The organism is Streptomyces sp. NPDC057694, from assembly GCF_042799415.1.
Lineage (GTDB): Bacteria > Actinomycetota > Actinomycetes > Streptomycetales > Streptomycetaceae > Streptomyces.
The window spans coordinates 46588-104258 of sequence record NZ_JBHVIX010000015.1 but is presented as its reverse complement, the minus strand read 5'-3'; the positions used below and the strand labels follow the sequence as shown (position 1 = coordinate 104258).

The window sequence follows — 57671 nt, the reverse complement described above, 5'->3', positions numbered from 1 at the left end:
ACACCGGCGCCGGGCAGCGCCGCCAACTCCCTCCATGCCAGACCCGGTTCACCGCCGAGTCGCACCTGCGCGGCGCCCCGTGCAAGTCCTCGCCCGACGGGCCCGCCCAACGACTCCCCGACCACCCGCGCGGCCTCCACCGGATCCGCTCCGGCCGCGATGCAGGCAGCCAGCAGATCGGCCGCCAGCGGCAGTTGGCGCATCGCCTCGGCCTTGCCATCCGCCCCGGACGACAGCGCCCGGCCCCGCCGCCATCGCCACACCGCACCGCCCACGACCGCCCCGACGAGCAGCCCTGCCACCCCGCCGACCACCACGTACCCGGCGCTCACCGCACCGGCCACCGGAGCCCACCGGCGCACCACGCCCGGCATCCGAAAGCCCCGCCGCGCCGCGTCCACGGCGACGACGTCCAGCACCAGCCGCACCCGGCGCCGAAGCTCCCGCTCTCGCCACCGCATCTCGACCGCCCGCCCCAGCCACACCACCGCCAGCAGTACGCACAGCACCGCCCCCAGCCTGTGGAAAACTTCCATGCCCCTCACCGCTCCCGTCCGTCGAAACAGTCCAGAACACCGACCCGTCCAGGCCGCCAGCCTCACCGAGCCCATCCGAACCGTCAGGCCCTCCTCTTCACGCCTCCGCCCTCCGCACGATCCGCAACGCCCACCACAGCCCCGCCGCCTCCAGCGCCCCGCCCACCACCAGGCACCCCACGCCGGCCCCGGTGTGCAGCAGCACCCGCAACGGCCGTGCGCCCAGCGCCGATCCGAGCAGCAGCCCGAGCGCCGGAAGCCCGGCGAGCATCACCGCCGTCGACCAGGGGCCCGCCAACTGGGCTCGCAGATCCGCCCGTTGATCCCGCTCCGCGCGCAGCGCGTCCGCCAGTCGCTCAAGTCCGGCCGCGAGCCCTGCACCCCGGTCCACCGCCACGTGCCAGCAGGCAGCGAGCCCTTGCAGTCCCTCGGCTCCCGGCTCCCCGGCCGCCGACCGCAGCGCCCCGGGGACGTCCCCGCCGAACCGGGCCGCCGCCATCACGGCCGCGCTCCCCGCGCCGGACAGGGCGCCCGACTCCCGTACGGCGACGGCCAGTCCGGCACCCGGCTGTCGCCCCGCGCTGACCTCTCCGGCGAGCACCTCGCACAGCCGGATCACCGCGTCCCCACGCCGCTCCCGCATCCGCAGCGCCGCTCTGCCACGGCGTGCCCGAGCCGCCGCGGGCACCGCGCAGACGCCCAGCACCAGCGGCAGCGGCGAGGCCCCGGCGAACCCGATCACCGCACCGGCGACCGCGCACCCCCACTCGGGCCGGCCGCGCACCCACCTCCACCACCGCTCGCCCGCACTCCGCCAGGCAGGCCCCGCCGCGACACCCGCCACCTCGCCGAACACCGCGCGGACCCGCCGCGCTTCGGCCTCCCGCACTCTCACGACCCACACCACGGCCGCCACCCCGATCAGCCCCACGGCCACGACACCGGACATCTCAACTCCTCCTCCCAGCCGTCACGTTCACTTCCGCCTCCGCAGTGCCGCGCGGTGCTCTCACTCCAGCCGCACCCCCAGCAGGCCGCCCAGCCGCTCCCACCCCTCCCCCGGCGCGAAGCCCCGCTCCTGCCACTCCAGCGCCGGCACGGCCCGCACCCACCCCTGCGCGTCCCGCTCCAGCACCCGCACCTGCGCCATCCGGCGCCGACCGCCCCGGTCCCGTACGAGATGCAGCACCACCGACACCGCGGCCGCCAGCTGGCTGTGCAGCGCCGCACGGTCGAGTCCGGCCGCCGTCCCCAGTGCCTCGAGACGCACCGGCACATCGCCCGCCGCGTTGGCGTGGACGGTGCCGCAGCCGCCCTCGTGCCCCGTGTTGAGCGCGGCCAGGAGCGAGACGACCTCGGCGCCGCGCACCTCGCCGACGACGAGCCGGTCCGGCCGCATCCGCAGCGCCTGGCGCACCAGGTCGTCGAGGCCGACGGCGCCGGCCCCCTCCTGATTGGCGGGCCGCGCCTCCAGGCGCACCACGTGTGGGTGGTCCGGCCGCAGCTCGGCGGAGTCCTCGGCGAGGACGATCCGCTCGTCGGGGCCGACCAGCCCGAGGAGCGCGCTGAGCAGCGTCGTCTTCCCGCTGCCCGTACCGCCGCTGATCAGGAACGACAGGCGCGCGTCGAGCAGCGCCCGCAGCACCCGGTCCCCGCCCGGTGGCACCGTCCCGGCCGTGACCAGCTCCTTCAGGGTGAACGCCCGGGGGCGTACGACCCGGAGCGACAGGCATGTGCAGCCCACCGCGACCGGCGGCAGGACGGCGTGCAGCCGGGTCCCGTCGGGCAGCCGCGCGTCCACCCAGGGGCGGGCGTCGTCGAGGCGGCGCCCCACCACGGCGGCGAGCCGCTGGGCCAGTCTGCGGACGGCCGCGGCGCTGTCGAAGGCCACGTCGGCCCGCTCCAGGCCGCCGCCCCGGTCGACCCACACCCGGTCCGGCGCCGAGACGAGGACGTCCGTCACCGAAGGGTCCGCGAGGAGCGGCTCCAGCGGTCCCGCGCCCACCAGCTCGGACCTGAGCCGGCCCGCGACGCCGAGCACTTCGGCATCGCCGAGGACCCTCCCCTGGGCCCTGAGCGCCTCGGCCACCCGCGCGGGGGTCGCCTCCGACCCGGTCTCGGCGAGCCACTGCCGGACCCCGTCGAGCATTCGCGCCCCGACCACCGCGCTCATGACGTCTCCGCCTGCTCCACGGCCACCGGCACCCGCTCCCAGAATCCCGTGCAGAACCGCCGCAGCGGGCCTCCGGACGCCGCCTGGGGTGTCCGGCCCGCCAGTACGCCCGTGTCCAGCGGAAGCTCTCCGGCCAGCGGCAGTCCGATCAGCCGGGCCACCTCGTCCGCGTCCAGCACCCCGGAGCGCCGTGCCCCGCGGGCGGGCGCCGCCACGACCCGCAGGTCCCGTACGAGCATTCCGACGGCGTCGGCCACCCGTCGGGCGGCCGCGACGGCCCGGAGCTCCGGCGGCACCACGAGCAGCCCGAGATCGAGCTGGGCCAGCGCCTCCACCGAGCCCGCGTCGACCCTGCGCGGCAGATCCACCACGACGGCCCCGCCTTGGCGCCGCCCCGCAGCGAGCACCACGCGCACCGCCTCGGGCGGTACCGCCGTCAGGTCGCCGCGGTCCCAGCTGAGCACCCGCATGCCGTGCACACAGGGCAGCGACTCCTCCAGCGCGGCAGAGCCGACCCGGCCGCGGGAGTGGGCGAACGCCGGCCAGCGCAGCCCGTCCGTCGCCTCGCCGCCGAGCAGCACGTCGAGGCCGCCGCCGAGCGGGTCCGCGTCGACCAGCAGGGTGCGCCGCCCGGCCGCCACGGACGCCGCCGCGAGCCCGCAGGCCAGCGTCGAGGCGCCGGCCCCGCCCCGGCCGCCGAGGACGCCGACGGTCAGCGCGGGCCTGCCCACGCCCTCCGCGACATCGGCGATCCGGTCCATCAGCCACTGCTCGGCGTCCGGCAGCATCAGCACCTGCTCGGCGCCGATCTCCACGGCCCGCCGCCACACCCCGGGGTCGTCCTGGTCCCGCCCGACGAGCATCACTCCGTCGCGCCGGGCCGCACCGCGCAACCGCCCCGCCGCGTCGCCCCCGACCAGCACCAGGGGCGCCGCCTCCCACCTCCCTCTGCCCTCCGGCGCCCCGTGCCCGACCTCGGGCCGCACCCCCGCCGCCGCGCACAGCCGCAGCAGGTCGTCGAGGAGCACCACGTCCTCCGTCACGATCAGCGGCACACGCCGCCCGCCCCGCGGGTCCCCCGCGCTGACCTTCACCACGATCCGATCCCCCTGTCTCCGCACGCTCGCCCGCCCCTCGGACGAGCCGGTCCGCCGCGAAGTCACCGGCGCCCGGGCGCCGAATACCGGGCGCCGGCGCGGCTCGTCATAACGAGTCGGCCATGAACTGCCGCCCGGACTTCGCCTGCGGAATCACCGTGCAGCGATCCCGGAAATCATGTGGATCTTGGTCAAAAACTGTGGACGCGAGAAGGGTTGTGAATATCCCAATCACCCATACCGGTGACATCTCGGCGACATCCCGGAGCCGCCCCGGGAACGGGTCCGGGAACCCCCTCGGGAACGCCCCGGGGAACCCCTTCAAGAACCGCCCGGGAAGCGTCCGGGGACCGCCTCCGGGGCCTCCGCAGCGCAGTCCGATCATCACGCTCAGTGACGGACACGCCACAGGTCGACGTCGGGCCGCAGGGCCCGGAATCACGGGAAACAGGCAAGAAAAAAGGACCCGAAAACGGGTCCGGACATGCGACGACCCCCGCCGGGGGGGAGAGCGGGGGTCGTCCCCACGGTCCGACTCGGGGGGGGAGGAGCCAGACCGGGTTAGCACGGTCGCGAACGATCCGTGACTTCCATGGTGTACCCGAGAGCCTTCTCAGGCAAACCCACGCGCCACAGCTTACGCCGAATGGTGGGCGCCTATGCTCGGGCTTGTGGAAAACCACTCCTTGCACCACTCCATGCCCCGCACAGCGGCGTTCTTCGACCTGGACAAGACCGTCATCGCCAAGTCGAGCACGCTCACGTTCAGCAAATCGTTCTACCAAGGCGGACTGATCAACCGCAGGGCCGTGCTGCGCACGGCCTACGCGCAGTTCGTCTTCCTGGCCGGGGGCGCCGATCACGACCAGATGGAGCGGATGCGCCAGTACCTGTCGGCGCTGTGCCGCGGCTGGAACGTGCGGCAGGTGCGGGAGATCGTCGCCGAGACGCTGCACGACCTGATCGACCCGATCATCTACGACGAGGCGGCGTCCCTCATCGAGGAGCACCACACCGCCGGCCGGGACGTGGTCATCGTCTCCACCTCGGGCGCCGAGGTGGTCGAGCCGATCGGTGAACTGCTCGGCGCGGACCGGGTGGTGGCCACGCGGATGGTCGTCGGGGACGACGGCTGCTTCACCGGCGAGGTGGAGTACTACGCGTACGGGCCGACCAAGGCGGAGGCCGTCAAGGAACTCGCCGCCTCGGAGGGCTACGACCTCGCGCGCTGCTACGCGTACAGCGACTCCGCGACCGATGTGCCGATGCTGAGCGCCGTCGGGCATCCGTACGCGGTCAATCCGGACCGGGCGCTGCGCCGCGAGGCGCTCACGCGCGAGTGGCCGATTCTCGACTTCCACAAGCCGGTACGGCTCAAGCAACGGCTGCCGCACCTCTCCGCCCCGTCCCGCCCGGCACTGGTCGCCGCTGCCGCGCTCGGTGCGGCGGCCGCCACGGCGGGGCTGGTCTGGTACGCGAGTCGGCGCCGGGCACTCCCGAGCGCGTAGAGAAACGAACACACAGCGAAGCGCCCGATTCGCCCCTGTTTGAACCTAAAAGTAAAGAAGTGCGGCCAGGGGTTTCGCTTCCTCCGGGCGAGGAGTACAAAGGAGTCAACGGCCCGCGAGACCAAGGACATCCGAGAGGATCACCTTCAACCGCAGAAAAGGCCCCACGGACCGAAGCATGAACACCGGGCACCCACGCGACGTCGACCCGTCGATTACGGGCCAGCCGCACCAGGCGACGGGCAAAGCACCCGACCTGATGGGCAACACTTCGAGGACGCTTGGTAACCCAGTGGCCATGCCGGCGGCGGTACGAGGACTCGTACCGCCGCAACCCTTTGTGGGGACCGTTTCCTTGTAGGGACCGTCTTGGGCGCGCTCAGGCCGCGCCGCGCTGCAGCGCCTCGCACACCGCGGTCGACTCGCGGACCCCCAGCTCGACGGCCTTGCCGCAGTGCCTGATCCAGGCGGCCATCCCGTCCGGCGTACCGGAGACATAGCCTTCGAGGGCCGCCGCGTACGCCGCGCGCCCCAGCTCCGCGTGGCCCACTTCGGCGGGGCAGATCGACTTCGGGTCGAGGCCGCTGCCCACGAGGACGATGCGCTCGGCCGCCCGCGCGACCAGGCCGTTGTGCGAGCCGAAGGGGCGCAGCGCGAGCAGCTCGCCGTGCACGACGGCGGCGCTCACCAGGGCGGGCGCCGCACTGCCCGTGATGATCAGCTGAGCGAGCCCTTCGAGGCGGCCCGCCACCTCCTCCGCGTCCGGCACCGGCAGCTCGACCAGGGGCTCGTCCACGGGCTCACCGGCCGTGCGCGGCCGGCCCACCGTGTCGCCCTGGTCCGCGGCCGCGACCAGATGCAGGCGCGCGAGCACCCGCAGCGGCGACTGCCGCCAGATGGACAGGAGTTGACCCGCCTCTGCGGTCAACCGAAGGGCCGCACCCACCACGGGCCCCTCCGGGTCGCCGTCGGCGCCGCTGAAGTCGGTACGCCGGCGGACCTCTTCGAGATTCCAGTCGGCGCCGGACAGCGCCGCGCTGCCGCGTGCGCCGCGCAGCGCGGCCTCGGAGGTGACCTCGGTGCCACGGCGCCGCATGACCCGGTGCCCGTAGACCCGGTCCACGGCCTTGCGCACGGAGTCCACGGCGTCGGCCACGCCCGGCAGGGTCGCGAGCGTGGCGAGGGGGTCGGCTGTCGTACTCATGAGTACGACCCTACGGTCCCGGGGCCCGCGCCCCACGAAGGAGTGGTCTTCTTCACGCGCGCGCACCACGAACAGTGACGGCGGGGCTACCCTTTGTGAACATGAAGATCGCTTTCGTCGGGAAGGGCGGCAGCGGCAAGACCACGCTGTCCTCGCTCTTCATCCGCCACCTCGCCACCACCGGCTCGCCGGTCATCGCCGTCGACGCCGACATCAACCAGCACCTGGGCCCGGCCCTCGGTCTCGACGACGACGCCGCCGCGGAACTGCCCGCACTCGGCGCCCGGCTGCCGTTCATCAAGGACTACCTGCGCGGTTCGAACCCGCGCATCGCGTCCGCCGACACCATGATCAAGACGACGCCGCCCGGTGAGGGCTCCCGGCTGCTGCGGGTGCGGGAGAACAATCCGGTGTACGACACCTGCGCCCGGGAGGTGGAACTCGACGGTGACGCCGTGCGTTTGATGGTCACCGGGCCGTTCACCGAAGCCGACCTCGGCGTCGCCTGCTACCACTCCAAGACCGGAGCGGTGGAGCTGTGTCTGAACCACTTGGTCGACGGCCGCGGCGAGTACGTGGTGGTCGACATGACCGCGGGCTCGGACTCCTTCGCCTCGGGCATGTTCACCCGCTTCGACATGACGTTCCTCGTCGCCGAGCCGACACGCAAGGGAGTCTCCGTCTATCGCCAGTACAAGGAGTACGCCCGGGACTTCGGCGTCGCGCTGAAGGTCGTGGGGAACAAGGTGCAGGGCCAGGACGACCTCGACTTCCTGCGCGCCGAGGTCGGGGACGACCTGCTCGTCACCGTCGGGCACTCGGACTGGGTGCGCGCCATGGAGAAGGGCCGCCCGCCGCGCTTCGACCTCCTGGAGGAGCCCAACAGGGCGTCCCTGCGGGCGCTCCAGGACGCTGCCGACGCGACGTACGAGGCGCGCGACTGGGAGCGCTACACGCGACAGATGGTCCACTTCCACGTGAAGAACGCCCAGAACTGGGGCAACGAGAAGACCGGGGCCGACCTGGCTTCGCAGGTCGACCCCGGTTTCACGCTTCAGGAGAGCGTCGCCGCAACTGCCTGACGCGGGCTACTGCTTGGCGGCCGGTGCGCCCGGTACCCCCTTCGGGGCCGGGGCCGGTCCGCCGCCGCCCAGGAAGGCCGGCCAGCCCTGCTCGGGCGCCTTGCCGACCGGCAGCGTGGTGAGTTTGCGCAGGGTCTTGGTGTCCTGGGCGTCGAGCCAGTCGGCGAGCTGGTGGAAGGACACACAGCGCACGTCCGGCTTGTTGCAGACCTTCTCGACGGTCTGCTCGACGGCACGCATGTAGGTGCCGCCGTTCCAGGACTCGAAGTGGTTGCCGATGATCAGCGGAGCGCGGTTGCCCTGGTAGGCGCGATCGAAGCCCGCCAGCAGGCTGTCACGCATCTGGTTGCCCCAGTAGGCGTGCTTGGCGGGGTCGCCGTGCATGGTGCCGGACTGGTTCACGGCGAAGTTGTAGTCCATGGTCAGCTGCTCGTAGGAATGGCCGAGGAACGGCACGAGCTGCATGGACAGGTCCCACAGGCCGTCCTTCTTCTGCGGCCAGACCTGGTTGTTGACGCCGCTGGTGTCATAGCGGAAGCCCAGGTCGTGGGCGGCGCGCATGAAGTTCTTCTGGCCCTCCAGGCAGGGCGTGCGGGCGCCGATGAGTTCCTTGTCGTAGTCGAAGGGCAGCGGCGCCGCCTTCTTCAGGCCCGTGTTGGTCTTCCACGACTTCACGAACGACTTGGCCTGGGCGATCTCGCTCTTCCACTCGGGCACGGACCACTGGCCGACGCCGCCGTCCTTGCCGCAGAAGTGGCCGTTGAAGTGGGTGCCGATCTCGTTGCCCTCGAGCCAGGCGCCGCGGACCTGCTCCGCGGTGTCCTTGATTCCCTTGAGGTCGTTGAAGCCGATGTCGGAGCGGCCCGGCGAGTGCTGCGGCGCGTGGTACTCGCTCGCCTTGTCCTCCGGGAGCATGTACACGCCGCTGAGGAAGTACGTCATGGTCGCGTTGTTCTTCTTGGCGACCTTGCGGAAGTGCGAGAAGAGCTGCTGGCTGTCCTCGCCCGCGCCGTCCCAGGAGAAGACGACGAACTGGGGCGGTTTCTGCCCCGCCTTGAGGCGGTCGGCTCTTGGCAGGTGCGGCTGACGACCGGTGTACGCGGTCGAGCCGTCGCCGATGAGGCGGAGCACGCTGCCCGGAGCGCCCTTGTGGGGTGCGGCGGCCTTCTTCGGGCCCGGGGCGCCCTGGTGCTGCGGGGCGTCCGTGCCGCAGCCGGCGAGGGCCGCGGCGCAGGCGGCCGCGGCGGTGATGCCCGCGGCGAGCCGCAGGGACGGGCGGGGAGCGATCCTTCGGGTGGCGGCCATCTTCCGCCCACCTTCTTCCTGGGGTCGGCTGACAGGAGGTGAATGCGAGAAATGCCCGCTTCCGGCGGGCGGCGCCGTCACCGTCACACACAGGCCGCACGCGTTTTGTACGACAAGCCGACCAGAGTTTTTGTTCACTACTCAGAGTGAAGCCTTGCCCCATTTGCCCTTTTAATCCGGCCCAGTTCTTTACTCTGCATTACTGTTCATTTACCGAGCGTTGATATCGAACGTTGATTTTCATCCCGCCGCTGCACGCCGTGAACCACGGCCGCGCCCCACATTCCGCGACCGCGCTGCACCCCGGAGGAGACGGGAACACATGTCAGCCTGCGTACCCACCCGCGCCAGTGACTCCGAACGACCGGGCGAGCCGACAGACGCCGCCCACCCGGCCCACAGTCCACCGCCGGCGCCCCGCCGCCGCTTCCGTATCGCGGGCGCCGACCTCTCGGCGTCCATCGCGGTCTTCCTGATCGCCCTCCCGCTGTCCCTCGGCATCGCCCTGGCCACCGGCGCGCCCCTGGAATCGGGGCTGGTCGCCGCCGCCGTCGGCGGCATCGTCGCCGGTGTCCTGGGCGGCGCCCCGCTCCAGGTCAGCGGCCCCGCCGCGGGCCTGACCGTGGTCACCGCCGAGCTGATCCAGCGCTATGGCTGGCGGACCACCTGCGCCATCACCGTGATGGCCGGAGTCGCCCAGCTCGGGCTCGGCTGCCTGCGCGTGGCGCGTACGGCACTCGCCGTCAGCCCCGCCGTGGTGCACGGCATGCTCGCCGGTATCGGCATCACCATCGCCGTCGCCCAGGTCCACATCGTCCTCGGCGGCACCCCCCAGAGCTCCGTGCTCGCCAATCTGGGCGCTCTACCGGCGCAGTTGGCGAACCTGCAGCCCGCCGCCCTCGGCATCAGCGTCCTCACCATCGCCCTGCTGCTCGCCTGGCCGAAGATCCCGGGGCGCGTCGGGCGCGTCACCCGCAAGATCCCGGGCGCGCTCGTCGCCGTGACCGCCGCGAGCGTCACCGCCGCGCTGCTCGGACTGAGCCTGCCCGAGGTCGACCTGCCCTCCTGGAGCAGCCACGCGCTGGCCGGGCTGCCCGAGGGGCCCGTGCTCGGCATCGCCGCCGCCGTGCTGACCACCACCCTGGTGTGCAGCGTGCAGTCGCTGCTCGGCGCCGTCGCCGTGGACAAGATGGCCGCCGGGCGGCCCGATCTGCCCCCCGCGATGCGCCGTTCGAACCTGGACCGGGAGCTGCTCTCCCAGGGCGCGTCGAACATCGTCTCCGGTTCGCTCGGCGGGCTGCCCGTCGCGGGCGTCGCGGTGCGCTCCACCGCGAACATCAACGCGGGCGCCGTGAGCGGGAACTCCGCGGTGCTGCACGGCGTTTGGGTAGTAGCGGCCACCCTCCTCCTGGTCCCCGTCCTGGAGCTGATCCCGCTCGCCTCGCTCGCCGCGCTGGTGATGATGGTCGGCATCCAGATGGTGTCCCTGCACCACATCCGCACGGTCACCCGCCACCGTGAAGTGCTCGTCTACGTCGTGACCACCCTCGGCGTCGTCGTCTTCGGCGTGCTCGAAGGCGTCGGTCTCGGTGTCGCGGTCGCCGTCGGCGTCGCGATGCAGCGCCTCGCGCGCACCCGGATCACACGCGAGGAGGACGCCCGCGGTGTCCACCATGTGCGCGTACGCGGCCAGTTGACGTTCCTCGCCGTGCCGCGGCTGAGCCGCACCCTTCATCAGGTGCCCCAAGGGGCCAACTGCGTAGTGGAGTTGGACGGATCTTTCATGGACCACGCCGCGTACGAAGCCCTTCAGGGCTGGCAGAAGGCCCACATCACGCAGGGCGGCCAGGTCGAGGTGGCCGGGCGGGGCGGCGCGCGGATCGCCGAGCCCGCGAGCGCCTCGCACGCCTGCTGCCGCCCCTGGACACCCTGGCGCAACCACCACTGCGACGACCGGCCGCACACCCACACCCCTGATGCCGCCGCGCGGACGGAGCCGCCGCGCGGCGGGCATCACCTGGCGAGCGGCATCAGCGCGTTCCAGCGGAACACGGCGCCGCTGGTCCGCGGTGAGCTGGCCCGGCTCGCGCGGGAGGGACAGAAGCCCACGCAGCTCTTTCTGACCTGCGCCGACTCCCGGGTCGTCACCTCGATGATCACGTCCAGCGGCCCCGGCGACCTCTTCGTCGTGCGGAACGTGGGCAATCTGGTGCCGCTGCCGGGTGCCGAGAGCGCGGACGACTCGGTCGCCGCCGCCATCGAGTACGCCGTCGACGTCCTGAAGGTGCAGTCGATCACCGTGTGCGGGCACTCCGGATGCGGGGCCATGCAGGCGCTGTTGAGCAGCCCGCCGTCGGCCGCCGGGGCGCTCACCCCCCTCAAGCGGTGGCTGCGGCACGGGATCCCGAGCCTGGAGCGGATGTCGGACAAGGGGCTGCCCTGGGCGCGGCTCGCGGGCCGGGCGCCGGCCGACACGGTCGAGCAGCTCTGCCTGACCAATGTCGTCCAGCAGTTGGAGCATCTGCGGGCGCACGAGTCGGTCGCGCGCGCCCTGGACGAGGGCGCGCTCGAACTGCACGGGATGTACTTCCACGTCGGTGAGGCCCAGGCCTACCTGCTGGAAGAGCGCGATCCCGTCTTCGGCCAGGTCGAGGCAGCCGCCTACGAGGACAGCGGAGCGGCCCGGGCCTGAACCGGACCTTTTCCCTGTCCGTGGGATAAGTGAGAGCGTGTGGCTCCCGGCACCGCCGGGAGCCACACGCGTGCATCCGTACGATGCGCGGCCTACAGGTCTAAACCAATTTTCGGACACCCCTTGTCACCAGGGGTCGACGTCTGATGAGCTGTGGCCTGGGACACAACGGACACCTTGGGAAAGGCAGAAGCCGTGAGCAACGAGAGCCTGGCCAATCTTCTGAAAGAAGAGCGACGCTTCGCGCCGCCCGCTGACCTGGCGGCGAGCGCCAACGTCACGGCCGAGGCGTATGAGCAGGCCAAGGCTGACCGGCTGGGCTTCTGGGCCGAGCAGGCCCGCCGCCTCACCTGGGCCACCGAACCGACCGAGACCCTGGACTGGTCGAACCCGCCGTTCGCCAAGTGGTTCAAGGACGGCAAGCTCAACGTCGCGTACAACTGCGTCGACCGCCACGTCGAGGCGGGCAACGGCGACCGGGTCGCCATCCACTTCGAGGGCGAGCCCGGCGACAGCCGCGCGATCACCTACGCCGAACTGAAGGACGAGGTCAGCCGCGCCGCGAACGCGCTGACCGAGCTGGGCGTGCAGCAGGGCGACCGGGTCGCCGTCTACCTGCCGATGATTCCGGAAGCGGTCATCTCGATGCTCGCCTGCGCGCGCATCGGCGCCGCGCACTCCGTGGTCTTCGGCGGCTTCTCGGCCGACGCCATCGCCAAGCGCATCGAGGACGCCGACGCCAAGGTCGTCATCACCTCCGACGGCGGCTACCGGCGGGGCAAGCCCTCCGCCCTCAAGCCGGCCGTCGACGAGGCCCTGACGCGCGTATCGGTCGACAAGGTCCTGGTCGTGCAGCGCACCAAGCAGGACGTGGCCTGGACCGAGGGCCGCGACGTGTGGTGGCACGACGTCGTCGGAAGGCAGTCCGCGGAGCACACCCCCGAGGCGTTCGACGCCGAGCAGCCGCTCTTCATCCTCTACACGTCGGGCACGACGGGTAAGCCGAAGGGCATCCTGCACACCTCGGGCGGCTACCTCACGCAGGCCAGCTACACCCACCACGCCGTCTTCGACCTCAAGCCGGAGACCGACGTCTACTGGTGCACGGCCGACATCGGCTGGGTCACCGGCCACTCGTACATCACGTACGGCCCGCTCTCGAACGGCGCGACGCAGGTCATCTACGAGGGCACCCCGGACACCCCGCACCAGGGCAGGTTCTGGGAGATCGTGCAGAAGTACGGCGTCACGATCCTGTACACGGCGCCGACCGCGATCCGTACGTTCATGAAGTGGGGCGACGACATCCCCGCGAAGTTCGATCTCAGCAGCCTCCGTGTGCTGGGTTCCGTGGGCGAGCCGATCAACCCCGAGGCCTGGGTCTGGTACCGGAAGAACATCGGCGCCGACAAGTGCCCCATCGTGGACACCTGGTGGCAGACCGAGACCGGCGCGATGATGATCTCGCCGCTGCCGGGCGTCACCGAGACCAAGCCGGGATCCGCCCAGCGCGCGCTGCCCGGCATCTCCGCGACCGTCGTCGACGACGAGGCGAACGAGGTGCCGAACGGCGGGGGCGGCTACCTCGTCCTCACCGAGCCGTGGCCGTCGATGCTGCGCACCATCTGGGGCGACGACCAGCGGTTCATCGACACGTACTGGTCGCGCTTCGAGGGCAAGTACTTCGCCGGTGACGGCGCCAAGAAGGACGAGGACGGCGACATCTGGCTGCTGGGCCGCGTCGACGACGTGATGCTCGTGTCCGGGCACAACATCTCGACCACCGAGGTCGAATCCGCCCTCGTCTCCCACCCGGCCGTCGCCGAGGCCGCCGTCGTCGGCGCCAACGACGAGACGACCGGACAGGCGATCGTCGCCTTCGTGATCCTGCGCGGCACCGCGAACGCGGAGGACGAGTCCCTCGTCGCCGACCTGCGCAACCACGTCGGCGCCGTCCTCGGCCCGATCGCCAAGCCCAAGCGGGTCCTGCCGGTCGCCGAGCTGCCCAAGACGCGCTCCGGCAAGATCATGCGCCGTCTGCTGCGCGACGTCGCGGAGAACCGCGCGGTGGGTGACGTCACCACGCTCGCCGACTCCTCCGTGATGGACCTGATCCAGAACAAGCTGCCGGCGGCGCCCAGCGAGGACTGATCACCCACGAGCACGGACGAACGGGCACTCGGCGAACGCGCCGGGTGCCCGTTTCGTGCGTATGGTGATGATCACCAGGTAGCTCTCGCCTGCACCCGGTAGGGTGAAGAACGCGTCAAGAACGCGCCATGAAAGTCACAGGGTGTGCCGGGAAGTCTGGTCGGCGATGTCATCAGCCGTGCCCGACCGGAGGTCCCCTCGTGGCAGCGCCCCAAGAGCAGCCCCAGAAGCAGAGCAACAAGCGGAGCAAGAGCGAGCGCACCGTACTCGGCCGGATCTCCCTGCCCGAGCGGAACTTCATCGCCGAGGCGCTGCGCACCGAGACCGTCGGCGGCATCCTGCTCCTCGCGGCCGCCGTCGCGGCCCTGATCTGGGCGAACGTACCGGCGCTCAGCCACAGCTACCAGACCGTCAGCGACTTCCACCTGGGCCCGTCCGCGCTCGGGCTGCACCTCTCCATCGAGCACTGGGCGGCCGACGGACTCCTCGCGGTCTTCTTCTTCGTCGCCGGAATCGAACTCAAGCGTGAGCTGGTCGCGGGCGATCTGCGCGACCCGAAGGCGGCCGCGCTGCCCGTCGTCGCCGCCCTCTGCGGCATGGCGATGCCCGCGATCGTGTACACCGTCGTCGCCTCGACCGGCGGCGGCTCCCTGTCCGGCTGGGCCGTGCCCACCGCCACCGACATCGCCTTCGCGCTCGCCGTGCTCGCCGTCATCGGCACGTCGCTGCCGAGTTCCCTGCGCGCCTTCCTGCTCACCCTCGCCGTCGTCGACGACCTCTTCGCGATCCTGATCATCGCGGTGTTCTTCACGAGCGACATCAACTTCGCCGCGCTCGCGGGCGCCTTCGTCGGCCTCGCGGTCTTCTGGCTGCTCCTGCGCAAGCGGGTGCGCGGCTGGTACGTCTACGTGCCGCTCGCGCTGGTCATCTGGGGCCTGATGTACAACAGCGGCATCCACGCCACCATCGCCGGTGTCGCCATGGGCCTGATGCTGCGCTGCCACCGCGAAGAGCGGGAGGACCACTCCCCCGGCGAGCGCATCGAACACCTGGTCCGCCCGCTCTCGGCAGGTCTGGCGGTGCCGCTGTTCGCGCTGTTCAGCGCCGGTGTCGCGGTGTCGGGCGGCGCACTGGGAGAGGTGTTCACCCGGCCGGAGACGCTCGGTGTGGTGCTCGGTCTCGTCGTCGGCAAGGCCGTCGGCATCTTCGGCGGTACGTGGCTGACGGCCCGGTTCACCAAGGCGTCCCTGCCCGACGAGCTGGCCTGGGCGGACGTGTTCGCGGTCGCCTCGCTCGCCGGGATCGGCTTCACCGTGTCGCTGCTCATCGGCGAACTCGCCTTCACCGGCGACCCGCTGCTGACCGACGAGGTGAAGGCCGCCGTCCTCATGGGCTCGCTGATCGCGGCCGTGCTCAGCAGCGTGCTGCTGAAGATACGGAACGCCAAGTACCGCGCCCTGTGGGAGACCGAGGAGCGCGACGAGGACCAGGACGGCATCCCCGACATCTACGAACTCGACAACCCGGAGTACCACCTCCGAATGGCCGAGATCCACGAGAAGAAGGCCGCCGAGCATCGCAGGCTTGCCGAAACGGCGGCCGGGGCAGGCGACGAGGACGAGCGTCCGGCATGATCTGACAACGAGTCCGCACATACGGAGCACCGACAGAACAACAGGGAGTACGCGATGAGCGCACCCGACGGCAGCCCGGTCGGCGCCGAACGCAGCATCGGCCAGCTGTTCGCCTCGGCGACGACCGAGATGTCCGCACTGGTGCACGACGAGATCGCCCTGGCGAAGGCCCAGCTCAAGCAGGACGTGAAGCGCGGGGCGACCAGCGGCGGCATGTTCACCGTGGCCGTGGCCGTGCTGGTCTTCTCACTGCCCATGCTGAGCTTCGCCCTGGCGTACGGCATCAATGCCTGGACGGGCGGCTTCAACGGCAATGGCGGCTGGAACCTCGCCTGGTGCTTCCTGCTGTCCTTCAGCGCCAGCGTGGTCCTCGCGGTCCTGCTCAGCCTGATCGGCGTCGTCTTCGCCAAGAAGGCCAAGAAGGGCAAGGGCCCGCAGAAGGTCGCCGCCTCGTTCAAGGAGACGGCGGGCGTCCTTCAGCACGCCAAGCCGCACCCGCGCGAGGTGACGGCCGGCGACCGTGTCCCCGAGGCCATCGAGGCTGTGGCACGCTCGTCTTCATGACGGACCCCGCCACTCCTTCGGCCGCACAGCCGCCCGCTTCAGTAGTACGCCTGGACGTCCCCGGCGGGAGAGAGGTGCTCCACCGGGACGTGGCCGCCAACGGCGCGCGGTTCCACATCGCCGAGATGGGCGACGGGCCGCTGGTCCTGCTGCTGCACGGCTTCCCGCAGTTCTGGTGGGCGTGGCGGCACCAGCTCGTCGCGCTGGCCGACGCGGGGTTCCGGGCCGTCGCCATGGACCTGCGCGGAGTGGGCGGCAGCGACCGGACGCCGCGCGGCTACGACCCGGCAAACCTGGCGCTCGACATCACCGGTGTGGTGCGGTCGCTGGGCGAGCCGGACGCGGCGCTGGTGGGGCACGACCTCGGCGGCTATCTGGCCTGGACGGCGGCCGTGATGCGGCCCAAGCTGGTGCGCCGGCTCGCCGTGTCCTCGATGCCGCACCCGCGCCGCTGGCGCTCGGCGATGCTCGCGGACTACCGGCAGTCGCGTTCGGGTTCGTACGTCTGGGGCTTCCAGCGGCCGTGGCTGCCCGAGCGTCAGCTCGTCGCCGACGACGCGGAGTTGGTCGGCAAGCTCGTACGGGACTGGTCGGGGCCGCAGCAGCCCGACGACGAGACCGTGGAGACCTACCGGCGGGCCATGCTGATCCCGTCGACGGCCCACTGCTCGATCGAGCCGTACCGGTGGATGGTGCGCTCGCTGGCCCGGCCCGACGGCATTCAGTTCAACCGGCGCATGAAGCGGCCGGTGCGGGTGCCCACGCTGCATCTGCACGGCTCGCTCGATCCGGTGATGCGCACCCGGAGCGCGGCCGGATCGGGCGAGTACGTCGAAGCGCCGTACCGCTGGCGCCTGTTCGACGGTCTCGGGCACTTCCCCCACGAGGAAGACCCCGAGGCGTTCTCCAAGGAACTCGTGAACTGGCTGAAGGACCCCGAACCCGACCGGTAGAACGGTGAACGGGAGAACGTTCCACGATCGCTCGGTGACCGGTCGTGAGCGCTCGGTGAGTGCCCGGTATGCGGGCGGGAACATCTGTACTACGAACAGCCAAATGCCTGCCGCATACGCCAATTTGGGGACCGTGGGGGAGGTTACCGACCATGGGGCACGGGCACACGTCGAGGTATGGGCTGGACGCACGATTACAGTGACGCAGCACGCAACCGCCGCCCAGCGATGACGCTGGGCTCACCCCAGAGGGGAGCGCCGCAGGACGATCCTGCGCACGATCTCCAACTGGGCATTCCGCGTATCCTGCGGCGTCGGGCCCGCTGGGTGTCGGCGCGACTGCGGCACACCAGCCGGAGCTGAACTCCCCTGTTTCCCAGGGGACTTCGGGCAGTCCGGGCCTCCGGAGTGGTCAGAGCGCGCAGGCGTCCGTGTCGACCTGCTGGGCCGCCGTGCGGCCCCGGGTGATGTCGGCGCCGATCTCGTCGGCGGTCAGCGCGTAGCCCGTGTCGTCGTTGTCGAGGGACTTCGCGAAGACCACGCCGTAGACCTTGCCGTCCGGGGTCAGCAGCGGGCCGCCCGAGTTGCCCTGACGCACCGTCGCGTACAGCGAGTACACGTCGCGCTCGACCGTGCCCCGGTGGTAGATGTCCGGTCCGCTGGCGTCGATCCGGCCGCGCACGCGCGCGGGACGCACGTCGTACGAGCCGTTCTCCGGGAAGCCCGCGACGATCGCGCCGCCGCCGCGCTGTGCGTCGGTCCGCGCGAACTGGAGCGCGGGCGCCCTCAGTGACGGCACGTCCAGGACCGCGATGTCGCGCTTCCAGTCGTAGAGGACGACCTTCGCGTCGTACTTGACGCCCTCACCGCCTATCTGGACGGTCGGTTCGTCGACGCCGCCCACCACGTGCGCGTTCGTCATCACGCGGCGGTCGCCGAAGACGAAGCCGGTGCCCTCCACGACCTTGCCGCAACTGGGCGCCTGGCCCACGACCTTGACGATGGACCGCTGGGCGCGCGCGGCGACCGGGCTGCTCGCAAGGGCCGGGTCGGGCGGGCGGACCTCGGTGATCGGCTCGCTCGCGAACGGGCTGAAGACCTGGGGGAAACCGTTCTGCGCGAGGGCGGAGGAGAAATTGGCGAACCAGGTGTCCGCCTGCGTCGGCAGCGCGCGCGAGACCCCGAGCAGCACCTTGGAGCCGCGGACCTCCTTGCCGAGCGTCGGCAGCGTCGTCCCGGCGAGCGCGGAACCTATCAGCCACGCCACCAGCAGCATCGCCGCCACATTGACCAGGACGCCGCCCGTCGCGTCCAGCGCCCGGGCAGGCGACCACGTGATGTATCTGCGCAGCTTGTTACCCAAGTGCGTGGTGAAGGCCTGGCCCACCGAGGCGCAGACGATGACGACGACCACGGCGACGACCGTGGCGGTGGTCGAGACCGTCGCGTCATCGGTGAGCGCGGCCCAGAGCATGGGCAGCGCGTAGACCGCGACGAGACCGCCGCCCAGGAAGCCGATCACCGACAGGATGCCGACGACGAAGCCCTGGCGGTAGCCGACGACCGCGAACCACACGGCCGCGGCGAGCAGCAGGATGTCCAGCACGTTCACCGTCTACAGCCCCGCCCTCGTCACGCCCCGCCTCGTCACGCCTCGCCTCACATCGCAGTCACCGGCATCGCACAGCACGGCGACCACCCTGTCATGAGCGCCAGTCGAGTGGCACCGTGTTCTCCCGGTCCCACGGACGCTCCCAGCCCGCGTAGTGCAGCAGTCTGTCGATCACGCCCGCCGTGAACCCCCACACCAGCGCCGACTCCACGAGGAAGGCCGGGCCGCGGTGGCCGCTCGGGTGGACCGTCGTCGCCCGGTTGGCCGGGTCCGTGAGATCGGCCACGGGGACCGTGAAGACCCGGGCCGTCTCCGCCGGATCGACCGCCGCGACGGGGGTGGGCGTCCGCCACCATCCCAGTACGGGCGTGACGACGAATCCGCTCACCGGAATGTAGAGCTTGGGCAGCACGCCGAAGAGCTGCACGCCGTGCGGATCGAGGCCGGTCTCCTCCCAGGCCTCGCGCAGGGCGGCGCGCAGCGGGCCCTCGGTGCGCGGGTCGCCGTCCTCCGGGTCGAGGGCGCCGCCGGGGAACGAGGGCTGACCCGCATGGGATCTGAGCGAGCCCGAGCGCTCCATGAGCAGCAGCTCGGGGCCGCGCTCGCCCTCGCCGAACAGGATCAGCACCGCGGACTGCCGGCCCGCGCCGTCCTTCGGCGGGAGGAAGCGGCTGAGCTGCTCACCGCGGAGCGTGGCGGCGGTGTGGGCGACGGGGTCGAGCCAGGCGGGCAGGCCGTCGGTGCGCACGGTGACGTCCGGGCCGCCGCCGTCGCCCCCGCTGCCGGTGCTGCCAGTGCTGCCCGTCATCTCGCTGATCCCGCTGATCTCGCTCACGTGCTTCATCGCCGCCCCCGTAACTGTCGTGATGGGCCCAACGCCCGGCCTCCCCCTCTTCGTTCCGCCTTCGGCGTCCGTCACCCGGACGTGGCACCACCCAGCGGCGGGGCCGCGATGCCGCCCGCGTCCAGGTACCCCTGCGGCGGCTTGAGGCGCTGGCCCGGGAATCCGCCCTTCTCGTACTTGAGCAGCTTCTCCGCCTTCTCCGGGTCCGTCTCGCCCTCGCCGTACGCCGGGCAGAGCGGGGCGATCGGGCAGGCGCCGCAGGCCGGCTTGCGGGCGTGGCAGATACGGCGGCCGTGGAAGATCACGTTGTGACTGAGCTGGGTCCACTCGCTCTTCGGGAACAGCTCGCCGACGGCCTTCTCGACCTTGTCCGGGTCGGTCTCCTCGGTCCACTTCCAGCGGCGCACCAGCCGGCCGAAGTGGGTGTCGACCGTGATGCCGGGGCGCCCGAAAGCGTTCCCGAGCACGACGAACGCGGTTTTGCGGCCCACTCCGGGCAGCTTCACCAGGTCTTCGAGTCGGCCCGGGACCTCGCCGCCGAAGTCCTCCGAGAGGGCCTTGGCGAGGCCCATGATCGAGCGCGTCTTCGCCCGGAAGAACCCGGTCGGGCGGATCAGCTCCTCGACCTCCTCCGGGACGGCCGCCGCGAGGTCCTCCGGCGTCGGGTACTTCGCGAACAGGCCCGGCGTCGTCTGATTGACCCTCAGGTCGGTCGTCTGGGCCGACATCACCGTGGCGACCAGCAACTGGAAGGGGCTCTCGAAGTCCAGCTCGGGGTGGGCGTAGGGGTAGGTCTCCGCCAGCTCGCGGTTGATCCTGCGGGCGCGGCGCACCAGGGCGGTACGGGACTCCGGCTTGGCGGTGGCCTTCTTGGCAGGGGCCTTCTTGGCGGTGGCCTTCTTGGCGGGCGCCTTCTTAGCCGGTGCCTTCTTGGCGACGGCGTCCTTGACAGAGTCGGCCGTCTTGGCAGGAGCGGCCTTCTTGGCAGGGGCGGCCGTCTTCGTCGCCGCGGTCTGCTTGGGGGCGGCCTTCCTCGGCGGGGCCTTCTCGGCCACCGCTTTCTTCTTCGCGGGCATCGACTGTGCGGCCTTCCCCTGTGCGGAACCGGGCGGTGCGGCAACCGGAACGGCGCAGGCCACGGCCGCCGTACGGGCATGTTCGCCCACAGCGGAATCAGGGGCGGCCGACATCGCCTCAGCCCCCTCTGCCTGCGCTCTCACCGGCTTTTTGGACACCCGGCCAGCCTAAAGCCCGGCACCGACATCCGCCCCGGAGCCACTGGATCGGTCCCCGATTGGCCCCCTCCCCCTCGGGTTGTGACGCAGGTGCGGCAGACTTGTAGCCGAGTGACTGATCACACTGTTTGGACCGTCCGGCAAAATGGGCAGTCGGGAAAGGCTTTCCCGAGCGATTCCCACACTGCAGGCGACATAGGAGAGAAACTCGTGGACGACGTTCTGCGGCGCGCCCCGCTCTTCGCGGCGCTCGATGACGAGCAGGCCGCGGAGCTCCGCGCCTCCATGAGTGAGGTGACCCTCGCACGCGGCGACGCCCTGTTCCACGAGGGCGACCCCGGCGACCGTCTGTACGTGGTCACCGAGGGCAAGGTGAAGCTCCACCGCACCTCCCCCGACGGCCGCGAGAACATGCTGGCCGTGCTCGGCCCGGGTGAGCTGATCGGCGAGCTGTCGCTCTTCGACCCCGGACCGCGCACCGCGACCGCCAGCGCGCTGACCGAGGTGAAGCTGCTCGGCCTCGGCCACGGCGACCTCCAGCCCTGGCTGAACGCACGGCCGGAGGTGGCCGCCGCCCTGCTGCGCGCCGTCGCCCGGCGCCTGCGCAAGACGAACGACCAGATGTCCGACCTGGTCTTCTCCGACGTGCCGGGCCGCGTGGCCCGCGCGCTCCTCGACCTGTCGCGCCGCTTCGGCGTGCAGTCCGAGGAAGGCATCCACGTGGTGCACGACCTCACGCAGGAGGAGCTGGCCCAGCTCGTCGGCGCCTCCCGCGAGACCGTGAACAAGGCGCTGGCGGACTTCGCGGGCCGCGGCTGGCTGCGCCTGGAGGCGCGCGCCGTGATCCTGCTGGACGTCGAGCGCCTCGCGAAGCGTTCGCGCTGACCCCGGGCCCCTGATTCCAGGGGGCTCCAGGTCCCGGATTTCGCACGAGACGGGTCCCGCCACACCGCGTGGCGGGACCCGTCCGCGTAGAACCGCGGAAATGCCGTGCTCCGCGCACCTCTTCCCTGCACAGTTGCCCCATGGCCGATCCGAACCGCGGGCTCGACGCCCAGGGATACATCGCGCGCGAAGGCTCCCTGGGCCGCGTCCAGGAGCCCTTCCGCCCCGTCGTGGCCGCCGCCCGTGACCGGCTGCTCGACGTCTTCGGCGCGCGTCTGACGAGCGCGTACCTGTACGGGTCCGTGCCCCGCGGCACCGCGCGGCCCGGCCGCTCCGACCTCGACCTCCTGCTCGTGCTGCGCGCCGGGCCCACCGAGGCCGACCGGGCCGACGCGCGGACCCTCGACGCGGCGCTGGACAAGGAGTTCCCGCAGGTCGACGGCGTGAGCACGCTCGTGTACGACCGGGCGCGGCTGCTGAGCGAGGCCGAGACGTACGACATGGGGTGGTTCGTCGCCTGTCTGTGCACGCCGCTGCTCGGCGAGGACCTGGCCGAGGACCTCCCGCGCTACCGGCCCACCTCCCGGCTCGCCCGCGAGACCAACGGGAACCTGGCCGCGCTCCTGCCCCGCTGGCGCGAGCGGATCGCCCGGGCCGGCACCGCGGACGAGCGGCGCGCGCTCGAACGGCACATCGCGCGCGGCCTCGTGCGCACCGCCTTCACGCTCGTCATGCCGCGCTGGAACGGCTGGACCGGTGAGCTGGGCCCGATGGCCGAGGTGTTCGCGGAGTACTACCCGGAGCGGGCGCCGCAGGTGCGGGCCGCCGCGGCGGCCGGGTACGACCCCACCGGGGATCCCGGCGCCCTGCGCACGTACACCGAAGAGCTCGGGCCCTGGCTCGCGGACGAATACGCGCGCGTACACGGCACAAAGCACGGCACCGCGCATTAAGTGCGCAGCTAGACCAGCAGCAGGACCACAGGGGAGGAACCGCACGATGACCACACAGGCCGAACTGGCCACGCGCTTCGAGGCGGAGCGCGGGCGGCTGCGTTCCGTGGCGTACCGGATGCTCGGGTCGCTGAGCGAGGCGGAGGACGCGGTCCAGGAGGGCTGGCTGCGGCTGCAACGGGCCGACGCGGGCGAGGTGCACAACCTGGGCGGCTGGCTGACGACCGTCGTCGGGCGGATCTGCCTCGACATGCTGCGGGCCAGGACCACGCGCCGCGAGGAGCCGCTGGAGGACGGGGGCGCCGGTGAGTTCCGCTTGCCGGATCCGGTGGTCAGGCCCGCCGATCCGGTCCACGAGGCCGAGCTGGCCGACACCGTGGGGCTCGCGCTGCTGGTCGTGCTCGACACGCTGGCGCCCGCCGAGCGGCTGGCGTTCGTGCTGCACGACATGTTCGCGGTGCCGTTCGAGGACCTCGCGCCGATCGTGGAGCGCACGCCCGCGGCGACCCGGCAGCTGGCCAGCCGGGCCCGGCGCCGCGTGCAGGGCGCCACCGCACCGGCCGACACCGATCTGGCCCGCCAGCGCGAGGTCGTCGGCGCCTGGCTGTCCGCGACCCGCGCCGGCGACTTCGAGGCGCTGCTCGAACTCCTCGACCCGGACGTGCTGCTGCGGGTCGACCAAGGCCCCGGCACGGCGGCGCTGCTTGTGCGCGGCGCCCTGGCGGTGGCCGGTCAGGCGGCGCTGTACGGGCGGATGGCCCCGGACACGTTCGCGGCGTTCGTCGGCGACGGCGTGGGCATGGTGACGGCGCCAGGCGGCAAGGTCGCCAGCATCGGCTGGTTCACGTTCCGCGCGGGCAGGGTCGTGGGCGTCGACATCATCGTCGACCCCGAGCGGATCGCGACGCTCGGCATCGACTGGCCCGAGGCCTGACGGAGGCCCCGGCCGGCGGCCAAAAGCGGGCGGGCGGCACGAGGTCGGGTTCACACAGCCCCCTGGTGCCGCCCGTGGATGTCAGTGCCGCGGTCCGTACTCGTACCGCGGCGCTTCCGTGAGGCCGTGCCGGGTCAAGCGACCTTGGGGCCGCAGCGCATGCCGATGTAGACGCAGCGCGTGCCGTCGGGAAGGGTGGAGAAGACCACGGGCGTGTAGTCCGTGCTGAAGGCCGCTCCCACACCCGTGCCGGCGAACGCCGTCTCCGTGACCGGCAGCAGGTCGATCAGGAGAGGATCGGACAGGCCTTCCATGCCGTCGACGAACTCGTAGAGCGCGCATCCTGCGCCGTCCCTCTCCGTCACCGTGATGACCACGCCCTCGCGCCGGTACGTGCCGACAAGCGGCGCCCAGTCGACCGCGGGCGCGGGGACCGCCGGGGCGAACGGGTCGGGCACGGTCACCCCGGCCAGTTCACCGAGGAGTTCGCGGTAGAGCGCCGTGTACACCTCGCGCGCGCCGCCGCCGTTGGTGAGCAGTGCGACGGCGACGCCTGCGGACGGCACCACGCGCAGGTAGGAGTACTGGCCGATCGAGGCGCCGTCGTGACCGTAGCCACGGACACCGTTCCAGTCGTACAGGGTCCAGCCCAGGCCCCAACCGTCCGAACTGACGGTCCACTTGTCGGGGCATTCGATCACCTGACGCTGCATCGACTCGACCGTCTCCTGGGCGAGAATCCGCGTGCCGTCCTCGGACACGCCGCCCGTGAGGTGCATCCGGGCGAACCGGGCGAGGTCGCCCGCAGCGGCGATGACCCGGCCGTAGGGGCCTGCCGAGCGGGGCATCATGTCCCATTCCGGCGCCGGGTCGGGCTGCCGGCCCGGCGCGCCCAGGTGCCCCATCGCCGCGCGGAAGCGCAGTGCCTCCTCGGGCAGTGTCATCGTGCGGGTGAGGCCGAGCGGGGCCAGGAGCAGTTCCCTGAGGGCCTCGTCCCAGACTTTGCCGGTCACCACTTCGATGATCCTGCCGAGCACGTTGTAGCCGACACTGCTGTACGAGATCGCGCTGCCGGGAGGGCAGTCGAGCGCCACGTTCCTCGCGGCTTCGACGTACTTGGCGAGGCAGTCGTCGCCGCGCCCGCTGTCGTGGTTGAAGTCGCAGGTGAGACCGCCGGTGTGGCTGAGCAGCCGGCGGACCGTGATCTGGCCGGTGGCTTCGGGGTCGGCGACCGAGAACTCCGGCAGGATGTCCGTGACCGGTGCGTCCAGATCGATTCGGCCCGACTCGGAGAGCCGCATGACCAGCGTCGCCGTGTAGATCTTGGCGATCGAGCCCATCTGGAAGACCGAGTCGGTCGTCGCCGCGACGCCGGTGCCCCGGTGCAGGATGCCGCTCGCCAGTTCGTGGACGGTTCCGTCGATGAGGATGGCCAGAGACGCGCCCGGCACGTGGTGCTCGGCGATCAACTCGTCGAGGCGTGCCTGCCAGTGGTCGAGATCCAGCTTCCGTCCGCTCGATGCGCGGACCTCTCCGGCCCCGCCCGCGTTCCCGTTGCCCTGCTCGTCCCCGCTCGCCTTGTTCGACACGCCTGCCCCTTCTCCCGATGCGCACATCGTTCCGCCGTTGCGAACACTGTACGCATCAAAAAACACCGTTCGCAAGATGCGTACGGTGTGAGCTATCGTGGGGCCGACGCACTGATGCACCGATGAGGAGTGGACGGATGCCCGCCGACCCCCAACCGATCACTTCGGTGTGGACCCGTCCGCACCGCCCTCAGCGGGAGCAGCTGACACGTGAGCAGATCGTGGCCGCGACGTTGGAACTGTTGGACGCGGAGGGCGTCGAGGCGCTCAGCATGCGCAGGCTCGGCACCCGCCTGAACGCAGGTGCCGCCTCCCTCTATCGGCACGTGGCCAATCGGGACGAGCTGATCCAGCTGGCCGTGGACGAGGCGTTCGGTGAGCTCACCCCGTCGCCGACCGCGAACCGTGCGCAGTGGCGCGCGGCCGCGTCCCGCACCGCGTCCGATCTGCGGCAGATGGTTCTGCGCCATCCGTGGATCGGCCCGGAACTCGGCCAGGTAGGACTCCTCCACAGCGGCCCCCAGGCCATGCGGACGACATCGGGCCTGCTGGCGCAGTTCGAGGCGGCCGGTTTCCCTGAGGGCGAGCAGGACATGGCCGCAGGGGCGCTCATGTCCTACGTCATCGGGACCGCGATCGCGGAGGCCGCCTTTCTCTCGCTGATCGGCCCTAGCGGGGTCTCCGAGCAAGAGTGGGTGGCAGAGCACAGCCCGGACGCCGTGGAGTCCCCGGACCCGCGGCAGGTGCGCGAGGATCGCTTCCGGTACGGCCTCGACCGCGTCCTCGACGGCCTGGCCGCCCGCCTCGCACCGGCATAGAGGGGGACGCGGAGCCGGGGCTCAGGAACGGGAGCCAAGCCTGTCGCTCCCTGAGCCTCGACCTGCGCTTTCCGCCCCCGCTTCGCCCTAGATCAGTCCGTGTTCGCGCAGGTAGTCGAGCTGGGCCAGGACGGACAGCTCGGCCGCCGGCCACAGGGATCGGTCCACGTCCGCGTACACATGGGCGACGACCTCGGCGGCCGTCGCGTACCCGTCCTCGACGGCGGTCTCCACCTGGGCGAGCCGGTGGGCACGGTGCGCGAGGTAGAACTCGACGGCGCCCTGGGCGTCCTCCAGGACCGGCCCGTGCCCGGGCAGGACCGTGTGCACCCCGTCGTCGACGGCGAGCGAGCGCAGCCGGCGCAGGGTGTCGAGGTAGTCGCCGAGCCGGCCGTCCGGGTGCGCGACGACCGTCGTGCCCCGGCCCAGGATGGTGTCGCCGGTCAACACGGCCTGGTCGGCGGGGAGATGGAAGCTCAGCGAGTCGGCGGTGTGGCCGGGGGTGGGGACGACGCGCAGTTCCAGGCCGCCGGTCGTGACGACGTCACCGGCCGCCAGGCCCTCGTCGCCGAGGCGCAGCGCCGGGTCGAGGGCGCGCACCTTGGTCCCGGTCAGCTCGGCGAACCGGCCCGCCCCCTCGGCGTGGTCCGGGTGGCCGTGTGTGAGGAGGGTGAGCGCGATGCGGCGGCCGGCCCTCTCGGCGACGTCGATCACGTTCTTCAGGTGGCCGTCGTCGAGCGGGCCCGGGTCGATCACGACGGCGAGGTCGCTGTCCGGCTCGGCGAGGAGCCAGGTGTTGGTGCCGTCGAGGGTCATCGCGGACGCGTTGGGCGCGAGCACGTTGACGGCGCGGGCGGTGGCGGGGCCGGACTGGACCCCGCCGCGCGGCTGTCCGGGCAGGGCGGCGGCTTCGGTCATCGGTCAGTTGCTCCCGCCGGTCGGAATGTGCTTGGTGAACTCGTCGTGCCCCGGCCAGGACAGCACCAGCTCGCCCGCTTCCAGCCGGGCCTGTGCCAGTACGGGCGTCAGGTCGCGGCCCGCGGCGCCGGCCAGGGCGTCGTGGGCGGATCCGTACGCGGCCAGGGTGCGCAGGGTGGCGATGGTGGGCGGCATCATCGTCAACTCGCCCCGGTCGTACGCGGAGGCGGCCTGCCCGGGGCTGATCCACACGGTGCGGTCGGCCTCGGAGGAGTCGTCGCTGGTGCGCTGGCCCGCCGGGAGCGCGGCCGCGAAGAACCAGGTGTCGTAGCGGCGCGGCTCGAACTCGGGGGTGATCCAGCGGGCCCACGCGCCGAGCAGATCGGAGCGCAGCACGAGGCCGCGCTGCTGGAGGAACTCGGCGAAGGAGAGATCGCGGGCGATCAGTGCCTGCCGGTCGGCCTGCCACTGTTCGCCGGTGGTGTCGTCGACGACCGTGTCCGGGGTCGGGCCCGCGAGCAGTACGCCCGCCTCCTCGAACGTCTCGCGCACCGCGGCGCAGACGATCGCCTGGGCGTCCTTCTCGGGTACGCCGAGCCGCTCGGCCCACGTCTGCTGTGTCGGGCCCGCCCAGCGCACCTGGCGGTCGTCGTCGCGCGGGTCGACTCCGCCGCCGGGATAGGCGTAGGCGCCGGCCGCGAACGCCATCGACGTACGTCTGCGCAGCATGTGCACCTCGGGGCCGCCGGGGGCGTTTCTGAGCAGCATCACGGTGGCGGCGCGGCGCGGGGTCGCCGCCGTCAGGGTGCCGGCGGCGAGGGCGCGGATGCGGTCCGGCCACTCCGGGGGGTACCACTGGCCGTTGGACATGGCCGGAGGCTATCCCGAGTCGACGGGATGTTCGAGGGGTCGCTGCTCGTCCGCGGGCCGGTGGGGGCGGTCGCGCAGTTCCCCGCGCCCCTTTTCGGGTTGTCGGTCGGCTGACGGCCGGTGGCCGCTTCTCGCGCAGTTCCCCGCGCCCCTGAAAGGCCTGCGGCCTTCAGGGGCGCGGGGAACTGCGCGGCCAGCCACGACGAGCGTCGCGCTCGGACACGGCGGAAAGGGGCTATGCCTCCGGAGTCAGCTCCACCTGGATCTCCACCTCGACCGGCGAGTCCAGCGGGAGCACGGCGACGCCGACGGCGCTGCGGGCGTGCACGCCCTTGTCGCCCAGGACCTCGCCGAGCAGCTCGCTTGCGCCGTTGATGACACCGGGCTGGCCGGTGAAGTCGGCGGCGGAGGCGACGAAGCCGACGACCTTCACGACGCGCTCGATGCGGTCCAGGTCACCGGCGACGGACTTCACGGCGGCCAGCGCGTTCAGCGCGCAGACGCGGGACAGCTCCTTGGCCTCCTCGGCGGTGACCTCGGCGCCGACCTTGCCGGTCAGCGTCAGCTTGCCGTCGACCATCGGAAGCTGGCCCGCCGTGTACACGTACACACCGGACCGCACGGCCGGCTGATACGCGGCGACCGGCGGCACGACGGGCGGCAGGGTGAGGCCCAGCTCGGCGAGCCGCGCCTCCACCGCGCCGCTCACGCGCTCTTCTCCCGCTTCAGGTACGCCACCAGTTGCTCGGGGTTGTTCGGCCCGGGCACGACCTGGACGAGCTCCCAGCCGTCCTCGCCCCAGGTGTCCAGGATCTGCTTCGTCGCGTGCACCAGCAGCGGCACAGTCGCGTACTCCCACTTCGTAGCCATGGGGCCGACTCTAACCGCCGAAGTCATGTGCGTCGTTCCTGAGGCTGCTGCGTGATCGGGCCGCGTTCTGGTTACGCTCGAATACGTGAGCAGGCTCCAGGTCGTCAGCGGCAAGGGCGGTACCGGAAAGACCACGGTCGCCGCCGCACTCGCGCTCGCCCTCGCGACCGAGGGCAAGCGCACTCTCCTGGTGGAGGTGGAGGGCAGGCAGGGCATCGCGCAGCTCTTTGAGACGGAAGCGCTCCCCTACGAGGAGCGGAAGATCGCCGTCGCGCCCGGCGGCGGGGAGGTGTACGCGCTCGCCATCGATCCGGAACTGGCGCTGCTGGACTACCTCCAGATGTTCTACAAGCTGGGCGGCGCGGGCCGCGCCCTGAAGAAGCTGGGCGCGATCGACTTCGCGACGACCGTCGCGCCGGGACTCAGGGACGTACTCCTGACCGGCAAGGCGTGCGAGGCCGTGCGGCGCAAGGACAAGCAGGGCCGGTACGCGTACGACTACATCGTGATGGACGCCCCGCCCACGGGGCGCATCACCCGCTTCCTGAACGTGAACGACGAGGTCGCCGGGCTGGCCCGGATGGGCCCGATACACAATCAGGCCCAGGCGGTCATGCGGGTCATCAAGTCGCCGCAGACCGCGGTGCACCTGGTGACCCTCCTGGAGGAGATGCCGGTGCAGGAGACCCTCGACGGGGTCGCCGAACTGCGCGCCGCGCACCTCCCCGTGGGACGGATCATGGTGAACATGGTGCGACCCGCGCTCCTGGGGGAACCCGCACTGGCGCTGACCCGTTCACCGTCCGTCGCGCCGGAGGTCACCGGGGCCCTGACGGCGGCCGGGCTCAGCGGCGCGAAGCGGCTCGTGGGGCCGCTGCTCGCGCAGGCGGAGGAGTACGCGGAGCGGTACGTCCTGGAGCGCGCCCAGCGCGAGCTGCTCACCGGGGCGGAGCTGCCGCTGCACGAACTTCCGCTGCTCACCGAGGGGTTGGACCTCGCGGGCCTGTACACGCTCGCCGAGGAACTGCGACGGCAAGGGATCTGAGGACCGCTTCGATGACGCTGAACCCTGAAGGCGCGCTCGACATCGACCCGCTGCTCGACGACCCGGCCACCCGCATCGTGGTCTGCTGCGGCTCGGGCGGGGTCGGCAAGACCACGACCGCCGCGGCGCTCGGCCTGCGCGCCGCCGAGCGCGGCCGCAAGGTCGTGGTGCTGACCATCGACCCGGCCCGGCGCCTCGCCCAGTCCATGGGCATCGACTCCCTCGACAACGTGCCGCGCCGGGTGAAGGGCGTCGAGGCGACCGGTGACGCGGCCGGCGGCGAGCTGCACGCCATGATGCTCGACATGAAGCGCACCTTCGACGAGATCGTCGAGGCGCACGCGGACGGCGAGCGGGCCGAGGCGATCCTGAACAACCCCTTCTACCAGTCGCTCTCGGCGGGCTTCGCGGGCACGCAGGAGTACATGGCGATGGAGAAGCTGGGCCAGCTCAGGGCCCGGGACACCTGGGACCTGATCATCGTCGACACCCCGCCGTCGCGCTCGGCGCTCGACTTCCTGGACGCGCCCAAGCGGCTCGGCTCGTTCCTCGACGGCAAGCTGATCCGCGTACTGATGGCCCCCGCGAAGGTCGGCGGACGGGCCGGGATGAAGTTCCTGAACGTCGGGATGTCGATGATGACGGGCGCGCTCGGCAAGCTCCTCGGCGGGCAGCTGCTGCGTGACGTACAGACGTTCGTGGCCGCGATGGACACCATGTTCGGCGGATTCCGTACCCGCGCGGACGCCACGTACAAGCTCCTCCAGGCGCCCGGGACCGCCTTTCTCGTCGTGGCCGCGCCCGAGCGGGACGCGCTGCGCGAGGCCGCGTACTTCGTGGAACGCCTGGCCGCGGAGCGGATGCCGCTCGCCGGGCTCGTGCTGAACCGGGTGCACGGCAGCGGCGCCGACCGGCTGTCCGCCGAGCGCGCGCTGGCCGCCGCGGAAAATCTTGACGAACGCCGCATTGTGGATCAGACGCCCGGGAAGGAAGAGGTGCGTACTCCTTCCGAGCCCGCTTCCGAGTCGGATACCGCGTCAGGCTCCCCCGCCGCAGCGGAGACTCCCGCACACCCGAGCACCGAGCAACTGACCGCAGGGCTCCTGCGGTTGCACGCGGAGCGGATGCGGCTCGTCGCGCGCGAACAGCGCACGCGTGACCGCTTCACCGCGCTCCACCCGGAGGTCGCCGTGGCCGAGATCGCGGCGCTGCCGGGCGATGTGCACGACCTGGCAGGCCTCAGGGACATCGGAGACCGGCTCGCGGCCGGTGGCACTCCGGCCGGAGCTGAATGAGCCGTACGCGCCCGCACGTCGGCCGTGCGGTCGCGGACCGGAGCCGGTCAGGGCTCCGGTACGAAAGGGTGCGGCGCCGTCTACCCGACGGCGGCGAACCTCTCGTACGTCTCGTCGTTGTCGAGCTCCGCGGGCAGCAGGCCCGCACTGCGCTCGTACTCCGTACGCGCCGTCTCCAGCAGACGGCGCCATGAGGTGACGGTCGGACGCCTGCGCAACAGTGCGCGGCGCTCCCGCTCCGTCATGCCACCCCACACGCCGAACTCGACGCGATTGTCCAGAGCGTCCGCCAGGCACTCGGTCCGCACGGGACATCCCGTGCACACCGCCTTCGCCCGGTTCTGCGCTGCTCCTTGTACGAACAGTTCATCCGGATCGGTAGTGCGGCAGGCCGCCTGCGCACTCCAGTCGACTACCCAGCCCATACCGGCGCCGTCCTCTCCCGAATCGAGGCTCCCCCACGGCGGCAGCGGCATATTCACCGCCGCCAGTTGAGGACGTTACGGAAGGTGGGCACAGCGCAACACCCCCTTCGGGCCCAATCTTGAATGGCCCGAACGGACTATGCGTAAGCGGCAGATCACCCGACGGAGTGACCGGGAGACATGCGTAACAACCCCGGCAAATCTGGACAGTTCACTTGCGCCACAACGGGCGCCGGGTGACACACGAGGCGGTTTCGGACACCTTCCAGGCCCTGCGCGAAGGGTCGCGGGAGGCACAGGAATGACTACAAGAGGCACGTCAGAGGTATTGAGGAAGTGCCGGGAACGTTTCGGGGCCGTCCCACGTCTTGATACGAGACCGCACTGCTGTGACAGTTGAGTGCAGCTTAGGCCAAGGCATATACGCCTGTCCGGAGAATCAGAACGTAGGCTGCCCTGCATGGGAAAGAAGCGCTCGGCCGGTGACGGCGGCGGTATGTCGCCGGCCCAACAGGCCGCCAAGTTCCTCGGTGTCAGCGTCCTCGCGGGTGCCGTGCTCGCCGGAATCGCGCTGCCCGCCGCGGGCGCGCTCGGGCTGGCCGCCAAGGGCTCGGTCGAGGAATTCGACGACACTCCGGCCGCTCTGAAGCAGCCTCCGCTCAGTCAGCGCACCACGATCCTGGACAGCCAGGGCGGAAAGATCGCGACGGTCTACGACCGCGACCGCACCGTGGTGAAGCTCGACGAGATCTCTCCGTACATGCAGAAGGCGATCGTCGCGATCGAGGACTCGCGCTTCTACGAGCACGGGGCCGTCGACCCGAAGGGCATCCTGCGCGCCATCAACGCGAACGCGCAGGGCGGTGGCGTCGCCCAGGGCGCCTCGACCCTCACCCAGCAGTACGTGAAGAACGTCTTCATGGAGGAGGCGGGCGACGACCCGACGAAGCTGGCGCAGGCCACCCAGCAGACGATCGGGCGCAAGATCCGCGAGCTGAAGTACGCGATCCAGATCGAGAAGGACCTCGGCAAGAAGCGGATCCTCACCAACTACCTGAACATCACCTACTTCGGTGAGCAGGCGTACGGCGTCGAGGCCGCCTCCCAGCGCTACTTCTCCAAGTCGGCCAAGGAGCTGAACGTCCAGGAGTCGGCGCTCCTCGCGGGCATCGTGCAGTCCCCGAGCCGCTACGACCCGGTCAACGACGAGGCCGAGGCGAAGAAGCGGCGCAACATCGTGCTGCAGCGCATGGCCGACGTCCACGACATCTCGCAGGCGGAGGCCGACAAGGCCAAGCAGACGGCCCTCGGTCTGAAGGTCAGCAAGCCGCAGAACGGCTGCATCACCGCGGTCAAGGGCGCGGCCTTCTTCTGCGACTACGTCGAGCAGGTCGTGAAGAACGACCCGGCCTTCGGCAAGACGAAGGAGGTGCGCGCCAAGCTCTGGAGCCGCGGCGGTCTGACCGTCAGGACGACGCTCGACCCGCAGGCCCAGCAGTCGGTCCAGGCCTCCATCAAGAGCAACGTGTACCAGACGGACTCGGTGGCCTCGGCGGTCACGCTCGTCGAGCCGGGCAGCGGCAAGATCCTCGGCATGGGGCAGTCGAAGCCGTACGGCTACGGCAAGAACGAGACGTCGATCAACTACTCGGTGAACTCGGCGTACCACGGCTCCAACTACGGCTTCCCGACCGGTTCGACGTTCAAGCCGTTCCTGGCGGCGGCCGCGCTGGAGAACGGCACGCCGATCACGCAGCAGTTCCCGGCGCCGTACCAGATGCCGTACCCGAGCACCGTGCAGACGTGCAGCGGCAAGCCGTGGACCAACGACGGCGGCTACAAGCTGGAGAACGAGAACGAGTCGGAGTCCGGCCCCTATCGCCTCAAGGAGGCGATGGAGAAGTCCATCAACACGTACTTCGTGGAGATGCTCGCCGACACCGGCATGTGCCCGGTCGTGAAGATGACGAACAAGCTGGGCGTGGTCCAGGGCAACGGCACCAAGGTGCCCGAGGTGCCCTCGTCGATGACCCTCGGTTCGACGGGCCTCTCGCCGCTGACGATGGCCTCCGCGTACGCCGCGTTCGCCAACGAGGGCACGTACTGCACCCCGGTCGCCATCGAGTCGATCACCGACGCCAACGGCAAGTCGCTGGCCGTCCCGAAGTCGAAGTGCTCGCGCGCCATGTCGACGCAGACCGCGGACAAGATCAATACGCTGCTCAGCGGAGTGACCGACTCCGGTACGGGCCAGCAGGCCGGCCTCTCCGACCGGGACAACGCCGGTAAGACGGGTACGACGGACGCCCGGAAGAACGCCTGGTTCGTCGGCTACACGCCGAACCTGTCGGGCGCCGTGTGGGTCGGCAGCGCCTCGCAGGGCGTCGAGATGACGAACATCACCATCGGCGGCCGCTACCACGACAAGGTCTACGGCGCCGACACGCCCGGCCCGATCTGGCGGGCGGCCATGACCGGCGCCCTGTCGGGCAAGGACGCGCCGGGCTTCACCATGGTCGACATCCCCGACCCGGACAAGGGCAAGGGCAAGGACAAGGACAAGGGGCGGGACCAGGGCGGCCAGGACGACGGCAAGCCCGGTGCCGGCGGTGGCGGCGGTGGCGACACCGGAGGCACCGGCGACACGGGCGACACCGGTCTCCCCGACGGGCTGTTCCAGGGACAGGGGAACGGCGGGAACGGGAACGGCGGCGGCTGGGGCCGTTAGCCGGCCCCCGGGCCACAGCAAAAAGAGGGGCGCCCCCGCGGGGGCGCCCCTCTTTCGTTCTTCTTGCGGCGGCTCGGGCTCAGCCGGCGAGCAGCTTCTTGACCGCGGCGGCGACCCGGCCGCCCTCGGCACGGTCTCCGACCTTCGGCTTCACGATCTTCATGACCTGGCCCATGGCGCGCGGGCCCTCGGCGCCGGCCGCCTTCGCCTCCTCGACCGCCTGCCCGACGATCTGCTCCAGCTCGGCGTCGGACAGCTGCTGCGGCAGGTACTCGGCGAGCACCTCGCCCTCGGCCAGCTCACGGGCGGCGGACTCGGCACGCCCGCCCTTCTCGAAGGCCTCGGCGGCCTCGCGGCGCTTCTTCGCCTCCTTGACGATCACCGCCTGCACCTCTTCGTCGGCGAGCTCGCGCTTCTCCTTGCCGGCGACCTCCTGGGTCGTGATGGCGGCGAGGGTCATCCGGAGCGTCGAGGAGCGCAGCTCGTCCCGCCCCTTGATCGCGACGTTGAGGTCGTCGTGCAGCTTCGACTTGAGCGTGGTCATGACTTGATTGTCGCAGGTGTGCGGGGCGTCACGCCCGCCGATTTCCGGGCCCCCGGCCGTCTGACACGATGGGACACATGCGCGCGCGATACGGGATTCCCCTGAAGGTCTCTGCTGGCATCGTGGCGGCGGGCGCCGCCACCGTCGCTTACTCCGCGGGTTACGAGGCCCGCTCCTTCCGCCTGCGACGCGTCACGGTCCCGGTCCTGCCCGCCGGTATGCACCCGCTGCGCGTCCTCCAGGTATCCGACATCCACATGGTCGGCGGGCAGCGCAAGAAGCAGCGCTGGCTGCGCTCGCTGGCCGGTCTGCGCCCCGACTTCGTCATCAACACGGGCGACAACCTCTCCGACCCGGAGGGCGTGCCCGAGGTGCTCGACGCGCTCGGCCCGCTGATGGAGTTCCCGGGCGCGTACGTGTTCGGCTCCAACGACTACTACGGTCCCCGGCCCCGCAACCCCGCCCGGTACCTGCTGGAGAAGGTGCAGGGCCGCCACGGTCTGAACGGCAACGCGCCGGTCGTCGATGCCATCCACAACCCGTGGGAGGACCTGCGCGACGGCTTCGACGAGGCCGGCTGGCTGAACCTCACCAACACGCGCGGCGCGCTCAAGGTGGCCGGCGTCGAGATCGGCTTCACCGGCCTGGACGACCCGCACATCAAGCGCGACCGGTACGCGGAGGTGGCGGGCGGCCCCACGGCCGGCCCCGACTTCTCGATGGCCGTGGTCCACGCCCCGTACCTGAGGGCCCTCGACGCCTTCGCCGCCGACGGCTACCCGCTGATCCTGGCCGGGCACACGCACGGCGGCCAGGTCTGCATCCCCTTCTACGGCGCCCTGGTCACCAACTGCGACCTGGACACCGACCGCGTGAAGGGCCTGTCGCGACACACGGCGGAGGGCAACACCTCCTACCTCCACGTCTCGGCGGGCTGCGGCGCGAACCGCTACACCCCGTTCCGCTTCGCCTGCCCGCCGGAGGCCACACTGCTGACGCTGGCGCCGAAGACGGAGACGCGGCCCCGCTGATCACTGCCGCCCGGGCGTACGGACGTACGGTGGATCGCATGATCACGCCGAACTCCGCCGCCTCCGTTCCGGCGGAGGCGGTCGTCCCGGTCCGCCGCCGCCCCGTCGCGGCGGCCTTCCGGTTCCTGATCGCCCTCGCCGCCCTGACCGGCATCGTCATCGACCTGACGATCAGCGACAGCGCGCTACGCGTCCTGAGCTACTTCACGATCCAGTCGAACATCCTGGTCGCGGTCGTCCTCGCCCTCTCGGCCGCGCGCGCCTGGTCCGCCCGCCCACCGCTGCCTCCCCTCGTGACGGGCGGCACGCTGCTCTTCATCTGCATCACGGGCCTCGTCTACCACTTCGTCCTGGCCAATTCCTCGTCCGGCTTCTCCATGACGGACGACCCGGACCACGTCATGACGGGCTGGCGCACGGTCTCCAACCAGCTCCTGCACACGGTCACCCCCCTCGCCGTGGTCCTGGACTGGCTCCTCCTGACCCGCCCCGGCCTGCTCCGCCCGCGCCATGCGGCCCTGTGGCTGCTCTACCCGCTCGCCTACTTCGGCTTCGCCCTGATCCGCGGCGCGATCATGACGCCGGGCACCCCGGCGCGCTACCCGTACCCGTTCCTGGACGTCGACGCCCACGGCTACCCCGGCGTCCTCACCAACGCCGTCGTCTTCGGCCTCGCGTTCTACCTGCTGGCCCTGGCCCTGGTCGCCCTGGACCACCTCCGGCCCGGTATCCGTCCCCCCGAAAACCGGATTTCGTCTCCGGGCCCCGGTGGGCTAAAGTAAACGACGTCGCCAGGACCTGCATCACTGCGGGAATCGGAGCAACGACATCGGGGTGTGGCGCAGCTTGGCAGCGCGCTTCGTTCGGGACGAAGAGGTCGTGGGTTCAAATCCCGCCACCCCGACAGCCAAAACAGCAGGTGAGGCGCCTACCGGATTCGGTAGGCGCCTCACCTGTTTCTGCGTGCGTGTCTATCTGCGTGACTACGGCTCCAGGCCCCGCTTGAAGACGCCGTCCATGACGACCGCGCCGTTCTGGGGCACGGGCCGGATCTGCTTCCGGTAGACCTCCTCGGTCGCGGCGGTGCCGGAGCTCCCGGGGTGTCCAGTCGTCGGCGTTGATGTCCTCAGCGCCCTTGAGCGCGACCCGGAAGGCGCGGCGGACGTTGGTCGCGTCCAGCGGCTTGCCGACGGCCGAGCCGCAACGTGCCGGCAGGTCGAGCGTGCGCCGGGACTTCCGCGTCTTGGCTGCCTCCGGCCGGCTACGCCCCGGCTGCGCCGACGCCCGCCCGCAGTGGATAGGCCCATAGGCCATGAGTCGGGCACCCGGCATCTGCGGCCCTCGGTCGCAGACGATGCCTCCAGTGGGGGATCGGACGGCACCGGGTGGGAGGGGGCGCCGTTCCCGGCCGCGGGCCCATCGTGGCGAGACAGCTACGTGGGCCCCTCCCGCGGGCCAGAACGTCGCAACGTCCGGAAAGTCGGAGGGTGTCGCGCTCAGCGTGCGGGTCCTACGATCGGCACTCAACCGCAGGGGGGCTGCGTGGGCTTCTTGTTAGGTGTTGCGCTGATTGTGCTCGTCGTTCCGGCAAGCGTTTTTGTCGCCATGTGGTGGGAGAACACCGCTGGCAAGAAGACTCGGGCCAGGGCCTTCAATCTGCGTGGTGGGTATGGGATTTGAACCCACGGTGACGGTTTTCAAGACCTCTCGCCGATCAGGAGTAGAACCCCCTGCCGTACTCCTCGGGCCCGACAGCGAAGTCGTCCGGACGATCACGGCGCAGTTCCTCGTACCGGACCGCGAACACGTCAATGGCTTCATGGATCGTGCAGTCCAACGCTTCGCGGATCGTCTTGAGCGCGAAGATGATCCGGTGATCGAAGATGTCACGATCCACGCTTGCCGGCAGTGTGGTCACGGGTCCCCCTAAGTCGCCGTACAGCAGCGGAGTACAGCAACCGCACAGACCACAGTCAACCGGCTAAGACCTCTGGTAAACCAACGGCCAGCCAAGCGACCCTCAGCAACCGTCGCGCCCATAGTTCGCATCGAGGCGATCAGTCCGCGTCGGAGTCCGCGCGGCCTACGGAGCGGAACACGGTCTCACACTCGCCTGCTTGCACCAGATGATCCACAACTCTCACCATGGCCGAGATACCAGCGTCACGGACGATGAGGCCGTCCCAGCAGGTGAAGAAGGCTCCTCCCAGGTCCTCACCCGTCGTCGCCCACCGATCCATGAGCCTTTGGACCTCAGCGAGCGTGAAAATGGTCCCTGACCACCGGAGGCCATCCGCGAAGATCACCCACATGTCGACGTTGCAGACGTCCTCGAGCGCTTCGCCCGCATCGGGCACGAAGCAGATCTCGTACCCGTCCCGCTGCACACGGTAAAAAGGCCCGTCCCACATGACGTCCCTGGCTCCTCTTCACTCCATGCCGATGGCGGAGCCTAGCCCCTCGCTTCTCAAGCGGGTATCGGACCTACCGTCGGCGGCGGACGTACCAAGCCACGGCCGACACGACAAGGATGGCAACCACAAAGGCCCACACCGTCGTTGCGGTGTCGCGCGAGGTGTAGATCAGAGCAAGCATGCTCAGTCGGATACCCGGCGTGGGTAGCCGTAGCCCATGCAGTTCCTTCAGCGGTCTGCGAAACAGCTCCTCCTGCGAGACCCCTTTGTTCTGGCGTTCTGGCGTTCTGGTGTTCTGGCGATCTGGGCGTTTCACTCCTGAAGAGACCCTCTCCTCAAGTCCTCTTGAGGAGTCGTATGCTGAACCCCATCGAACGACGGGACGGCAGGGCAGATGGCGAAGGCCTACGAGAAGATCGCGGATGGTCTCCGCGAGCAGATTCGTGCAGGTCAGTACGGCCCCGGCGAGCGGTTGCCCTCCGAGGCCGATCTCATCAGGAGCAGTGGCCGCAGCGGTCCCACCGTTCAACAGGCCCTGCGTGTCCTCCAGTCCGAAGGGCTGATCGAGAAGCGGCACGGCATCGGCACCTTCGTGCGCCGGCCGCGCGCACTCGTCCTTCGCGACAGCGGACGGCACCAGTGGGAGAAGAATCGTGCCCGCGCTCCTGAGAAGCAGCGCCTCGCGACGGGTGCGACCGAGCACGACACCGGCCTTGAGGTCGATGACCTCGCCTTCCACGCCTCGTACCGCGAGGTGAAGGCAACCCAGGAGATCGCGGAGGCGATGGGCGTCGCCGAGGACACGCCGCTCGTCGAACGCAGCTACCGCACCAGGTACCGCGCGGAGCGCGCGCCCTTCAGTCTCGTGACGTCGTATCTGATCCGAAGCCTCGTCGAGTCCGACCCGGACCTTCTGAACGAGGCCAAGGAGCCGTGGCCCGGCGGAACCATGAACCAGTTGCACACGGTGGGCATCGAGGTCGAGCGCGTCGAGGAACGCGTCACGGCCCGGCCGCCGACCTCCGAGGAGGCCGAGGAGCTCGGCCTGCCGCCCGGCACCGCGGTGCTCGTGCTGCGCAAGAAGCAGTACGACACCGAGGACCGAGTGGTCGAGATGTCGGACGTCACGCTCCCGGGGGACCGCACGGAAATGCTCTTCACGACCCACTTGGAAAGGTGGTGAGCCGTGAGCCGGCGCATCATCATCGTCACGGCCGTCCACGCACCGTCGGCCCGCTTTCTGGCCGACGCCTACAAGTCGCTCTGCGAGCAGGAGCTCCCGGAGGGCTGGGAGTGGCACTGGCTGATCCAGGAGGACGGCAGGACCGACGAGGTCGAGCCGCATGTCCCCGACGATGACCGTGTCACCTTCCGGCAGGGGCGCCCCGGCGGTCCGGGCGTCGCACGCACCATCGCCCTCGCGCACGCCGACGGCGAGTACGTGAAGATCCTTGACGCCGACGACCAGCTCGCGCCCGGCACACTCGCCCGCGACCTGGCGGCGCTCGAGGCCGATCCGAGTATCGGGTGGGCGACGTCTCGTGTGCTCGACTTCCTGCCGGACGGATCGACCGCCGGCTTCCCCGGTGACCCGGAGCACGGCCCGATCGAGCGCCGGGCCGTCGTCGACTACTGGGCGGCGCACGACTATCGGGCCCAGGTCCACCCGGCGACCCTCTTCGTTCGCCGCGATCTTCTCCTCGCGATCGGCGGCTGGATGGCCCTTCCGGCGTCCGAGGACACGGGGCTGCTGCTGGCCCTCAACTCCGTCGCCCGCGGCTGGTTCTCGTCCGAGGTCGGACTTCTGTACCGCAAGTGGGAGGGACAGATGACCGGCCAGGCCTCGCACGTGGACGCGGACGAGCGCGACGCCCGCATGGCGGTGGTGGAGGCACGGGCCCGCGCCCTGGACCACTTCCAGTGGCGCTACCCGGTCAGCTCCGACTGACCGGAACCTCGTACACGATCTCGCGGAGCGCGGACGGGACGACGATGTCCGCGCCCTCGCGTGCACGGCGACGGTCGGCCGTGACCGTACCCCGTGTCCGAGGCTCTCGCGTCAGGCCAGCACCTCGGCATCGACGCGCGAGAAGATCAGCTCTGTCTCGCCGGTGATCGGCTCTCGCCAGCGGACGGGAGCAGCCGGCCGCCGAATCGCACGTGGATAGCCGGCCGCCGCATAGTCGGTGGGCAGCCGGTACATGTGGAATCCGTGTTTGCGCATGGTCTCCAACAGCTCGTCCGCGGAGTCTCCGAGCTGTTCCATCCGGTCCGGGGTGATCTCCACGGCGATCTCCACATCCGGTCGCAGCTCGTCGAGCAGAGGGGCCAGGCCGCGAACGACGCTGCCCTCGGCGCCCTCTACATCGATCTTGATCACGCGCGCTCCGGCCACTTCGTCCGGCGCCAAGACCTCCGCGAGGGGGACCGCCTCGATCTCGAAGGCGGATTCCGCCGGACCGTCGTACGGCACTATCGAGTTGGCGCCCATGTTGTTCGAACTCGCGAGGACGAAGGTCAGCGTCTTGACCTCGTCCGAGACGGCGGTGTTGACGGCACGGATGTTGTCACAGTGGTTGAGTTCCGCGTTCTGCAGCACGCGGCGGTGGAACGTGGGCGAGGCCTCGATGGCCACCACTCGGCCCGACGTTCCGACCAGGCGGGATCCGAGGACGGAGAACACACCGATGTTGGCGCCCACGTCGATGAACACGTCACCAGGGCCGAGGCGCCTTTCCAACCACCGCGTCATGTGCGGTTCCCAGACCCCGAACAGGTACAGATAGCGCTGGATCAGGTCCACCGTGTCCAGGGCGAACAGGTCTCCGTGGCGGGACTCGGCAACGGCCCGCCGCGGTTGGTCACGCAGCCGGGCATTGAGAAGGCCGTCCGCGAGCAGGCCCTTGCCCACACGGCCGGGCGCGTAGCGCACGTATCGCCGGCCGAGGGTGACCGCGATGTCGGATACGGGGTTGCTCATTAACTCGCCTTCCGTGGAGCCTCGGCCACGGTAGCTTCTGGCTGCGCCGTCAGGTCGGTCCTCAAGCGAATACCCCCGCCGAGGCACTCGCGGCAGGGGTATCACCTCGGTCGGAGCGGGCGCTCAACGCTTCTCCGGCGCGGTCTCGGGAGGCGCGGTCCGGTCAGGCCCGGTCGAACGGCAGATCCAGCATGCGGATGGCGTTGCCTCGGAGCAGCTTGTAGGCGATGTCCTCCGGGAGATGCCCGACGTGGTCGGTGGCGACCTCTTTCGTGTGCGGCCATGTCGAGTCGACGTGGGGATAGTCGGTCTCGAAGGTCGCGTTGTTCACGCCCACCGTCTCGATCGCGTCGATTCCGTGCTTGTCGCGGAAGAAGCAGCAGAAGATCTGCCGGTAGTAGTACGTGGACGGCGGCTCGGGGATGAGGTCCTTCACCCCGCCCCACGCCCGGTGCTCCTCCCACACGTCGTCGGCGCGTTCCAGTGCGTAGGGGATCCATCCCATCTGCCCCTCGCTGTATGCGAGCTTGAGTCGCGGGAACTTCACCAGCACGCCCGAGAAGAGGAAGTCCATCATCGAGGCCATGGCGTTGTTGAAGCTCAGCGAGGCCTGCACCGCGGGCGGGGCGTCGGGGGACGCCGCGGGCATCTGTGAGCTGGACCCGATGTGCATGTTCACGACGGTGCCCGTCTCCTCACAGGCTGCGAAGAACGGATCCCAGTAGCCGGAGTGGATCGACGGCAGCCCGAGATAGGTGGGAATCTCGGAGAACGTGACGGCACGCACCCCGCGGGCCGCGTTCCGCTTGATCTCGGCGACGGCCAGGTCGACGTCCCACAACGGAATGAGGCACAGCGGGATCAGCCGGCCGCCGCTGTCACCACACCACTCCTCGACCATCCAGTCGTTGTACGCGCGGACGCAGGCGAGCCCGACTTCCTTGTCCTTGGCCTCCGCGAACGTCTGCCCACAGAAGCGTGGGAAGGTCGGGAAGCAGAGGGAAGCCTCGACATGGTTGAGGTCCATGTCCTCCAGGCGGGCCTTCGGGTCCCAGCACCCACGCCGCATCTGCTCACGAGTGATGCCGTCGAGCGTCATCTCGTCCCGGGAGAAACCCACGGCCGCGATGATGCGCTTGTACGGGAAGATCTCCCCCTCGTACCTCCACCAGTCGGTGAGCTGTCCGTCCGGATCCGTCGTGAACTTGTACTTCCCTCCGACGTAGGCCAGTTCGCCGATACCTGCAGTGAAGGGTTGAGGTCCCAGCTCGCGGTACTTGCTCGGGAGCCACGTATCGAAGAGGTGGGCGGGTTCGATCACGTGGTCATCCACGCTGATGACACGGGGGATTTCCTTGCTGCCGTTCTCACTGCTGCTCACGCCTTGCCCCCAACTGCCTGCCGGTCACCCGGCTCTTATCTGACGATCCATCAGATTCAGCGTATGACCCAGCCACACCGACGACAAGGCCCCGCCCCCGCCGCACCCCTTGCGGGATGGATCGCATTCAGGTGAACTGACGCACCGTCAGACATTTCAGGGAGACACGGATGCAGACGATGTGGCTCAGCGGTGCCGAGTGGTTCGCCGTGCTCCGGATCGGGCTCGGCCTGTGGTGGCTGGAGAGCTGGCGCCACAAGGACAAGAAGACCTGGTTCGACGGCGGCGGCGTCGAGTGGGCGGCCGGCATCGCCGACAACCACCGCTGGTCGTTCGTCCGGTCGGGCTTCGCCGTGGTGGTCAAGCCGCGGCCCCGCCTGATGGCCTACGTCGTCGCGTACGCGGAGCTGGCGCTCGGGCTCGGCCTCATCGTCGGCTTCCTGACGCCCGTCGCCCTGGTCTGCGGGCTGGCTCTGAGCCTGATCTATCTGGTGCTGATGATCCATGACGTCAGCGAACAGGGGCAGAACCTGATGATGAGCCTGATCGCGCTCGTCGCGCTGCTCGGAAGGGGCTGGCAGGCCTGGTCGTTGGACGACGCGCTCGGGCTTTTCTCCTAGCGTCCGACGACGCCTTTGTATCCTGATGCTCACGCATCTGCATCGGGGGACTTTCATGCGTACTCGCACTGTTGCGGCTTCCGCCGCTCTGATCCTGTGCACCGTGCTGGGCTCGACGGCGTGCTCGTCGTCCCCCGAGAGCAAGCCGTCCACCGACAGCTCACCTTCGGCCGAGCAGCGCCCGGCGAAGAAGGACATGCCCTCCGGCGATCCGTCGGAGTGTGCGACCCCCGGCGAAAAGCTGCCGGACGACTGCAAGGTCGACGTCGACGTCTCCGGCATCGAGATCGCAACCCCCGCGACGGAGCCGCCGGAGACGAACGCGACGACGGCGCCGCCGACGAACTGACCTCCACCCTCGGGTCGACCGGCTGCTTCCAGCCCTACGGCGAGCTCATCCTGGCCGACCGGCGCTCGACGCACTACGTCGTTCCGGTGCCGGTCCCTCCCCTCGTGCGGACCGGCACCGAACGACGCGGACTGCCGCACCTCGCGCTGCGTCGGCGGCGGCGCTGGGCGAGCAACCTCCGAAGCCACTCTCCAGATGGAGTGGTCCGGACGAGAACGGCTGCGTGAGGCACTTCGGCAAGGGCGCAAGCACCATGAATGACCTCTCCGAGCACTGGGAAGAAGATTGCTCGGACACAGCGTGTTCGGTTCGCTACTGCCACGTGATCCTGCCATTCGCGTAGCTCAAGGAGGAGGCGGCCTCAACATCCGGACGCCATAAGTGCAGGTCAGGCCTATAAGGTGAGTTTTCCGGTCCGGATACACAGGTGTGGCAGAAGTGAGGTGAGGAGACCGTGGGTTCCGACTCGGGGGCACGTTCGGCCTTCGCGGAACGCCTCGCCCTGCTGTACCAGGAGGCCGGCGACCCTCCCCTCAAGCGTGTCTCCGAAGCGGTCGTCCGCCTTCAGAAGGTCGATGAGCGCGGGCTCCCCGTCCGGGTGTCGGCACAGCGGATCAGTGACTGGCGACGGGCCAGGAACGTACCCGCCCAGTTCACCGCCCTCGGCGCGGTCCTCCACGTCCTGATTCCGGAGGCCCGGCGCAGGCGGCCGGCCCCGGTCTCCACCGGCCTGTACGACATGGCCCACTGGCGCCTCCAGTGGGAAAGCGCACTGGCCGGGCCGGTGGCTGAGCGCAGGTCGGCGGCCGTCGAGACCGAGGAGGCGCGCCCGGCCGAAGCACCGGCCGCCCCGAGCGTGTGCCCGTACCGAGGCCTTGCTTCGTACCGTGAGCAGGATGCCCAGTGGTTCTTCGGCCGGGAGCGCAGTACGGCGACCCTCGTCAGCCTTATCCGCACGGCAGAGGAGACGGGCGGCCTGGTCGTGCTCGTCGGCGCCTCGGGGGCGGGAAAGTCCTCTCTGCTGAACGCGGGTCTGATGCCGGCGTTGCAGAAGGGCGAGCTGGGAGGCGAGGACACCGGTACCGGCCCGGTGCTGCAACTCGTCCCCGGCAGCAACCCTCTCGGCGAGCTGACCGGGCAGATCCCCGAGCTCGCCCACGTCTTCACTGCCGCAGAGGGTTCGACCCCGTATGCGCCCAGTACGCCGCAGTTCGCCCGCGCCGTGCATCAGGCCGTCACCTCGTGGGCCCGGCGCTCAACGCCGTCCCCGGCTCGCCCGGTCATCATCGTGGATCAGTTCGAGGAGCTGTTCACCCTTTGCCCGGACGAGACGGACCGGCGCGCCTTCATCCGGCTTCTCCACGCCGCCGGCTCACCCGTGGAGAACGGCGAGCGAGCATCCGCGCTCGTCGTCCTCGGCATACGGGCCGACTTCTACGAGCAGTGCCTCGGCTATCCCGAACTCGCGCACGCGCTGCAACACCGCCACACGGTGCTCGGCCCGCTCACCACCGCGGACCTGCGCAGAGCGGTGGCAGGACCGGCCAAGTCCGTGGGGCTCGAACTCGAACCAGGGCTGGCGGAGCTGATCGTCCGCGAAGTGACCTTCGACGGGCCGCGTGGCGCACACGACGCCGGGGTGCTGCCGCTCCTCTCCCACGCCATGCTCGCCACCTGGCAGCGCCGTAAGTCGGGGCGGCTGACCCTGGCCGGCTACCGCGCGGCGGGCGGAATCCAGGGAGCGGTGGCGGCCACCGCCGAGCGCGCCTGGTCCGATCTCGACCCGGCGGCACGCACCGCCGCGCGACGACTTCTCCTCAGACTGGTTCGGCTGGGAGAAGACACCCAGGCCACACGGAGGCGCAGGACGCGGCGCCAGCTGGCGGAGGAGTCGACGGACCCCGCGAAAACGGAGCAGTCCCTCGAAGCCCTGGTACGCGCTCGCCTGGTGACCCTGGACGCGGACACCGTCGAGATCACGCACGAGGCACTGCTCCACGCCTGGCCGCGGCTGCGCGGATGGATCGACGAAGGCCGCGGCGACCATCTGCTGCGCCAGCGGCTGGAGGAGGACGGCCGCGCCTGGGAGAAGTCCGAACGCGATGCCGCGCTGCTCTACCGCGGGTCCCGGCTCGACCATGCCCGAGCCTGGCTGAGATCCGCCGGCGACACCTATCTGACCCGGGTCGCGAACGACTTCCTGGCGGCTTCGGCCAAGCTGCGCAGGCGCACGGTTCTGCTCAGGCGTGGTGCGGTGTCGGCGCTGGTCGTCCTGGCGATGCTCGCCGTCACCGCGGCGGTGATCGCGTGGGAGCAGCGCAACGACGCCGTGTTCCAGCAGGTGATCGCGGAGGCCGATCGGGCCGAGGACTCCGACCCGTCCCTGTCCGCGCAGCTCGACCTGGTGGCGCACCGGCTGCGGCCGGACGACGAGGACACCAGGAACCGGCTGCTCTCCATCGTGAACGCGCCGCTGGCCTCACCGCTCCTCGGCCACACCGGCGCCGTCTACCTCACCTCGTTCAGCCCGAACGGACGGCTCCTGGCCACCGCCAGCTACGACCGGACCGTCAGGCTGTGGGACGTGTCGGACCCGACCCACCCCAAGCCTCTGGGCAAGCCCCTCACCGGACACACGAGTTGGGTGAGCACCGCGGTCTTCAGCCCGGACGGCACCACCCTCGCCAGCGCTTCGGACGACGGCACCCTTCGCCTGTGGGACGTACGGGACCCCGCGCGTCCACGGCCGTTGGGCTCCCCCGTGACCGGGCACGGCGGTGCCATCTATCTGCTCGCCTTCAGCCCGGACGGACACACACTCGCCTCGGCCAACGAAGACCACACCGCACGTCTGTGGAACGTGGACGATCCGCGGCGGCCGAAGGCTCTCGGCGCCCTGACCGGTCACACCGCGGCCGTACGATCCGTGGCGTTCAGCCCCGACGGACGGACGCTGGCGGCCGGCGGTGACGACGGCACGATCAGGCTGTGGGACATGGCCGATCGACGTCACCCGGAATCGCTCGGCCCGGTGCTGACCGGCCACACCGGCACAGTGCATTCCGTCGCCTTCAACCCCGACGGCCGCACTCTCGCCAGCGGCGGCGCGGACCGTACCGTCCGCCTCTGGAACGTCTCGGACCCGCGCCGCGCAAAGGCTCTCGGCACACCGCTCACCGGACATACCGGCCCGATCTGGTCCGTGGCGTTCAACTCCGGCGGAACCATGCTCGCGGTCGGCAGCGCCGATAGTAAGGCGAGCCTCTGGAACGTCAGCGATCCGTCCCGCCCCTCGCAGGTGGGCGAACCCCTCGCCGGGGGCAGCGGGGAGATGTACGCCGTCGGGTTCAGCCCCGATGGCAAGACCCTGGCCACGGGCAGCGGTGACAACAAGGTGCGTCTGTGGTCGGTACAGACGTCGGACGTGATCGGTCGGATAGGAGCGTTCCGCCCCGACGCGAAGGTGCTCGCCACGGCCGCCGGCGACAACAAGGTCCGCCTGTGGAATGTGGAGCGCCCCAGTCGGCCTGTGGCCATGGGCAAGCCCTTCAACCCCGGCAAGGGGGACCCACGCTCGCTGGTCTTCTCCCCCGACGGCCACACGCTCGCGGTGCTGACGGGAACGCACGCCGTGCAGCTGTGGAACGTCACGGACCCGAGCCGGCCGGTCCCCTACGGTCCGCCGATGGCCCTTCAGACACGGTTCGCCGGCCCTCGGGCACTCGCGTTCAGCCCGGACGGACGGACGCTGGCCACGGCTCGGACCGACCGCACCGTACAGCTGTGGAACGTCAGCGATCCGTCCCGGCCCCGCTCGGTCGGTCACCCGCTCACCGGCCACAAGGGTTACGTCAACGCGCTCGCCTTCAGCGCCGACGGACGGACCCTCGCCAGCGGCAGCGCGGACGGGACCGTCCGGCTCTGGGACGTGTCGGACCCGCGCCGTTCCTCTCGGCTCGGCGCCCCGCTCACCGGACACCTGGGGGCCGTCAACACCCTTGCGTACAGCCCCGACGGGCACTCGCTGGCCAGCGGCAGCGACGACGGGACGGTCCGGCTCTGGGACGTCGCCGAGCCGCACAGGGCGACCCGGCTGGGAGCTCCCCTGACCGGCCACACCGATGCGGTCGTGTCCCTGACGTTCAGCCCGGACGGCCGCAAACTGGCAAGTGGCGGCAATGACAACTCCGTTCGCCTCTGGGACGTGTCACGCCCCTCCGAGGCGACGCCCATCGGACAGTCGATGAGCCCCAACGCCAAGACGGGCAGCTTCTTGTCCTTCCGCCCTCACAGCAACATGCTCGGAGTGTCGAGCGGCACCGACACCGTCCGGCTGTGGGACCTGGACATCGACGCGGCGATCCACCGGATCTGCTCCACCACGCAGGGCGTTCTGACCCGGGCGAAGTGGGACGAGATCCTGCCCCGCCTCTCGTTCGAACCGCCCTGCGACGGGTGACGTTCGGCCCCCTTCCACGCCGCCCTTCACGATGCGTGATCCCGATCACATCAAGCCATCTCTGCTGGTCGGCCTTGCCGCAACGCCGAGGCGGGCTAGTACCGTTGGCATAGCCCGATCGCTGATGCATCCCCCGTCGTCAGCGGTCGGGCCTTCTCGCGTTCCCCGGCCGTTCGGGCGCGTAGGGGCGCGTGACCAGGAGGCCTAGGATCCGCCTGGAGAGAAGATCGCGGCGTGATGGGGGCACTTCATGGGTGAGGCGTTGTACGTCCGCTTCCAGGGCACCGAACGGCACGAGCGCGGGCACTTTCCCGGGGTCTTCGTGCTCGCGAACGAACTCGCGGCGCAGGGCAGGCTGACCGATGAGCAGTACCGGTTTCTGGAGATCCAACAACGACTGGTACGACGCCAACTACCCCAACCCGACCCATGTCGATCCACAGGTGTACGACCCTGCGGTGAATCCTGGTGCCGTCGCCTGGTTCAAGAGGTCTGCCGTCGACCTCATCGGACGAGTGGACGGGTACCTGGAGCTGCTGGCCGCGCACGGGGTGGAGTGCCACCGCCTGGAGTCCTCGAACCCCGGCCGGGTCATCTACGAGGACGCCCATCAGATTGTGGTCATGCCGCCGGTGGAGAGGTGAGCACCGGTGGCGGGCCGACCGGCTGACATGCCCGCCTGAACTCCCGCTCCTCTCTGGCTTGTTGCGGAGAGGCATGTCACTCTGCCCGGCACACCTGCCGTCCACCGCCTGTGGACCACGTGGGGGATGAAGAACGGCGTACGTCACCCTGTCGCCCTGGCAGAGAAGGAGATGCCGGTGAACGAGGACAACCGCGAGAACGAAGAGTCGGCGGCGGCTCTGAAGAAGAGCCACAGCGCCCGCGCCGAGAGCGCCGCGGCACGCGCGGCCGCTCTCTGCCACCACATCGAGCAGCGCCGCTCGGAAGACCGGGCTGACGCCGCCTGGCAGGCGAAGAATGCCGCGCGCATGGCGGCGCAGGCGCTCGACGTACTCGCCGAAGGCAGCCCCGACGCAGCCGCGGATTCCCGCTGCGCGCGAAACGCGGCGGCGTCCGCGGCGCAGGCCTCGCAGGCAGGCGCGCTCGTCGACGACAACGCCGAACTCTCCGTCCTGGCCGCCCAGGCCGCCCTCAAGGCCTCGCAGACGGCGGGGGCGGCTGCCGCGAACCCCCATCTCGGCGGCAACGGGGCGTTGAACGATGCCGCGGACAAGGCGGAGGCCGCCGCGATCGCCGCCGCGACAGAAGCCGGGTGGATCCGCCCGGGAGAGCCGGTGCCCAGCGTGGCCACGGGCATCCGAAGCGACGAGGTGCACGCGATGCTGCACTTCTGAGCTCAGCGGACGGGAACGGCGCCCCTTCGCCGCTGCGGTGAGCGGCGCTCGGGCTCAGGCCAGCAGTTTCGTCTTGGCCCGGTCGAACTCGTCGTCGGTCAAGGCGCCGGACCGGTGCAGGTCGGCGAGGCGCGACAGTTCGTCGGTGCCGGAGGTCTGCCCTGTTCCCCCCGCGGCCGTCTTGCGGATGTAGTCCTGGAAGGCGGCTTCCGACTCCTTGGCCTGCTTGGCGTCACGCCGCCCCATCCCACGCCCCCGCACGATGACGTAGACGAAGACTCCCAGGAAGGGGAGCACGAGGCAGAAGATGATCCACCCCGCCTTGCCCCAGCCGCTCAGCTCGTCGTCGCGGAAGACGTCCGTGATGACCCGGAAGAGCAGGAAGAACCACATGATCCACAGGAAGAAGAACAGCATCGTGAGGAAGAGATCGAGAAGCGGATAGTCATCCATGGCTTCCCTCTTTCCGGCCGTCGCGAATGGTGTTGTGAAGTACTGCTGCGGGTCTGCCTCGCCCGCTCACGGAACGCGGGGCCCCCTGAGCCCGGCACGAGTGTTGCAGGGGACGGGAGGAGGAGACAGCGCTCATGCCAGCCGTTGTCGAGTCACCGGAACGTCCGGTCACGCGCGCGGCCGGTCCCCGCTTCGTGCACGGGAACCGGCCGCGTCGGCCGATCGTCAGGAGGGCCGCCCCTACCTGCGGGCGCGGACCGTTCTGCGGATCATGAAGCCCGCTGCCAGGGCGACGGCGGCGAGCAGGATGCCGAGCGTCGTCCAGTCACGGGAGCCGGTGTCCGCGAGGTGGCCGTTGTCGTGGTGGCCTCCGCCGCCGGGGTGGTCCGGCGTCTTCGGGAAGGTGTTGGTGACGTCGACCTTCGCCGTGTCGTCGACGACGACTTCGCCGTCGCTGCCGCCGTCGGACGCGGTGTAGGTCACCGTGTCGCCGCCCGGTACGTCGGTCTCCTCGACCGTGCAGCTCGCACCCTTCGGGACGCTGACCGTGCGGCTCTCGCCGTCGCTCAGCTCGAAGGTCCGGTCGCCCGGCGCGAGCGGCACGTCACCCTGGTCGGTGGTGCAGGCGAGGGCGAACTCGTAGGGGCCCGCACCGCCGTCGACCACGTGCTTGGTGACGGTGATCCGTCCGGCCGGGAAGGTGTTGGTGACCGTGACGGCCGCGTCCCCGTCCGCTGTGATGACCACCGGGTTGTCGGCCGAGCCGTGGTCGACGACGGCTTCGGCGGCGCCGCCGGTGTCCACCTCATCGGCCCAGCAACGGGTGTTCACCGGGAGGGGTTTGATGGTGACGGGCTCGTCGGCTCCGACCTCGTACGTCTTGTGGAGCACGAGGTCACTGGCGCCGCCCGCGGCGTTCGGCAGGGCGCAGGAGACCTCGACCTCGAAGGTGCGGCCGTCCGCGTAGCCGGCGGCGTCGCCGTCGACCGATTTGATGAGCTGGAGCGCGCCGAACTCGAAGGCGTTGGTGACTCTGGCGGTCTGTACGGAGGTGGTGCCGATGCCCGGCTCGATCGTGACCTTCACCGGGTCGGAGGCCGGATGGTCCGAGCTGCCGCCGCGCGCCGAGGTTTCCCGGACTTCGCAGTCCGCTCCGGCGGGGATGCCCTCGATGGTGACGGGCTTGTCGACGGAGACCCGGTAGTCCTTGTCGATCACCGTGCGGTCGCGGCCGCCCTGCGGGTGGATGACGCAGGTGACGTGGAACGGGAACGGCACCTTCTTCAGCGGCCCGTCCAGCTGGTCGGGGTGGGCGCCGAGGCGCTTGACCAGCTTCAGGTCGCCGTAGGCCAGGGCGACGCCGACCTGGATCGGTTCGTTGGCCTGGAGGACGCGCGGGGAGCCGGCGCGGTCGGTGGTCTCGTTGTGGGCGTAGGAGTTCCAGGCGATGGTCGGGTCACCGTTCTCGGCGACGTCGAGCGGGGTGTCCATCGCGTACGTGATGTTCACGGTGCCGCCGGGGGCGAGCGCCGGGGCGAAGGTGAGCTTCATCTCGGCGCCCCTGGCCCGCGCGCTGTAGGCGTCGTTCCAGGTGCCCGACGCGCACTGGTCGGCGCTGGAGCCCGCGCCGCCCATGTCCAGGTCGTCGGTGCACAGCGGCTCGTCGTTCTCGTACGAGGTGGTCATCGTGCCGGGGCCGTCGAGCTGCGGGCGCGAGGCGAGGGTGGGGCGCTTGTCCCAGGCGGTGCCGCGGGCCTGGTCGAGGAGGACGCCCTTGTCGCCCTGGACCGGGAAGCGGTCGACGATGCGCATCGCGGTCCCGGACTCGGTGCCCGCGTTCTGGATCCGCATCAAGTAGTGGTACTGGTCGCCCGGGTTGACCAGGGCGATGCAGGGGCTGGTGGTGTACCGGCGGCCGGTCGAGTCGGTGGTGGACAGGCAGGAGTCGTCGCCGGCCGGGACCGTCTCCTTGGTGGTGACGTTGTACCAGCCGAGGCTGTCGTTGCCGGAGACCCACTTGCGGGCCTGGAAGGCGGCGCCCGTCTTGGCGGTGAGCGTCGCGTCCGCGACGCAGTACAGGCCGTCGCCGAAGTCGCCGTCGCGCTGCGAGGTGCCGTCGCAGGCCAGGTCCGGGTCGGAGGAGGTGGCGCCCATGGTGTTGGTGACGACGTCACCGGCGTTGATGCCGGCCTCCAGGCGGACGTGGATCTCGATGGTGAAAGTGGCGCCGGGCGCGAAGTTCCACGCCTTGCCGTCGGCGTCCTCGGAGAAGTCCCAGGTGAGTCCGGAGACGCGGTCACCGGTGTTGGTCTGGGTGAACTCCGGTGTGGGGACGGCGGGGGTGCCGTCGGGCACCTTCTCGTCGATGATCTTGTACGGCTGTCCGTCGTCGCCCTTGAACGTGCCGATGAACTGGATGCCCTGCGGCAGCGCGTCCTTGACGACCAGGTTCGGGACGTTGGCGGTGCCGGTGTTGGTGACCTTCAGATAGAAGGGGGCGTCCTCGCCGGGCGCGAGCACCGTGTCCGGGGTCTTGCTGACGTCGAGCACCGGGTCGCCCTTGACCAGGTCGAGGGTGGCGTCGACCGGGTCGATGTCCTTGGGGCTGTCCTCGGCCTCCAGCTTGGTGAGGAACGTCCCGGAGACCGTGTCCTCCAGATGGCTGGGGACCGGACCGCCGCTGGAGCGCAGCTTCTCGCGGGGGCTGACGTCGAGGACGAGGATGCCGGAACAGCTCTGGCCCGCGCACTCGGGCTTGATGACGTAGCCGTCGTTGCTGGTGCTGGTGCTGGTGTAGGTGGCGCGGATGCCGGTGACGTCGGCGGCGTTCACCCCGGAGGGCAGGGCGGCCGAGGAGGCCGGAGTGCCGTTGACCCAGGCCCCGTTCACGTACGCGTCGATCTGCACCCGGTTCGCGCCGGCCGGCATCTGGTTGGACTTGATGGAGACCAGGTCGACGGCGTCGAAGAAGTCCTCGTCCCGGTCGGTCATCCGCAGGTACTTGGCCGACATGTTGCCGGTGTTGGCGACGGTGAGGGTCATGTCGGCGTGCTGACGCGGCAGCCCCGGCACGTACTCGGGCAGCGTGCCCGGGCTGATCGACTTGTTCAGCGACGCCGAGTCGGACGCGGGGGCGGTGTCCATGGAGGGGCCGCAGACCGGGGCGCCGGGGGTGTAGTCGCCGCCGGCGTCGATCGAGTAGCAGTTCTGCAGGGTGGTGCCGTCGGGAACACCCGGGCGGCGCTCGGCGACGATGGTGATGGTGAACTCGCTCTGGGGCGCCATCTCGCCCTGGTAGCTGCCGCGCACGCCCTTCGCGCGCTCGAGCAGGTCGGCGTCGTTCGCGTCGTAGGGCACCCAGGCGCCGCTGCCGCCGCCGGCTGTCGGGTCCCACAGTTCCAGCTTCACCGGCGCACCCGACGGGCTGACGGTGACGGAGTCGATCTGGACGACGTCGAACGGGTTGTTCGTCGTCGACGGTGATCCGTCCGGGTTGGCCGTCGGGTCCGTGATGACCGGGGAGACCAGCGGCTTGTTGCCGTTGTTGGTCACCTTCAGGTTCATCGTGATCGGCTGGTCGGCCGGGATGTCGTTCTGCGAGGAGTCCTTCGTGCCGCTGCCCGAGGTGTTCGGTTCCTCGATCGGCAGCGTCTTGCAGGCGTCGCCCGAGGCGGTGCCGCTGCCGTCGGTGCGGCCCGCGTCCCCGGTGTAGGAGGCGCAGTTGTCGACGCCCGGGCTGGTGCCCGAGGGCAGGTCCTCCGCGGTGACGTCGTCGGTCAGGGTGCCGTGCAGGTCGAGACCGGCGGTGGCGCCCTCCTTGATGGTCGGGTTGCCGTCCTCGTCCACGCCCGTGTAGACGACCTCGACCTTGGTGACCTGCCGGCAGGCGGCGGGAACGTCGTAGGTCGCGTTCTCCGTGTAGGTCTCTTCCTCGGTGGACCCGTCCGCGCAGGTCACCGTCAGCTTCGCCTCGGTGGCGCCGTCGGGGAAGCGCAGCCGCACCTTGTCGACGTCGACCTTGTCGAACTCGCTGGTGGTGTCGGCCGACGGCTCCGTGATGGTGATCGACTTCACCGGGAACGGGGAGGCGTTCTTCACGTCGACCTCGGTGCTGACCGGCGAGTTCTCGCCGAGCACCGCGTGCTCACCGGTGTCCTGGCTGAAGTTTCCGTCGGTGTCCGGGTAGAACCGCTTGGTCGGCTGGAGCACCAGGATGTCGGGGAGGATGTCGTACGGGGCACACACCTGGTCACCGTTCACGTCGCCCTCGGTGGTCTCCTTGACGGCCGGGGTGGCGCAGTTGTCGACGGTGATCTTGTCGGTGGGCCGCAGCGGTGAGTCGTCGGAGCGCTTTGTGTCGCGCAGCTTCATGCCGACTTCGACGGTGCCGCCGTTCTCGTCGTACGGGAGCGGGTCGCCGTCGCTGTTGGTGAAGATGACCTCGAAGCCGGTCACGTCCTCGGGGTCGACACCGGCCGGCAGCGGCAGTTCACCGGGGGCGGTGATGGTGGCGCCGGTGTGCTGGGTGCCGTCCGCCGTGGTGACCACCAGGTGGGCCTGGTCGGCGCCCTTGGGGAACGCGGTCACCGTGGCCGAGGTGAAGTCGAAGTACTCGAAGGTGTCCGCGCTCGTGTCGGACACCGACAACTCGGTGACCTCGGCGGACGACGACGAGTTGTTCCGCGCGTTCAGGGTGATCGTGGAGGTCTCGCCGCTGCCCGCGACCGCCGATCCGTCCTTCCACGTCTTGGTCGCGACCGGCTTCACCACCCGCGGGATGGAGACGGTGACGTCCGTGCTGGAGTCCTTGGGGTCCGCGTTGTCGGCGGAGACCTCGGCGGTGTTGGTGATGGTGGAGCCGTCCGCGGCCTGGGTGTCGGCCGGCAGCCGCATCCCGATCTCGACGGCGCCCGCCTGCCCGGCCCGCAGACCGGTCTTGCCCGCCGGGTTCTGGAGGTCCTGCTTGTAGACGACCGTCAGCTGCCGCGTCGCCTCGTCGTAGGTGACATCCCGCGTGGTGGTGGACTGCGGCAGGCTCGTCACCTCCAGCCCCGCCGGGAGGGTGTCGGTGACGGTGAAGTTCACGCAGTCGACCGTGAGGCCGGAGCACTGGCCGTTGATCGTGTAGGTGAAGGCGTCGCCCGGCTCCAGCGGCCCGTCCGCATCATTGGTCTTCGTGATGCCGACGGCGCTCTTGGGGTCGTCCGCCACAGGGGCCAACGGCACCGCAGCCGCCTGCGAGCCGAACAACAGGCTCAGCACCGTCGCGATGCCCAGGGGCCATCGCGTCAGGGCGTGCCGATGTCGGGACATGTGCCGGTCCTCCACCTACGTCACGGAATCTTCCGGTGACCGTAAGTGCACAAGATCGACATGAAACACCTGCCGCGCCGCTTAAATGATGATCCGTCACACGGTTGGGCCGTCCGGACCAGCGGCCCGGACGGCCCAGGTGCTCGGGTGCGCTCAGCCGTCCCTGCGGCGCGAGCGGCGCGCGAAGGCGGTCGCCGCCGTGCCGTACGCGGATGAGCGCGGCGGCGACGCGACAGGGGTGCCCCGAGGGTCGCCGGTCAGGGCGTGACGATGGGGAAGTTCTGGTCCCCCGGGTCCAGTACGGCGGTGAGGCGCCGGAGTGCGGACGCGTCGCCTTCGACCCGGACGCCCGCCCGGTCGAGGCCCTCCGGCGTCAGCCCGGTGACGGCCAGCTCGGACAGGGCGTGCACCGTGCTGGTGAGGGTGACGTCGGCGGCCGTCTTCTGGGACGCGGCGGTGTAGCTGAGCACCCCGTTGGCCAGGCGGAGCCGGTAGTGCTCGTCGGCGTCGGTGAGGTGGACGTCGATCGTGAGGTTCTCGTCCCATGCCCGGGGGCCGTCGATCTGGATGGAGAGGGCGTCGAAGAGCATCGTGGGGGTGAGGGCGGCGACGATGTCGGCCGACGCCGTGACGGTGGGAGTGCCGAACTGGCCCTCACGCAGTTCGGTGGTGCCGGAGAGGTAGAAGTTGCGCCAGGTGCCGTTCTCCGCGCCGTAACCGAGCTGTTCGAGGGTGTCGGCAAGCAGTTCGCGGGCCGCTGCGTGGTCGGGCTCGGCGAAGACGACGTGGCTGAGCACCTCGGCCGTCCAGCGGAAGTCGCCCGCGTCGAACGAGCCACGCGCCTTGTCCACCACGGCGTCGGCACCGCCCATGAATTCCACGTAGCGCTTGCCCGCCTCGACCGGGGGATGCTGCCACAGGTGGGCAGGGTTGCCGTCGAACCAGCCCATGTAGCGCTGGTAGAGCGCCTTGAGGTTGTGGCTGACCGAGCCGTAGTAGCCGTGGGTGTTCCAGGCGTTCTCCAGGGCCGGGGGCAGCTTCAGGTACTCGGCGATCTCGGTGCCGGTCCAGCCCTTGTTGATCAGGCGCAGCGACTGGTCATGGAGGTAGCCGTACAGGTCACGCTGGATCTCCAGGAATGCCACGACACGCTCCTGACCCCAGGTCGGCCAGTGGTGCGAGGCGAACGCCACGTCCGTCGCCTCGCCGAACAGATCGACCGCTTCGGTCAGCGCGTGCGACCAGGCGTGCGGGTCACGGACCACCGCGCCGCGCAGGGTCAGCAGATTGTGCAGCGTGTGGGTGGCGTCCTCAGCCGTGCACAGCGCCCTGAAGTCGGGGAAGTGGATGAGCAGTTCGGCCGGCGCTTCGGTGTTGGGCGCCATCTGGAAGACCATGCGGACCCCGTCCACGGTCTCCTCCTGGCCCGTCGTGGTGACGTCCAGGGTCGGCGGGATCAGGGTGACCGTGCCGGTCGAGGTCGTCTGGCCGAGGCCCGCGCCGACCGCACCCTGCGGGCCCCGGGCGAGCGCGGCCCCGTACATGTAGGCGGCCCGGCGTCCCATGGCGGTGCCCGCGTACACGTTCTCCGCCACGGCGTGCTCGGTGAAGCCCTCCGGCGCGATGACGGGGACCCGGCCTGCGTCCACGTCCTCCTGCGTGGTGACGCCCTTGACCCCGCCGAAATGATCGACGTGCGAGTGCGTGTAGACGACGCCGGTGACCGGACGCTCGCCGCGGTGCTCGCGGTACAGCGCCAGCGCCGCGGCGGCGGTCTCCGTGGAGATCAGCGGGTCGATCACGACGACGCCGGTGTCGCCCTCGACGAACGTGATGTTCGACAGATCGAGCCCCCGCACCTGGTAGATGCCCTCGACGACCTCGAACAGGCCCTGCTCGGCGACCAGCTGCGACTGGCGCCACAGGCTGGGGTTCACGGTGTCGGGAGCCTCACCCCTGAGGAAGGCGTAGGTGTCGTTGTCCCACACGGTGCGGCCGTCCTCGGCGGTGACGGCACTCGGCACGCGGCGGGCGATCAGCCCGCGGGTCGCGTCCTCGAAATCCTGCCGGTCGGAGAACGGGAGGCGCTCACGAAGCTCCGCCTGCTGCTGCGTGATGAACGGCTGCGCGGGCTTGGGCATAGAAGTCATATAGGTAGATTCACACCAGAGGGCACGGAAGCGTGAGTCCGACTCGCGTCGCCGCGGGCGAGGCCGACCGAGGTGAGAGCACCGCGCACCCACTCAGTGACCGACGACGACTATCTCCCCGCACGACTTACAGAAATCTATGTCGGTCAGAGTAGACATTGGGTTGTGACGTGACTATGGTTTCTCTCGTAGCCAGAGAGACAGCAGGGCCCGGCAGAGATGAACTGGCGGGCAGCAGTGACCGCAGCAGCAGTTCGCAGGACGGTGCGGTGGTGGAGTCTCGAAGCCAGGCTTTCGCAGGACGGCGACGGGACTGACGACCGGACCGGGTGGCCCGCAGCGATCAGGGGCCACCGTGAGCAGTAGGCAAGTGATCGAACACAGAGGGAAGAAACGGAGGAGCCAGGCGCCATCAGGATCGCCCGGGCGGAATCTTGAGCCCGGGTACCGCAGGACATCGATAGTGAGGTGGTCTCCGGTCAAGCAACCGCGATCCCCGCAACCCCGACAACTTCCAGGTCGGGTCGGCGGAAACAGAAGGCCGGTGCAGCGTCAGGGCCGGCAGATGGTGTAACAAGTTCCTTCGGGGCCCGGGTGCCAATTGGCACCCGGGCCCCCCCCCCCCTTCCCCCCAAAAGTGTAAACTACCACAAAAAACCCCTTCCGCCACCTTTATTAAAACAACCCCCCCCCCTCCCC

Annotated in this window: 46 protein-coding genes, 2 tRNA genes and 2 pseudogenes (1 of these 50 running past the window's edge); 25 read left to right on the top strand and 25 right to left on the bottom strand. The window is 70.3% G+C overall.

Annotated elements, in window-relative coordinates; all coding sequences use genetic code 11:
- The 4 genes from ACFVDP_RS28275 to ssd all read right to left on the bottom strand — a co-directional run.
- Nucleotides 1-536, bottom strand: the 5' portion of a protein-coding gene (locus tag ACFVDP_RS28275) for a type II secretion system F family protein (RefSeq protein WP_383495415.1). The gene continues 235 nt to the left of window position 1, outside the view; 536 of the gene's 771 nt are visible here — the first part of the coding sequence; its start codon is at nt 534-536; the stop codon falls past the left edge of the window.
- Nucleotides 537-633: 97 nt separating this feature from the next.
- The gene (locus ACFVDP_RS28270; protein WP_383495412.1) at nt 634-1485 is read right to left on the bottom strand and encodes a type II secretion system F family protein; all 852 of its coding nucleotides are present in this window, start codon (nt 1483-1485) and stop codon (nt 634-636) included.
- A gap of 60 nt (nt 1486-1545) precedes the next feature.
- Nucleotides 1546-2709, bottom strand: a complete 1164-nt coding sequence (locus tag ACFVDP_RS28265) for a TadA family conjugal transfer-associated ATPase (RefSeq protein WP_383495409.1) — start codon at nt 2707-2709, stop codon at nt 1546-1548.
- Nucleotides 2706-3806: a septum site-determining protein Ssd gene (ssd, locus tag ACFVDP_RS28260; protein ID WP_383495406.1), complete on the bottom strand. Its 1101-nt coding sequence runs from the start codon at nt 3804-3806 to the stop codon at nt 2706-2708. The genes ACFVDP_RS28265 and ssd overlap by 4 nt, the downstream gene beginning before the upstream one ends.
- A gap of 659 nt (nt 3807-4465) precedes the next feature.
- Between ssd and ACFVDP_RS28255 the strand changes: the two genes are divergently transcribed.
- On the top strand, nt 4466-5314 hold the full coding sequence (locus tag ACFVDP_RS28255) for an HAD family hydrolase (protein WP_383495403.1): 849 nt from the start codon (nt 4466-4468) through the stop codon (nt 5312-5314).
- Nucleotides 5315-5693: 379 nt separating this feature from the next.
- Here ACFVDP_RS28255 and ACFVDP_RS28250 read toward each other — a convergent pair whose 3' ends face one another.
- Nucleotides 5694-6518, bottom strand: a complete 825-nt coding sequence (locus tag ACFVDP_RS28250) for an oxidoreductase (RefSeq protein WP_383495400.1) — start codon at nt 6516-6518, stop codon at nt 5694-5696.
- A gap of 101 nt (nt 6519-6619) precedes the next feature.
- Between ACFVDP_RS28250 and ACFVDP_RS28245 the strand changes: the two genes are divergently transcribed.
- Entirely contained in the window at nt 6620-7600 is a 981-nt protein-coding gene (locus ACFVDP_RS28245; RefSeq protein WP_383495397.1) for an ATP-binding protein, read from the top strand.
- A 6-nt stretch (nt 7601-7606) separates the two neighbouring features.
- Here ACFVDP_RS28245 and ACFVDP_RS28240 read toward each other — a convergent pair whose 3' ends face one another.
- Entirely contained in the window at nt 7607-8905 is a 1299-nt protein-coding gene (locus ACFVDP_RS28240; protein WP_383495394.1) for a hypothetical protein, read from the bottom strand.
- A gap of 322 nt (nt 8906-9227) precedes the next feature.
- Between ACFVDP_RS28240 and ACFVDP_RS28235 the strand changes: the two genes are divergently transcribed.
- The 6 genes from ACFVDP_RS28235 to ACFVDP_RS28210 all read left to right on the top strand — a co-directional run bounded on the left by ACFVDP_RS28235 (nt 9228) and on the right by ACFVDP_RS28210 (nt 17262).
- Nucleotides 9228-11597 carry a SulP family inorganic anion transporter gene (locus ACFVDP_RS28235; protein WP_383495391.1) on the top strand — a complete coding sequence of 790 codons (2370 nt, stop codon included), beginning with the start codon at nt 9228-9230 and terminating at the stop codon, nt 11595-11597.
- Between the two features lie 153 nt (nt 11598-11750).
- On the top strand, nt 11751-13748 hold the full coding sequence (gene acs, locus ACFVDP_RS28230; RefSeq protein ID WP_383495388.1) for an acetate--CoA ligase: 1998 nt from the start codon (nt 11751-11753) through the stop codon (nt 13746-13748).
- 200 nt (nt 13749-13948) lie between these two features.
- The gene (gene nhaA / locus ACFVDP_RS28225) at nt 13949-15382 is read left to right on the top strand and encodes a Na+/H+ antiporter NhaA (RefSeq protein WP_383495385.1); all 1434 of its coding nucleotides are present in this window, start codon (nt 13949-13951) and stop codon (nt 15380-15382) included.
- A 54-nt stretch (nt 15383-15436) separates the two neighbouring features.
- Entirely contained in the window at nt 15437-15946 is a 510-nt protein-coding gene (locus tag ACFVDP_RS28220; protein ID WP_383495382.1) for a phage holin family protein, read from the top strand.
- Nucleotides 15943-16899: an alpha/beta fold hydrolase gene (locus ACFVDP_RS28215; RefSeq protein ID WP_383495378.1), complete on the top strand. Its 957-nt coding sequence runs from the start codon at nt 15943-15945 to the stop codon at nt 16897-16899. Before ACFVDP_RS28220 ends, ACFVDP_RS28215 begins: the two co-directional genes overlap by 4 nt.
- Nucleotides 16900-17076: 177 nt before the next feature.
- Entirely contained in the window at nt 17077-17262 is a 186-nt protein-coding gene (locus tag ACFVDP_RS28210; protein ID WP_383495375.1) for a hypothetical protein, read from the top strand.
- A 49-nt stretch (nt 17263-17311) separates the two neighbouring features.
- Here the strand turns inward: ACFVDP_RS28210 and ACFVDP_RS28205 are convergent, their stop codons facing one another.
- From ACFVDP_RS28205 to nth, 3 genes are all read right to left on the bottom strand, one after another.
- Nucleotides 17312-18511, bottom strand: a complete 1200-nt coding sequence (locus ACFVDP_RS28205) for a MarP family serine protease (protein WP_383495372.1) — start codon at nt 18509-18511, stop codon at nt 17312-17314.
- A 91-nt stretch (nt 18512-18602) separates the two neighbouring features.
- The gene (locus tag ACFVDP_RS28200) at nt 18603-19319 is read right to left on the bottom strand and encodes an NUDIX hydrolase (protein WP_383495737.1); all 717 of its coding nucleotides are present in this window, start codon (nt 19317-19319) and stop codon (nt 18603-18605) included.
- 107 nt (nt 19320-19426) lie between these two features.
- Nucleotides 19427-20431 (bottom strand): endonuclease III, encoded by a 1005-nt coding sequence (gene nth, locus ACFVDP_RS28195; protein WP_383495369.1) that lies wholly within the window; start codon nt 20429-20431, stop codon nt 19427-19429.
- A 369-nt stretch (nt 20432-20800) separates the two neighbouring features.
- Here nth and ACFVDP_RS28190 point away from each other — a divergent pair, with 369 nt between their 5' ends.
- The 3 genes from ACFVDP_RS28190 (at nt 20801) to ACFVDP_RS28180 (ending at nt 23362) form a co-directional block, all read left to right on the top strand.
- The gene (locus ACFVDP_RS28190; protein ID WP_016642758.1) at nt 20801-21475 is read left to right on the top strand and encodes a Crp/Fnr family transcriptional regulator; all 675 of its coding nucleotides are present in this window, start codon (nt 20801-20803) and stop codon (nt 21473-21475) included.
- Between the two features lie 140 nt (nt 21476-21615).
- Nucleotides 21616-22428: a nucleotidyltransferase domain-containing protein gene (locus ACFVDP_RS28185; protein ID WP_383495366.1), complete on the top strand. Its 813-nt coding sequence runs from the start codon at nt 21616-21618 to the stop codon at nt 22426-22428.
- Between the two features lie 46 nt (nt 22429-22474).
- The gene (locus ACFVDP_RS28180) at nt 22475-23362 is read left to right on the top strand and encodes a sigma-70 family RNA polymerase sigma factor (protein WP_383495363.1); all 888 of its coding nucleotides are present in this window, start codon (nt 22475-22477) and stop codon (nt 23360-23362) included.
- Between the two features lie 134 nt (nt 23363-23496).
- Here the strand turns inward: ACFVDP_RS28180 and ACFVDP_RS28175 are convergent, their stop codons facing one another.
- Nucleotides 23497-24978, bottom strand: a complete 1482-nt coding sequence (locus ACFVDP_RS28175) for a serine hydrolase domain-containing protein (protein WP_383495360.1) — start codon at nt 24976-24978, stop codon at nt 23497-23499.
- Nucleotides 24979-25088: 110 nt separating this feature from the next.
- On the opposite strand from ACFVDP_RS28175, the gene ACFVDP_RS28170 reads away from it, so the two are divergent.
- Nucleotides 25089-25769, top strand: a complete 681-nt coding sequence (locus tag ACFVDP_RS28170) for a TetR/AcrR family transcriptional regulator (protein WP_383495357.1) — start codon at nt 25089-25091, stop codon at nt 25767-25769.
- Nucleotides 25770-25856: 87 nt separating this feature from the next.
- Here the strand turns inward: ACFVDP_RS28170 and ACFVDP_RS28165 are convergent, their stop codons facing one another.
- The 4 genes from ACFVDP_RS28165 to ACFVDP_RS28150 form a co-directional block, all read right to left on the bottom strand.
- The gene (locus tag ACFVDP_RS28165; protein WP_383495354.1) at nt 25857-26687 is read right to left on the bottom strand and encodes an MBL fold metallo-hydrolase; all 831 of its coding nucleotides are present in this window, start codon (nt 26685-26687) and stop codon (nt 25857-25859) included.
- 3 nt (nt 26688-26690) lie between these two features.
- Entirely contained in the window at nt 26691-27557 is an 867-nt protein-coding gene (locus ACFVDP_RS28160) for an NUDIX hydrolase (protein WP_383495351.1), read from the bottom strand.
- A 235-nt stretch (nt 27558-27792) separates the two neighbouring features.
- Nucleotides 27793-28266: a RidA family protein gene (locus ACFVDP_RS28155; protein ID WP_383495349.1), complete on the bottom strand. Its 474-nt coding sequence runs from the start codon at nt 28264-28266 to the stop codon at nt 27793-27795.
- Nucleotides 28263-28427 carry a DUF4177 domain-containing protein gene (locus ACFVDP_RS28150; protein WP_383495346.1) on the bottom strand — a complete coding sequence of 55 codons (165 nt, stop codon included), beginning with the start codon at nt 28425-28427 and terminating at the stop codon, nt 28263-28265. The genes ACFVDP_RS28155 and ACFVDP_RS28150 overlap by 4 nt, the downstream gene beginning before the upstream one ends.
- Nucleotides 28428-28512: 85 nt before the next feature.
- Between ACFVDP_RS28150 and ACFVDP_RS28145 the strand changes: the two genes are divergently transcribed.
- Together ACFVDP_RS28145 and ACFVDP_RS28140 are read left to right on the top strand one after the other, a co-directional pair.
- Nucleotides 28513-29472, top strand: coding sequence for an ArsA-related P-loop ATPase (locus ACFVDP_RS28145; RefSeq protein WP_383495343.1), 960 nt, complete (start codon nt 28513-28515; stop codon nt 29470-29472).
- Between the two features lie 11 nt (nt 29473-29483).
- The gene (locus ACFVDP_RS28140; RefSeq protein WP_383495340.1) at nt 29484-30767 is read left to right on the top strand and encodes an ArsA family ATPase; all 1284 of its coding nucleotides are present in this window, start codon (nt 29484-29486) and stop codon (nt 30765-30767) included.
- 80 nt (nt 30768-30847) lie between these two features.
- Here the strand turns inward: ACFVDP_RS28140 and ACFVDP_RS28135 are convergent, their stop codons facing one another.
- Nucleotides 30848-31192, bottom strand: coding sequence for a WhiB family transcriptional regulator (locus ACFVDP_RS28135; protein ID WP_181512524.1), 345 nt, complete (start codon nt 31190-31192; stop codon nt 30848-30850).
- A 460-nt stretch (nt 31193-31652) separates the two neighbouring features.
- On the opposite strand from ACFVDP_RS28135, the gene ACFVDP_RS28130 reads away from it, so the two are divergent.
- Nucleotides 31653-33920 (top strand): transglycosylase domain-containing protein, encoded by a 2268-nt coding sequence (locus tag ACFVDP_RS28130; protein ID WP_383495336.1) that lies wholly within the window; start codon nt 31653-31655, stop codon nt 33918-33920.
- A 79-nt stretch (nt 33921-33999) separates the two neighbouring features.
- Here the strand turns inward: ACFVDP_RS28130 and ACFVDP_RS28125 are convergent, their stop codons facing one another.
- Nucleotides 34000-34464, bottom strand: a complete 465-nt coding sequence (locus tag ACFVDP_RS28125; RefSeq protein WP_383495334.1) for a GatB/YqeY domain-containing protein — start codon at nt 34462-34464, stop codon at nt 34000-34002.
- Between the two features lie 77 nt (nt 34465-34541).
- On the opposite strand from ACFVDP_RS28125, the gene ACFVDP_RS28120 reads away from it, so the two are divergent.
- The 3 genes from ACFVDP_RS28120 (at nt 34542) to ACFVDP_RS28110 (ending at nt 36399) form a co-directional block, all read left to right on the top strand.
- The gene (locus ACFVDP_RS28120) at nt 34542-35495 is read left to right on the top strand and encodes a metallophosphoesterase (RefSeq protein ID WP_383495331.1); all 954 of its coding nucleotides are present in this window, start codon (nt 34542-34544) and stop codon (nt 35493-35495) included.
- 38 nt (nt 35496-35533) lie between these two features.
- Complete coding sequence (locus ACFVDP_RS28115) at nt 35534-36277, top strand: Pr6Pr family membrane protein (protein ID WP_383495328.1); 744 nt, start codon at nt 35534-35536, stop codon at nt 36275-36277.
- A 48-nt stretch (nt 36278-36325) separates the two neighbouring features.
- A tRNA-Pro gene (locus tag ACFVDP_RS28110) sits at nt 36326-36399 on the top strand.
- A gap of 79 nt (nt 36400-36478) precedes the next feature.
- Here ACFVDP_RS28110 and ACFVDP_RS28105 read toward each other — a convergent pair.
- The 4 genes and pseudogenes from ACFVDP_RS28105 to ACFVDP_RS28090 form a co-directional block, all read right to left on the bottom strand.
- Nucleotides 36479-36740: pseudogene (locus tag ACFVDP_RS28105) on the bottom strand (site-specific integrase); the annotation flags it as partial.
- A gap of 416 nt (nt 36741-37156) precedes the next feature.
- Nucleotides 37157-37226 (bottom strand) — tRNA-Ser (locus tag ACFVDP_RS28100).
- Nucleotides 37210-37413, bottom strand: a complete 204-nt coding sequence (locus ACFVDP_RS28095) for a hypothetical protein (RefSeq protein ID WP_383495326.1) — start codon at nt 37411-37413, stop codon at nt 37210-37212. Before ACFVDP_RS28095 ends, ACFVDP_RS28100 begins: the two co-directional genes overlap by 17 nt.
- A gap of 139 nt (nt 37414-37552) precedes the next feature.
- Nucleotides 37553-37906: a hypothetical protein gene (locus tag ACFVDP_RS28090; protein ID WP_383495323.1), complete on the bottom strand. Its 354-nt coding sequence runs from the start codon at nt 37904-37906 to the stop codon at nt 37553-37555.
- A 397-nt stretch (nt 37907-38303) separates the two neighbouring features.
- On the opposite strand from ACFVDP_RS28090, the gene ACFVDP_RS28085 reads away from it, so the two are divergent.
- Nucleotides 38304-39092, top strand: coding sequence for a GntR family transcriptional regulator (locus ACFVDP_RS28085; RefSeq protein WP_383495320.1), 789 nt, complete (start codon nt 38304-38306; stop codon nt 39090-39092).
- Between the two features lie 3 nt (nt 39093-39095).
- A complete protein-coding gene (locus tag ACFVDP_RS28080) occupies nt 39096-39857 on the top strand; it encodes a glycosyltransferase family 2 protein (protein ID WP_383495317.1) in 762 nt (253 codons plus the stop codon).
- A gap of 111 nt (nt 39858-39968) precedes the next feature.
- Here ACFVDP_RS28080 and ACFVDP_RS28075 read toward each other — a convergent pair whose 3' ends face one another.
- Together ACFVDP_RS28075 and ACFVDP_RS28070 are read right to left on the bottom strand one after the other, a co-directional pair.
- Entirely contained in the window at nt 39969-40889 is a 921-nt protein-coding gene (locus ACFVDP_RS28075; RefSeq protein WP_383495314.1) for an FkbM family methyltransferase, read from the bottom strand.
- Between the two features lie 163 nt (nt 40890-41052).
- Complete coding sequence (locus ACFVDP_RS28070) at nt 41053-42270, bottom strand: amidohydrolase family protein (protein ID WP_383495310.1); 1218 nt, start codon at nt 42268-42270, stop codon at nt 41053-41055.
- A gap of 170 nt (nt 42271-42440) precedes the next feature.
- Between ACFVDP_RS28070 and ACFVDP_RS28065 the strand changes: the two genes are divergently transcribed.
- The 5 genes and pseudogenes from ACFVDP_RS28065 to ACFVDP_RS28045 all read left to right on the top strand — a co-directional run bounded on the left by ACFVDP_RS28065 (nt 42441) and on the right by ACFVDP_RS28045 (nt 49056).
- Complete coding sequence (locus ACFVDP_RS28065) at nt 42441-42890, top strand: DoxX family protein (RefSeq protein WP_383495307.1); 450 nt, start codon at nt 42441-42443, stop codon at nt 42888-42890.
- A gap of 55 nt (nt 42891-42945) precedes the next feature.
- The gene (locus ACFVDP_RS28060; RefSeq protein WP_383495304.1) at nt 42946-43239 is read left to right on the top strand and encodes a hypothetical protein; all 294 of its coding nucleotides are present in this window, start codon (nt 42946-42948) and stop codon (nt 43237-43239) included.
- A 454-nt stretch (nt 43240-43693) separates the two neighbouring features.
- Entirely contained in the window at nt 43694-47698 is a 4005-nt protein-coding gene (locus tag ACFVDP_RS28055; RefSeq protein ID WP_383495301.1) for an AAA family ATPase, read from the top strand.
- Nucleotides 47699-47948: 250 nt separating this feature from the next.
- A pseudogene (locus ACFVDP_RS28050) lies at nt 47949-48342 on the top strand (hypothetical protein).
- A gap of 177 nt (nt 48343-48519) precedes the next feature.
- Complete coding sequence (locus ACFVDP_RS28045; RefSeq protein ID WP_383495298.1) at nt 48520-49056, top strand: hypothetical protein; 537 nt, start codon at nt 48520-48522, stop codon at nt 49054-49056.
- 54 nt (nt 49057-49110) lie between these two features.
- Here ACFVDP_RS28045 and ACFVDP_RS28040 read toward each other — a convergent pair whose 3' ends face one another.
- The 3 genes from ACFVDP_RS28040 to ACFVDP_RS28030 all read right to left on the bottom strand — a co-directional run bounded on the left by ACFVDP_RS28040 (nt 49111) and on the right by ACFVDP_RS28030 (nt 56963).
- Nucleotides 49111-49509 carry an SHOCT domain-containing protein gene (locus ACFVDP_RS28040; protein WP_383495295.1) on the bottom strand — a complete coding sequence of 133 codons (399 nt, stop codon included), beginning with the start codon at nt 49507-49509 and terminating at the stop codon, nt 49111-49113.
- A 240-nt stretch (nt 49510-49749) separates the two neighbouring features.
- Nucleotides 49750-54822, bottom strand: coding sequence for a DUF5979 domain-containing protein (locus tag ACFVDP_RS28035; RefSeq protein ID WP_383495293.1), 5073 nt, complete (start codon nt 54820-54822; stop codon nt 49750-49752).
- A 257-nt stretch (nt 54823-55079) separates the two neighbouring features.
- Entirely contained in the window at nt 55080-56963 is a 1884-nt protein-coding gene (locus ACFVDP_RS28030; protein ID WP_383495734.1) for an alkyl/aryl-sulfatase, read from the bottom strand.
- Between the last annotated feature and the right edge of the window lie 708 nt (nt 56964-57671).

Bases quoted from the DNA above. Each gene is read 5' to 3' on its own strand.
- ACFVDP_RS28270 (WP_383495412.1), bottom strand. From the start codon at position 1,485: ATGTCCGGTGTCGTGGCCGTGGGGCTGATCGGGGTGGCGGCCGTGGTG.
- ACFVDP_RS28265 (WP_383495409.1), bottom strand. From the start codon at position 2,709: ATGAGCGCGGTGGTCGGGGCGCGAATGCTCGACGGGGTCCGGCAGTGG.
- ACFVDP_RS28255 (WP_383495403.1), top strand. From the start codon at position 4,466: ATGCTCGGGCTTGTGGAAAACCACTCCTTGCACCACTCCATGCCCCGC.
- ACFVDP_RS28250 (WP_383495400.1), bottom strand. From the start codon at position 6,518: ATGAGTACGACAGCCGACCCCCTCGCCACGCTCGCGACCCTGCCGGGC.
- ACFVDP_RS28245 (WP_383495397.1), top strand. From the start codon at position 6,620: ATGAAGATCGCTTTCGTCGGGAAGGGCGGCAGCGGCAAGACCACGCTG.
- ACFVDP_RS28240 (WP_383495394.1), bottom strand. From the start codon at position 8,905: ATGGCCGCCACCCGAAGGATCGCTCCCCGCCCGTCCCTGCGGCTCGCC.
- ACFVDP_RS28235 (WP_383495391.1), top strand. From the start codon at position 9,228: ATGTCAGCCTGCGTACCCACCCGCGCCAGTGACTCCGAACGACCGGGC.
- ACFVDP_RS28220 (WP_383495382.1), top strand. From the start codon at position 15,437: ATGAGCGCACCCGACGGCAGCCCGGTCGGCGCCGAACGCAGCATCGGC.
- ACFVDP_RS28215 (WP_383495378.1), top strand. From the start codon at position 15,943: ATGACGGACCCCGCCACTCCTTCGGCCGCACAGCCGCCCGCTTCAGTA.
- ACFVDP_RS28210 (WP_383495375.1), top strand. From the start codon at position 17,077: ATGGGCTGGACGCACGATTACAGTGACGCAGCACGCAACCGCCGCCCA.
- ACFVDP_RS28200 (WP_383495737.1), bottom strand. From the start codon at position 19,319: ATGACGGGCAGCACTGGCAGCACCGGCAGCGGGGGCGACGGCGGCGGC.
- nth (WP_383495369.1), bottom strand. From the start codon at position 20,431: ATGCCCGCGAAGAAGAAAGCGGTGGCCGAGAAGGCCCCGCCGAGGAAG.
- ACFVDP_RS28185 (WP_383495366.1), top strand. From the start codon at position 21,616: ATGGCCGATCCGAACCGCGGGCTCGACGCCCAGGGATACATCGCGCGC.
- ACFVDP_RS28180 (WP_383495363.1), top strand. From the start codon at position 22,475: ATGACCACACAGGCCGAACTGGCCACGCGCTTCGAGGCGGAGCGCGGG.
- ACFVDP_RS28175 (WP_383495360.1), bottom strand. From the start codon at position 24,978: ATGTGCGCATCGGGAGAAGGGGCAGGCGTGTCGAACAAGGCGAGCGGG.
- ACFVDP_RS28170 (WP_383495357.1), top strand. From the start codon at position 25,089: ATGCCCGCCGACCCCCAACCGATCACTTCGGTGTGGACCCGTCCGCAC.
- ACFVDP_RS28165 (WP_383495354.1), bottom strand. From the start codon at position 26,687: ATGACCGAAGCCGCCGCCCTGCCCGGACAGCCGCGCGGCGGGGTCCAG.
- ACFVDP_RS28160 (WP_383495351.1), bottom strand. From the start codon at position 27,557: ATGTCCAACGGCCAGTGGTACCCCCCGGAGTGGCCGGACCGCATCCGC.
- ACFVDP_RS28150 (WP_383495346.1), bottom strand. From the start codon at position 28,427: ATGGCTACGAAGTGGGAGTACGCGACTGTGCCGCTGCTGGTGCACGCG.
- ACFVDP_RS28140 (WP_383495340.1), top strand. From the start codon at position 29,484: ATGACGCTGAACCCTGAAGGCGCGCTCGACATCGACCCGCTGCTCGAC.
- ACFVDP_RS28135 (WP_181512524.1), bottom strand. From the start codon at position 31,192: ATGGGCTGGGTAGTCGACTGGAGTGCGCAGGCGGCCTGCCGCACTACC.
- ACFVDP_RS28130 (WP_383495336.1), top strand. From the start codon at position 31,653: ATGGGAAAGAAGCGCTCGGCCGGTGACGGCGGCGGTATGTCGCCGGCC.
- ACFVDP_RS28125 (WP_383495334.1), bottom strand. From the start codon at position 34,464: ATGACCACGCTCAAGTCGAAGCTGCACGACGACCTCAACGTCGCGATC.
- ACFVDP_RS28120 (WP_383495331.1), top strand. From the start codon at position 34,542: ATGCGCGCGCGATACGGGATTCCCCTGAAGGTCTCTGCTGGCATCGTG.
- ACFVDP_RS28115 (WP_383495328.1), top strand. From the start codon at position 35,534: ATGATCACGCCGAACTCCGCCGCCTCCGTTCCGGCGGAGGCGGTCGTC.
- ACFVDP_RS28090 (WP_383495323.1), bottom strand. From the start codon at position 37,906: ATGTGGGACGGGCCTTTTTACCGTGTGCAGCGGGACGGGTACGAGATC.
- ACFVDP_RS28085 (WP_383495320.1), top strand. From the start codon at position 38,304: ATGGCGAAGGCCTACGAGAAGATCGCGGATGGTCTCCGCGAGCAGATT.
- ACFVDP_RS28075 (WP_383495314.1), bottom strand. From the start codon at position 40,889: ATGAGCAACCCCGTATCCGACATCGCGGTCACCCTCGGCCGGCGATAC.
- ACFVDP_RS28065 (WP_383495307.1), top strand. From the start codon at position 42,441: ATGCAGACGATGTGGCTCAGCGGTGCCGAGTGGTTCGCCGTGCTCCGG.
- ACFVDP_RS28060 (WP_383495304.1), top strand. From the start codon at position 42,946: ATGCGTACTCGCACTGTTGCGGCTTCCGCCGCTCTGATCCTGTGCACC.
- ACFVDP_RS28040 (WP_383495295.1), bottom strand. From the start codon at position 49,509: ATGGATGACTATCCGCTTCTCGATCTCTTCCTCACGATGCTGTTCTTC.
- ACFVDP_RS28035 (WP_383495293.1), bottom strand. From the start codon at position 54,822: ATGTCCCGACATCGGCACGCCCTGACGCGATGGCCCCTGGGCATCGCG.
- ACFVDP_RS28030 (WP_383495734.1), bottom strand. From the start codon at position 56,963: ATGCCCAAGCCCGCGCAGCCGTTCATCACGCAGCAGCAGGCGGAGCTT.